The sequence below is a fragment of the Microbulbifer maximicatervae (SeqCode) genome, assembly GCF_052467325.1.
Genome location: NZ_CP174310.1, coordinates 3,981,036 through 4,036,935, shown reverse-complemented (window position 1 = coordinate 4,036,935; position 55,900 = coordinate 3,981,036). Strand labels below are relative to the sequence as shown.

The window sequence follows — 55,900 nt, the reverse complement described above, 5'->3', positions numbered from 1 at the left end:
CGCCAATCAGAAGTAAATGACACCAATAAAAACCGACACTTGGCATGGGAGAAGGCCTCTACCGGGTCATCCCCGTATTCCCGAGCTAAGTCGAAGAAATCTAGCGCTCGAGTCATCAGAATGTAAGTATTGGGATCGAAGGTGGTGGAAAAACTGGCTCCCTGGTAGCGCAGATAACTTTGTATCTGAAACTCCACCTCTTCATCCGATCCCTGTTGAAAGCTGCCGCTGCGCAATTCTCGACCAAACTTGCGCCCCAACCCGTCGTCGGATAAATAAGTGATATGTCCGATCATACGCGCGACGGCCAGGCCTCTGCGGGGTAACTTATCCTGTTGGAGGTAGTGCCCATCGCAAAAGTCCGGATCGGATGTTATCGCCTGGCGTGCGGTCTCATTAAACGCGATATTCTGTGCAGATAACTTCATGGCAGAGGCAATCACCACGCAATTACGCAGGCGCTCAGGGTATTCCAGTGACCAGCGCATTGCCTGCATTCCACCGAGACTGCCGCCAACAACCGCCGCCCACTGTCGAATGCCTAGCATATCCGCCAGACGCGCTTGGCTGTGGACCCAGTCGCGGACACGCAGTGATGGAAAATCCGGCCCCCAGGTAGTGCCGGTATCCGGGTTGATGGATACGGGGCCGGTAGATCCGTGGCAACCGCCGAGATTATTAACGGACACCACAAAGAAATGATTAGTATCTATCGGCTTACCCGGACCGATATAGTGGTCCCACCATCCCGGGCGCTTATCGTCAGCACTATGTCGTCCCGCAGCATGATGGTGCCCAGACAGGGCATGGCAAATCAGAACTGCGTTAGTCTTTTCCCTATTGAGTTCACCGTAAGTCTCATAAACCAGAGTGTAATTTTTCAGTACTCGGCCACAGGCCAATTCCAGCGGTTCACTAAAGTGATGGCTTTTAGGCTCAACAAGGCCCACGGAGCCTGGGTCACCGGTAGTTGCGGTTTGGGCTTCCGCAGAAGCGATAGGATTTTCCGTTGACAAGGCACTGTATCTGTCAGGTTGATAGGTGCTGCCTGGCAAATTGCCGAAGCAGTCAGTGAATAAGATCACTGCAACTTATAACAAATGCCAGCCAGAACCAATATCAATTAGTACCCGGTTCAAGTGATTTGGGAGGCTTTCAAAGGCGTAACATTGCGCGCACGCGGCGCCGGTGCAACAGGCTGTGGCGCTGAACTGTTGTGCCGCAGTAGATCCTCTAGCGCCACCAGCGCCTTATCATTTCGTTGAACCTCATCCTCCAGTGTTCGAAGATCAGTACGGCGGCTGCGAGTTTTCTGCTTTAACTCGGTAAGCTTAATCAGATGGCGATTAAGTAATTGCTTCTGGTATTGCGCGTGCTGCTTGAGGGGTTCGAGAGCCTGCTCCAGCCAGCTCTCAGCATTGTTACTCATTTCGTCGTAAAGCCTACCCACTTCGCTGGCAAGCGTAGTAATAAAGCGCTCACTGAGACGATTGCGACGCGCCAGTAGTAACTGCGGAGACCGCCTCAGCTGTGCGGCCTGGCGATGCAACCCGCGCAACGCAAAGCGGAATTTGCGAATGGTGAAATACTGCTCGGCATCATCCACTTTCTTTAAACTGGAGCGCTCGAAAACAGCGTCGAGCAAGCGATTAGCCTGATCCACTTCCCGCTCAAGATTGGAGAGTTGGTGATCCACTCCCTCCATAAAGGTATCAATAGCCTTGGCCATTCCCATGGGCGTCCAACGGCGATTGAGAGTAGCCAGGGTATCGTCAATCAGCGCCTGCAACTGCTGCCTGGAAATCGGCGTCAACAGCGATGCACTCTGTCTAGAGAGCATTCTCTGGCTCGACTTAAGTGTCAGCAACTCCTGATGGCAAAGCTTATGTTGTTCACGAACAGTCACCTGCAGCTGCTCTAACTCTGCAAGCTGTTCAGAAGTATTACCACTATTACGCTGTAAGTGAGCTAGTGCCGCACGCCCACTATTTAAGCGACGCTTGAGTAGATCGCGGGTATCAGCCATCAAGGTAAGCGCTTGATGTAGTGAGCGGTGTTCTGCCATTTTATGACGATGCTCTAACAGACGCTGCACCAACATCCGCTCAAACTCACCAAAGCGGCTGTTTCGGATCAAATCCGCATCTCGTTGCTGTCGCCCCAGCAGGGCCATCTTTGCAGATACCCCTGCAACACTTTCTTGCGGCAGGGAGAGGAGACGGGCTACTTCTGCACGCATGCGGCGCAACAGCAACTCAGCGTCCTCTTCGGGGTCATCCCATAGCACATCCATCTTGTTTAGCAGTGCCATCACAGAGGTTCCGCGATGCTCCTGCAACGGTGCCAGGTGAGTCTCCCACATGCTCATATCAGTGCCACTTACGCCCGCATCAGCGGCCAACAAGAAGGCAACAGCCTGAGCACCAGGTAAAGTGCTCAAAGTGAGTTCCGGCTCATTACCGAGGGCATTCAGCCCGGGAGTGTCGATAATACGTAAACCTTGATCTAACAATGGATGCGGCAAGCAAATCAGAGCAAAACGCCATGCTGGGATTTCGACAAGATTCCCTTTGCCATCCAGATGGCGGCGGTCAAAACCGTAGCGGGCCGCCTCTTCCGGCATTACTGACTTGGTTGAGGCAACCTTTAACAAAGTCTCCCTGGTCGCCTCTGGATCATTGGCATCAAACTCGTGAGTTACCCACTTTTGCGGTATTCGACGGAAACTTTCGAGACTGGTATTTGTTGCCAGGGTCTCAATTGGGAGTAACCGCAAGCTAGCCCGTTCACCACCATCACTGAATATTTCGGTTGGGCACATCGTCGTACGCCCGGGTCGTGAGGGAAGTAAACGCTGGCCGTAAGTTTGCGACAGCAGCGCGTTGAGCAACTCCGTTTTCCCACGTGAAAACTCCCCGACCAAAACCAGGGTAAACTGGTCGTCGGCGAGCAAGGCGCGAGCCTGTTGTACAACCTGGCAAGCACCTGCAGAGTTGGAAAAGTGCTGCTCTAGCCATTGACTGAAGTGGGCAAATTGGCGATCGAGATTTTTTTTCCAACGGTCGTAGTCGGAAATATGCTGGCGTAAATGTGCGTCTTCCATTTCACGATGTTCTTTTTATTGAGACCCAATGACTACCGGCCGCCCCCTAAGACGAGGGAAAGGGCCGTCAATTGATAGTATTAGAGTCTAACATCGCGCCAGGTGCGATCCAGTGTGCGTAGGTGAAGAAATGTTCAGCCGGTCACAATTTAGAAGCGGCCCCACAGGAATATCTGAGCCTTTCGAGGGGGCGTAATGCAAAGTGTGGACCGGCGGGCAAGCCCCGAACCGAGAGTAGGTTGAGGCTGCAAAGATATTGTTGGGTGGTACAGTGGCTATTTAAAAGCCGGGGATATGCCAAAACAGGCTGTACACGAAAGCCGGCATGTTGGCCATTTGGGCAAAACCAATAAGCAGCCTGTTAATCACAGTGAGCAGGATAAAGACAAATATCGGGCTGATATCAATCACCCCCAACGGCGGGATCAAGCGTCGCACAGGTCCGCAAAATGGCTCCAGGAGTTGGTGCAGTAAAATTAGAATTGGATGGCCGCTATTCGGCGCAATCCAGCTGGCAACGATGGAGACCAATAAGCCGACAAACACCATCGCTATCACAGTGGAGACACAGCCGATCAACGACCACAGCAGGGCACTGAGGGGGTTAACCAGGCCGTAACCTGCAATCATGGCGCAAGCCATAATCATCGCCCAACCGACTATCAACGCCAGTACTACTGAGGCCATATCGACGCCAAAAAGTCCTGGCACCACTTTGCGCAGCGGCAGCAGCAAAGGGTTGGTAACCTTCACAACTCCCTGAGATATGGGGTTGTAAAAATCCGCACGGCCCAACTGCAATAGGAAACGCAATAACACGGCGAAAAGGAACAAAATGCCCAGTATGCCCACGACATAAACGCCGATATCGCTGAAGGTATTGACCATGGATAAACCCTAAACAAAAAGATTTTCAGCAGCCACCGCTGCACCTACCCAATTGGACCGGAACCTGTTACCGATCCAATTCCTTTGCCATTTCTGTCGCCCGCTCCTCGCAATCGCGCATGGCATCGGCCACTAACTGCGGCAACCCACCCTTCTCGAACCGTTGAACAGCTCGCTCAGTGGTTCCACCTGGTGACATCACATTGCGCTTCAACTGGGCGACGTCAACATCGCTGGCGACCGCCAGTTTGGCGGCGCCCAGGGCAGTTTGCAACACAAGGCGCTCCGCATCCGCACGAGCAAGGCCACCGGCGGAAGCCGCATCAATCATGGCCTCCATAAACTGGAAAAAGTAAGCCGGTGCCGATCCCGCTACCGCAATCACCTGGTCGATGCCACGCTCTTCCTCAACCCAGTAGGAGATACCCACCGCATCGACAATGCGCTCGGCAAGTTCCTTCTGTTCACCCGTTACCTTGCTATCGGCATAGAGACCGGTAACTCCGGTTTGCACCAGGGCCGGGGTGTTAGGCATAGCCCTGACAATAGGGAGGTGTATTCCCATCCAACGGTGGTAAGCCGCGAGCGGGATTCCTGCAGCAAAAGTGATAATCAAGGGCGAGCGATCCACCAAATGGGGTTTCAGTCCTTCACAAAGTTCCCGCATAACCTGCGGTTTCACCGATAGCACAATTACATCGGCATCGACAATAGCGGCAATATTGTCGTCACTAATAGCTACCCCGTGGCTCTCGGCAAAAGCATTGAGTTTATCCCGATCACGGCCTGTAGCAGTGATCTGGTCCGCCGGATAACCGGAGGCCACCAAACCACCGATCACTGCCCCCGCCATATTGCCGGCGCCACCAATAAAAACCATCTTAGGGTTCGCTGTACTCACTCATATCACCTTGGGCGGTTGCAAAATTTAGTCGCATTCTCCTCCTGGGAGGATTCATTAATATGTGGTCGTTCAAGCCCAATAACAAGACACACAAGGCGATAGTCTTAGTTAGAAGAGGGAGCTATTCAATTAGCTTCATTTGGCTAAGTAGCGCTATCAGAATAGAGAAACAAGCATCAACGAAACAAAAAAGGAAATGTTTCCACAATCGCAATCAAGTTAAGAACAATCGCCAATATCCAAAGCCAATAACGGCTCTTATCCCCGAATATCCCAGTAACTGCCGAATTCAAAAAGCCGGTAACCAATGAGATTTTGGGAGAGACAAATGCAAGCAGGCAGATAAAAGCCAACCACTCAAGCGCCACCCAAGTCACCAGTACACTATTCGTTACAGACAGAGATAGCACTGCGCTCACTGATAAAAGCAGCAGCAATACATCTACAGTCCCAGATTTTGTCATCCTATATCCCAAAAAAAATCTACTTGCGTACTAATTCTGTCATGCAGAATAGTTTCGTGCCCCAAAAATATCTGTGCCGATACGCACAATAGTGGCGCCGCTGGCAATAGCAGCCTCCATGTCTTTAGACATCCCCATGGATAGAGTATCTAAGGCCTGCTCGGGAAATGCTTCGCGAAGACTTCGCAGCAGCCCTGCCAACTGGATAAATGGTTTTTCCTGCTCAAATACATTGTCACGAACAGCGGGAATCGCCATCAAGCCGCGCAGGCACAGCCCCGGCAATGTCATCACTTCACGCGCCAGAGCCACCAAATCCTGTGGAGCTATGCCAGACTTGCTCTGCTCGCCATCGATGTTCACCTGCAAGCAGATATTGAGTGGCGCCATGTTACTGGGGCGCTGCGCCGACAGGCGCTGGGCGACTTTTAAGCGATCCACCGTGTGTATCCAATGGAATCGCTCCGCCACAGCTCGACTTTTGTTCGATTGCAGCGGCCCGATAAAATGCCAGTGAATATCCAGGTCGGACAGGGCATCCTGCTTTTGCAGGGCTTCCTGTAAATAATTTTCGCCAAAGTGATGCTGGCCAGCTGCAAAAGCGATCCGCAAGTCTTCCGCCGGCCGTGTTTTGGAAACCGCCAGTAGAGTAATTTCTGCGGGGTTGCGATCGCAGTTGTTGCAGCATGTCACAATCCGCTCACCTACTGCATTCAGGTTTTCGACGATTGTCTCTTTGCGCATATACTGATGCCCTTACCGATTTGAGCGGCGATTTTACCTGAGCCCAAACAAGAACCATAAGGTAGCAGTATGGATATCACTGAACTCCTCGCCTTTAGCGCCAAGCAAAACGCCTCGGACTTACACCTATCGGCGGGCCTGCCGCCGATGATCCGTGTCGACGGCGATGTGCGCCGTATCAACCTGCCCTCGATGGAGCACAAGCAGGTACACGGCCTGATCTACGAGATCATGAACGATAAGCAGCGCAAGGATTACGAAGAACTGCTGGAAACAGACTTCTCTTTTGAAGTCCCCGGTGTCGCCCGCTTTCGTGTAAACGCGTTTAACCACAACCGGGGTGCCGGCGCCGTATTCCGGACCATTCCCTCCAAAGTTCTCACTATGGAAGACCTGGGAATGGGTCAGGTGTTTAAGCAGATCTCAGATACTCCCCGTGGCTTGGTGCTGGTAACCGGGCCCACGGGTTCCGGTAAGTCCACCACCCTGGCGGCGATGATGGACTACATCAACGACAACAAATACGAGCATATCCTCACCATCGAGGACCCGATCGAATTTGTGCACGAATCCAAGAAATGCCTGGTGAACCAGCGTGAGGTGCACCGGGATACCCACGGCTTTGCCGAAGCACTGCGCTCTGCACTGCGTGAAGACCCGGATATCATTCTCGTAGGTGAGATGCGGGACCTGGAAACCATTCGCCTGGCTCTGACTGCGGCAGAGACCGGTCACTTGGTATTCGGCACCCTGCACACCACTTCCGCCGCCAAAACCATTGACCGTGTGGTGGATGTATTCCCGGCGCAGGAGAAAGCCATGGTGCGTTCAATGCTGTCGGAATCCCTTCAGGCCGTTATCTCCCAGACGCTAATGAAGAAAAACGGCGGTGGCCGGGTCGCTGCCCACGAAATTATGCGCGGTACCCCAGCCATCCGTAACCTGATCCGCGAAGACAAAATCGCGCAGATGTACTCGGCCATCCAGACCGGAGCCAGCGTCGGCATGCAGACCATGGACCAATGTCTGGAAGACCTGGTGGCACGCCGCATTATCAGTCGCGAAGTGGCTCGCGAAAAAGCCAAGATGCCGGAGAACTTCTAAACGGCCAAAACCCGCCCCCAATCTGGGGAAGAAAAGTCGAGATAAAACGCGGTAATCACCATGGATATTGAAAGACTTCTACAACTGGTTGTAGAGAAGGGCGCTTCGGATTTATTTATCACGGCGGGCGTCCCGCCCTCCATCAAACTGCACGGCCGAGTGGTGCCCTGCAGCAGCACCGCGCTCACGCCAGAGAAAGCGCGCGAGCTGGTGGTGGGAACCATGAACGAGAAACAGCGGCGCGAGTTTGCCGAGCAAAAGGAATTGAACTTCGCGATTGCAGTGCGCAACGTGGGGCGTTTCCGGGTATCGGCCTTCTTTCAGCGCAATCTGGTGGGTATGGTGCTACGTCGCATCGAAACCAAAATCCCCACTATCGATGGACTCGGACTACCCGACGTACTCAAAGACCTGGCCATGACCAAACGCGGGCTGATCATTTTTGTGGGCGCCACCGGTACCGGTAAGTCCACATCCCTCGCCTCCATGATCGGCCACCGCAATGAGAACACCAAGGGCCATATCATCACCATTGAGGACCCGATCGAATTTATCCACCAGCATCGCGGCTGTATTGTGACCCAGCGCGAAGTGGGCCTGGATACCGAGTCTTTCGATGTAGCCCTGAAAAACACTCTGCGTCAGGCACCAGATGTTATTCTGATCGGTGAGGTGCGCTCCCGCGAAACCATGGACCACGCCATCGCTTTCGCCGAGACCGGCCATTTGTGTCTGTGCACCCTCCACGCCAACAATGCTAACCAGGCCCTAGATCGGATCATTCACTTCTTCCCGGCAGACCGCCACAAACAGTTGTTTATGGACCTGTCCCTCAACCTGAAGGCGATGGTGGCCCAGCAGCTGGTACCGACCCCCGATGGCGATGGCCGCCGTGCCTGCCTTGAGATCATGATCAATACCCCACTGATGTCGGACCTGATTCGCAAGGGCGAAGTGGATAAGATCAAGGAGTTGATGAAGCGCTCTGGTGAGCAGGGAATGCAGACCTTCGACCAGGCACTCTACGAGCTCTACGATGGAGGAGAAATTACCTATGAGGATGCCCTCTCCCACGCCGACTCTGCCAACGATTTGCGCCTGATGATTAAACTCAAATCCGAATCCGATGCCGAGTACTTAAATAGTGCCGCTGGAGAGTTGAGTCTGCAAAATGATTCAGAGTACGGAGACGGTGGTCCTCAACTCTACTAGCCCCCGATCCAGCCAGATCAAAACCGTTTACAGGCCCCAGGCTTGTAAACGGTTCTCACCCGTTATAGTCCACTGCGGACATCTCTGCGGAGCAAAAGCTGATCCCGCCCGATAATAAATATCCTTGTTGGCCTCTACTTGCAACGCTTTTATTGGAGGAAACATAACCTCTCTCTGAGCCTCCGAATTCCTGCGAAAATCCCGTTTATAGAGTGGACAGTCAAAGTGAATAAAAAGTCGCTTTGATCACTGGCGGCAACCGGATCATCGGTACCACTACAGCCCGATTACTCGCCCTGATGGGATACCAAGCTGCCATTAGTTACCGGCCGCTTAAGCAGCAAGTAAAGGAGCTGCCGATACACTGATCGTCGGTCTACTCAATTGGGAAGTTGCCGATGACGGTGTTCGCGTAAATGATGTAAGACCCGGGTTTATTTATATTGATATGCACGTTGATGGTAGCAACGTCCAACTTTACCATCGGTTCACTTATTGATATCGCAGGTGTGAAGTGGGAATAAAAGTTAGGTAAGAGGCCGTTTTTTCATAAACCCAGGCAGGCGCGAATAATCAGGGTATGTTTTTGGAATTAATGGTGGCAACCGTACTCGCTGTTTTTATCCGCGGAAGCATTTAAGTTCTAACACATCTCTGCGATTAGGCCTTTTACCGAAGGCAGCATACGCCGACTCACCAGCGGCGCTGCTGTTACACCGTCCAGCTCTACCCGGTAATTTGTACCATCCCGTCTCAACCCGGCTATATATTGTACGGCCACCAGCGCACTGCGATGTATACGCACGAATCGCTGCCCAAACTCACCCTCTAACTCTTTTAATGACTCATCCAGAATGGTCTCTCCAGCGGGGTGGTAGGCTACAACATACTTGCTGTCGGCGATCAGGCAACGGATAGAGTCTACATCCAGCAGCTCTACCCCCAGGCGACTAATCGCCTTGATACGGCTCCGACCAATGGGCTCCACCTGATCCTGCTTAGTTAACAACTGCTGCTGCGGCTTACTCAAACGCTGTGCTTTGGAAACTGCCTCCCGCAGCTGTTCAACATTCACAGGTTTTAATAGATACCCAACCGCTGAGGTGGCAAAAGCGGGCAAAGCAAACTCATCGTGAGCAGTGCAGAAAATTATTGCCGGCGGACACGCAAAACTGGATAACTGCTGAGCCAATTCCAGGCCGCTACCACCGGGCATTTCAATATCCAATAGCACAAGGTCCGGGTCGAGTTCGCGGATCTGTGATAATCCAACTTCAATATCTGCCGCTTCTCCCACAGCAATACAATTATCAATCTTCTCCAACTGCCGGTGCAGACGGGCACGAGCCAAAGGCTCGTCATCAATAATCAGTACGCGCAATTGGGTCACTCCATCACCTCGATAGTTTTCTTGGATTTTATGGTGGTCTCTGTTTCCCGCCGGTCCACTTCCCGGGGAGATAAGGGTAGCTGTAGTATGACCCGGTACCGGCCCTCCTCCCGACGGGCGGTAAATTTGAAGCGATCGCCGTAGTAGGCGGTGAGACGCTGGCGAATATTCTCTGTCGCCATGCCATTACCAGTCTTCGTAGGAACTGCACTATCCTGTGGCAATGGGTTTTCAATAACAACTTTGAACATGCCCCCCTCTTGCGAGAGTTGTACACTGATCTCTCCACCTGCCCGCAACTGTGCCACACCGTGCAACACCGCATTCTCCAATAGGGGTTGAAGCAACATACTGGGCAGCTGAACCTTATCCAGGCCCGCGTCTAGCTGCCAACTCTGGCGCAAACGCTCCCCCAGACGCAGGGCTTCAATCTCTAAATAGCGTTGGGCTAGAGTAATCTCTTGCGCTAAAGGCACCAGCTTTGGATCGGCGAGGCTTGCACGAAATAATGCACATAAATCCTCTACCAATCGCTCCGCGCGATCAGGATCAACAGCGATCAAACTAGCCAGGCTGTTCATACTGTTAAAGAGGAAATGGGGGCGAATCCGCGATTGAAGTGCCTCAATTCGGGCACCGAGCTCCGCCTGCTGCTGGTTATAGAGTTGCTGCTGAAGATAGGCGTAGCGCAATACCACCCCCGCACAAATAGCCCCAAGCAGGCAGTCGCCCGCAAACCCCCAGCTGTCAAAGCTGGTCTGTAACAGCACCGCGCGCAGGGAGCGCTGCACTGCCATCACCAATATGAGCACCGACAGCACTGCAATAAAACTCAAGCCGCCAGCGAGTTTGTGGGGCATTTTCGCCAGGCTCGGCCGAAGCCGGCAAAGTAGCGCGGCCGAGGGCAATATCACCCATTGGATCACCAGAGAGATCAGCCCCAGGCGCTGCCAGCTGAATTCCGGTAAACCGTCCAGGGCCAGGACCAGCACCAATGCCAGCAATTCCCCCATCAACACCAGTACCGCTAGAGAGGTGACACTACAGAGGTCTGGCAGAAACGGAAGCTGCCCAGATAGCGCAGAATCCTTATTTCCTGTGCGATATTTTCGAATTTTCTGCGTTATAATGCCCGACGGCCAGGGGAATGACATGCAGTTGTTATTCTTGATTGTCCCAAAGTTCCAAGCGCAAGATATCACCAAGCTCCCCAGCCTTTCATCTCACTGCAGCCAGGAAAACCATGAGTAACGAAAAATCCCCCTCCGAGTCCGCCAACAATCCTGCCGCCAAACTCTGGGGCGGCCGCTTTAGTGAAGCCACCGATGCCTTTGTCGAGCGATTTACCGCCTCGGTGACTTTTGACCAGCGCATGGCCATGGAAGACATCCAGGGATCACTTGCCCACGCGCAGATGTTGTCAGAAGTGGGGGTATTAAGTGCTGATGAATATCACAAGATAGCCGACGGCCTGAAGGGCATCGCCGAAGAGATAAAATCGGGAGAATTTCCCTGGTCTGTGCAGCTCGAAGATGTCCATATGAATATCGAAGCACGCCTGACCCAACGCATTGGTGCCACTGGCAAGAAACTGCATACCGGCCGCTCGCGCAACGATCAGGTGGCAACCGATATCCGCCTGTGGCTGCGTGGACGCATCGATCTGATTGCTACCGAACTGACCCGCCTGCAAAATGGCTTGGTCGATTTGGCAGAGCGCGAGGCCGATACCATTATGCCCGGCTTTACTCACCTACAGAGCGCGCAACCGGTGACCTTTGGCCACCACTTACTGGCCTGGAATGCCATGCTGAGCCGGGATTTCGAGCGCCTGATGGATTGTCGCAAACGGGTTAACCGCTCACCGTTGGGGGCCGCAGCACTGGCCGGCACCAGCTATCCGATCAATCGCGCACGCACAGCGGAGCTGCTTGGCTTCGATGCCCCCACAGAAAACTCCCTCGACTCAGTCAGCGACCGGGACTTCGCTATCGAGTTCTGTGCTTTCGCCGCACTGCTGCTCACCCATCTGTCTCGGGCCAGTGAAGAGCTGGTGCTGTGGACTTCTAGCCAGTTCGACTTTATTGACCTGCCCGATCGCTTCTGCACCGGCTCCTCAATTATGCCGCAGAAGAAAAACCCCGATGTTCCGGAGCTGGTACGGGGTAAAACCGGCCGGGTTAACGGCCACCTGATTGCGCTGCTCACATTGATGAAGAGCCAACCGCTGGCCTACAACAAAGACAACCAGGAAGATAAAGAGCCGCTATTCGATGCCGCCGATACCGCACTGGATTGCCTGCGTGCATTTGCCGATATGGCGCCGGCACTGAAGGCAAAAAAAGAAAATATGCTGGAAGCTGCGGCCAAAGGCTTCTCCACCGCGACGGATCTGGCCGATTACCTGGTACGCAAAGGGGTGGCCTTCCGCGATGCTCACGAAATTGTCGGGCAGTCCGTATCCTTTGCCATTGAACAGGATAAAGACTTATCTGAACTCAGCCTGGCCCAACTACAACAGTTCTCAACAGAAATTGACGAAGATGTATTTGAGGTGCTGACTTTAGAGGGCTCGGTTGCGGCTCGCGATCATATTGGCGGTACCGCACCAAACCAAGTGCGCGCGGCCTGTAAACGCGCACGGGAAGAGATTTCGCAGCGCACTTAAGCGCTGTTTAAGCGGATAATCCGAGGGAAACCTGTTCGCCTTGCTGCTCGCTCAATACGCGGTCGAGCAAAGTCGGCAGGTCCTCACCGGTCGTGGTGCACTTCCAACCGGGATTTTCAAAAGAGAGATGGTAGCCACCGGATTTGGCCGCAATCCACAACTCCCGGTTGGCAGACTGGCGCGAGAGAATTACCTGGCTGCCATTGTCTTCCAGGGTCAGGGTCAGCACCGCATCACTGCGTTCGTAGTCGATATCCCAATCGCAGTGATCGAGTGCATCCTCAATACCGATTAGAGTCTGCTCCACAGCCGCATCATATTCCGCTTGGCTCATCTTTGGTTACTTCTGTTACCGTGTAATGTGTTGAATCAGGTGGGCCGCTATACTATCAGGCTTTTGCCGGTTGCCGCTGCGAATCTCCGACTCTCAGGATGTTATCGATGCTCAAAAAACGACTCTCTCTATTAACCATCACCATCGGTGCCACCGCACTGTTACTGGGCTGTGGCCAAAAAGGTCCTCTCTATCTTCCACAGGACCCCGCCATGCCCGCCTCCAATATTCCAGGTGGCCCGCCCGAGACAGTACCCACCAGTGGTGCAGCACAACCCGGCGAGCCCGGCTCTGCAGCAGAGCAAGCGGTGGAAACCGTTGATGAAATTGAATCTGAAGACGGCTACGGACCCGACTTTGATATCGATGACACCATTGAGACCGGCCCGACTATCGAAGTCGACGACGAATCGGGCACAGCGGATGACTCCAATGTCGAGGAAGATTTAGAAGAGTAAGAACCGGCCATATGAGAGAGTTTAGTTATCGCAACGGTAGCCTGTGGGCTGAACAGGTTTCACTGGAACAAATTGCCGAGCGTTTCGGCACCCCCACTTATGTCTACAGCCGCGCACACTTTGAACGGCAATATCGGGATTACGCCGAGGCCCTCGGCAATCGTCCCGGATTAATTTGCTACGCAGTGAAAGCCAACAGTAACCTGGGCATTCTGTCACTGCTGGCACAGCTGGGGGCGGGCTTTGATATTGTTTCCGGCGGGGAACTTGAGCGAGTGCTGCTCGCCGGCGGCGACCCATCGCGAATCGTATTTTCTGGAGTGGGTAAAACCTCAGAGGAAATGCGGCGCGCTCTCGACGTTGGAGTGCACTGCTTCAATATTGAATCAGAAGCGGAAATTGATCGCCTTGAGCGCGTGGCCGCAGAGTGTGGCAAGACCGCCCCGATTTCCATCAGGGTCAATCCCGATGTGGATGCCCAAACCCACCCCTATATTTCCACCGGTCTCAAAGAAAATAAATTTGGCATCGCCATAGACAAGGCGATCGAGGTTTATCAGCACGCGGCGGATTCCGAGCACCTGAAAATTACCGGTGTGGACTGCCATATCGGTTCCCAGCTCACCGAAGTTGCCCCCTTCCTGGATGCACTCGATCGCCTGCTGGTTCTTATCGATCAGCTCGCCGAGCTGGGAATTACCCTGGAACACCTGGATCTGGGCGGAGGCCTCGGTGTGCGCTATCGGGGTGAGGAACCACCCCCTGTCGGGGATTACCTGGCGGAGGTCCACAAGCGTATCGGCGAACGCAATTTATCCCTGATTCTCGAACCCGGCCGCTCTATTGCCGCGAACGGCGGCGCCCTGCTGACCCGGGTCGAATACCTGAAGCGTACCGAAGAACACAACTTCGCTATCGTCGACGCCGCCATGAATGACAACCTGCGTCCAGCCCTTTACCAAGCGTGGCAGGATATTGTGCCAGTGACACCGGACGAGAGTGAAAGTACCCTGTGGGATATTGTCGGTCCGGTATGCGAAACGGGCGACTTCCTGGGTAAAAATCGCTCCCAATCTCTACGAGAGGGGCAGCTGTTAGCCATGTTGTCGACCGGTGCCTACGGTTTCACCATGAGTTCCAATTACAACAGCCGCTGTCGCGCAGCTGAAGTGCTTGTGGATGGCGACAAGACTTACTTGGTGCGTGAGCGGGAGACTTTTGCCGACTTGGTTCGCGGTGAGACCACTGTCCCCAAAAAAGCCTGATCAGCTACTTGCATCGCAGTGGGGTCCATTTTTCAGTCCGGGCCCCAAACCGCAGCTAACGCCGCGGAAAATCAGTACGAACAGAGAAATGGAATGCGCGTTAAATTCAGCAAGATGCATGGGCTCGGCAACGATTTCGTGATGCTCGACGGCGTCAGCCAAAAAATTAAACTGACCCCGGAAAAAACTCGTCGCCTGGCAGACCGCTGCCTCGGCGTGGGCTGCGACCAGGTACTGCTGGTGGAGCCGCCCCGCACACCCGAGGCGGATTTTCGCTATCGCATATTTAACGCCGATGGCAGCGAAGTGGAAAATTGCGGCAATGGCGCCCGATGCTTTGCCCGCTTTGTACGTGAACGCCGCCTTACCGGTAAGAAAAATATCCAGGTAGAAACTGCCGCCGGTTTACTGCACCTGAGAGTGCTGGACGGGGATCAGGTTAGTGTCGATATGGGGGCACCGGTCCTCGAGCCCCAAAAAGTACCTTTTTCCGCCGATCGCCGTGCAGAGTCCTATCCCCTGGAAGTGGACGGGGAGACCTTCACCATTGGTGCTGTATCCATGGGAAACCCCCACGCGATTCTGCTGGTGGAAGATATCACTTCCGCACCGGTAGAAAGACTCGGGCCCCTAATTGAACGCCATCCGCGGTTCCCGCAAAAGGTCAACGCTGGCTTTCTGCAAGTGGATACACGCACCGAAGCCCAGCTCAGGGTATTTGAGCGCGGGGTTGGCGAAACTCGTGCCTGTGGCACCGGCGCCTGTGCTGCCATGGTATACGCTCGCCTGCGAAACCTGGTGGATGACAAAGTCCAAATTCAGCTCCCAGGTGGCACACTGACAATTCACTGGAGCGGACCCGGCCAGCCAGTTACTATGACCGGGCCCGCAACCACGGTTTTTCACGGGCAGATTATTCTCTAAACAATTGTCCGGGTATTTGGCAGTAAACCCGCCACAAGCGGGTACGGGATAACTCAGAGAGCAGAACGCTTCGCCACATCAGTTGTCCGATGCCCCATCCCCGTGCCAGAAAAAGCAAACACAATGGAACACACAGACGCCAATCAGCCCCCCGAAGAGATTGCCGGCGACACTCACAAGGAAACCCAGCGTGACGATAAACTGCTGGCACGGCAGGTAGCCCGCTACCTGATTCAAAACCCGGAGTTCTTTGAAGAGCGCATGGAACTGCTGGAAACTATCAAGTTGCCGCGGGAAAATGGCAAGACCGTGTCGCTGATGACCCACCAAACGAATTTGCTGCGTGAGCGCAATATCGAAATGCGCCAGCGCCTCGACCAGCTCTTGCACAACGCCCGGGACAACGACCAGTTATTTTTCAATAGCCGCCGACTTATCCTTGAACTGCTGGAAGCTGAAAATATCGGCGAAGTCACAGAAGCTCTCTACGCCAGTTTCGCCGCTGACTTCAATGTTGAGTTCACCAGCCTGACTCTGTTCGAGCCATTATCTGCCCCCCGCCAAAGCCTTGGACAAGTTCAGACCAGCACATTTTCCGATGCCGAGACGGCAATTGGCGGAATAATTCGTAACGGCCGCCCCATCTGTGGTGTTTTGCGCCAGCGGGAAAAAGAGTTCCTATTTGCGGAAAAAGCGCAATATATCGCTTCAGCTGCCGTAGTTCCTTTGGGCAATCAACTTGGCACCCTAGCGGTAGGCTCTGCTGATCCCCAGTACTACCGGTCTAGCCTGGGCACTTTATTCCTATCCTATATCGGCGAAGTCCTGGAGCGCCTGCTACCGAAACTGCTCAATCGGTAAAAGCTCTGAGAGGCTGAGAGGGGTTTGGCCAACTGTCACTCCTCCTGCTGGAGGAGCAACAGCGACCAGAGAGATTAGATAGGGCGGCTGCCGTATTTTGGCTGCGGTTTGCGCGGGGGGTCGGCGGTAACTTCTGGATCAACTTCACTAATCGCGCCGCCACCGGCGAGAAACTCCTCTACATCGGAACTTAACTGGCTTCTGGCGCGCTGGCGAGAGGTGATACTGCGTTCTTCTGCAAATTCCTCGGAGTCCTTGCTGCGAGAGTTCTTACCCTGATCTTCATAACCATCTTTCATAGCTAAAACCCTGTAACCTTTACTCCTGTTACAGAGGGAGTACCTCTGTGCCGCCCCTTTCCCGCGGCATCTACAAAACTGACAACCACTTTTCAGTGGCGATCCCCTACCGCGTCAATAGCGGCGATTAATTTATAGGCAGTTCCCCACCCCCGTGCCAGTATCACAAGGAGGAGGCTGTAGAGTTTTTTGTTGGGAAATGAAATGGGAATATTTCAGTTAGTTATGCAGATTTTTGCGCCTGCACCCGTAGCAGGTATTTCAAGCTAAATAGATAACAAAGATCGAAGGCGAGATAGTGGGACTTATCAGAAGTGCGTATAAAGCCCCTTGCGGGGCTTATGATACTCAATCGCTACGTTATGAAAGAGTTATCAAACAGGTTACACAGCTTCGCTACCGGTTTCACCGGTACGGATACGAATGACTTCTTCGAGAGCTGTGATAAAGATTTTGCCGTCACCGATTTTGCCGGTTTGCGCCGCCTTGGTGATTGCCTCAACAGCGGAGTCCACCATCTCATCATCAACAGCGAGTTCCAATTTTACTTTAGGTAGGAAGTCCACCACATATTCGGCGCCACGATAAAGTTCTGTATGGCCTTTTTGACGCCCAAAACCTTTTACCTCGGTGACGGTCATTCCCTGCACGCCCACTTCAGACAGGGCAGTGCGTACATCATCCAATTTGAAGGGCTTTACTACAGCCGTAATCAATTTCATCTTGAGTATTTCCCCTGATTCGTCCTCGTCGAGAGAACCTTACCCAGGCCACTGCCCCGCCTATGGGGCAGCACCGACACTGTTAACTTACTTGTTCATAAATTCCGGGTAAGCTTCCATTCCGCATTCGGTCAAGTCAACACCCTCTTGCTCCTCATCTTCGCTCACACGGATACCAGTGACGAGCTTGAGGAGGTACCACACTGCAAATGAACTGACGAATACCCAGCCAAAGATGGTCAGTGCACCAATCAATTGCCCGCTGAAACTGGAATCATTGTTAGTCACAGGTACCAATAGCAAACCGAGCAAGCCGACAACGCCGTGTACAGAGATAGCGCCCACCGGATCATCAATTTTCAGCTTATCCAGGGTGATGATAGAGAAGACCACCAACACACCGGCGATCATACCGAAGAGGGTTGCCTGCAATGCAGTCGGGGTCGAAGGCTCCGCTGTAATTGCCACCAGACCGGCCAGGGCACCATTTAGCAACATGGTCAGATCAGCTTTACCGAACAGGATACGGGCGGTGATCAGTGCAGCAATAGCACCACCGGCAGCAGCGGTATTGGTATTCACAAAGACCATGGCTACGGAGTGTGCACTGGCAGCATCTCCCAGTTTCAGCACCGAGCCGCCGTTGAAGCCAAACCAGCCCATCCACAGGATAAACGTACCCAAGGTTGCCAACGGCAAGTTAGCACCGGGAATAGCATACACCTGACCGTTGGGGCCGTATTTGCCTTTACGCGCGCCCAGCAGCAAGACACCAGCAAGCGCAGCCGCTGCGCCCGCCATATGCACGATACCGGAACCGGCAAAATCAGAGAAACCGAGATCGCCCAAGTTATACAGGCCGAAAACCTCTTTACTACCCCAAGTCCAGGCACCTTCCAGTGGATAGATGAAACCGGTCAAAACTACTGCAAAGGCCAGGAAGCTCCACAGCTTCATACGCTCGGCAACCGCACCGGACACAATGGACATGGCGGTAGCTACAAAAACCACCTGGAAGAAAAAGTCTGAAGCTCCGGAATAAACGGAGTCACCTTCAAAACCATTTTCTGCAGAATCGCTGAGGACGCCTTCCAGACTAAACGCCTCAATACCGGACAATGCCCAGCCACCATCGTACATAATGGCGTAGCCAGTCAGCAGATACATAATGCAGGCAATCGCAAACAGGGCCACATTCTTGGTGAGAATTTCCGTGGTATTTTTGGAGCGCACCAAGCCGGCTTCCAGCATGGAAAAGCCGGCGGCCATCCACATTACCAAGGCGCCGCACATCAGAAAGTAAAAAGTATCAATTGCATACTGCAATTGAAAAATTTGGTTCTCCATATTCCTCTCCGTTCAAATCTGGATATTTATTAAAATTATGTTTTCGGTTTTTAATTAAATTGCTGCATTACCGGTTTCTCCGGTACGTATGCGCACGACCTGCTCAAGCTCTGCGACAAATATTTTTCCGTCACCGATCTTGCCACTCTGCGCGCTGGAACCAATTGCTTCGATAACCGCATCCAGTTGCGAATCTGCCACCGCTATTTGCAGCATGGTTTTCGGAAGAAAATCCACCACATACTCTGCGCCGCGATACAATTCCGTATGCCCTTTTTGGCGACCAAAGCCCTTCACTTCAGTGACCGTTACACCATTAACCCCCGACTCCCGCAGGGCATCTCTCACAGCATCCAGCTTGAAGGGTTTAATGATTGCAGTGATTAATTTCATGGTATTCCCCTAAAGAAAAAGAGCCCTCGCATTAACGAAGGCCCTTTTGTATTACCAGGTATAAGTCGCGCCGGCGAGCAATGTAGGTTCGCACCAGTCAGTCTCGTAACATTCGCTATCGCTAACATCGGTGCCCACGAAAGAAGCGCTCAGGCTCAAGCCACCAAATTCTTTACTGAGGGAAACGGAGTAATCGATATAGGAATCAGATCCATCGAGAAAACCTTCTTCTTCAAAGAGGTTTAATCCCAGATGTAGATCGAGAGAAAGATCTGAGGGAAGAGCGAAACTATATTCCGCATAAGGGTAATAAAATTCACCGGTATCCGCCCAATAATCATCGGAATAGGCAAACCCCAACGTTAAATCTGAAAAACTCAGGCTGCCGTATATTTCCTGATAATCTTCATCTTCACTTCCGCCGTGATAGGCGTAATAAATGTAGCCAACATCAAAGCTAACGCTGTCATTGATATCCGCACTATAACCGCCGTAAAAATCCTGTTCATAGTCGGTTTGATCAGTCTCGTAATCAAAATCCACTTGGGATGCCCAGGTGCCAATATAAATGCCGTTTCCAAAATCGACATCGACACCACCCTGTAATGCGGGGCCTCCATCAGTCTGGCTAATACCACGGAATCTATAGTCAGAAACAAGACCCACATTGGCACTAATGCTGGGACCGCCCTCGGCAGCCATCGATAAATTTGCAGCGCCCAGTGCGAGAACGGCACCGGTGACGAGAGTGGCAACTTTATACATTTTATTTTCCACTTTGATCCTCCAAGGCTTTTGAAGCTGTTTTTTCGAGTGCTTTTATGGCGCCGCCTGCAATCAGTCCTTCACTGTCGGGTGTGACAGAGGGTCGCTTGCGTCTCGTGAACTGCTACTTTCCCAGACTCCCAATGATCGTTAATGGGACACCTGCACAGATTGTTTGCAGACTTGATGCCAACACTGCAACCGCAAGCAAAATCAATAAGTTAGGAGTAATTGAATTAGTAAAATTCGTACGAATAGAAACTCGGAGGCAAAGTGCTGCACCAACATGGAACTGCCTTTCTTCCTTTGCACTGAAGTGGGGAGGTAAAGATTAAGGTGCGCTCAGAACGGTGCGCTGTTAGGCTGCTTTTTCCAAAAAATGCACTGGGTTACAATCCCGTGCTATTCATATCCATCTTATTTAGCGAGGAAATGCCCGTGGCAGCAGATAAACTGCAACAGCTGCTGAAAGAGCTACAACAACAGGGCGCCGTGGTGACCAGTGACTTGCGCAGTGCTCTGGAAGTATCACTGGATAAATTGCCATTGGTCTCCCAGCGTGAGTTCGACACTCAGGTGGAGATACTGCGCCGGACCCGGGAAAAGCTGGCACGACTCGAGGATAAGGTCGAAATGCTGGAGCAAGCCCTGGCGCAGAGAGACAGCGCCGCCAAGGACTAAGCCCAGGGAGCCACTTCAAGGATGAAATCGTGAGCCTCTCAGTCACCTACTCCCGAGCTCAGCTCGGGGTCTCTGCACCTCTGGTAACCGTAGAAACCCACCTCGCAAATGGCCTCCCTGCTTTTCATATTGTGGGTTTACCGGAAGCGGCGGTACGGGAGAGCCGCGACCGTGTGCGCAGCGCCCTAATCAACAGCCATTTCGACTTCCCCCAGCGCCGTATTACCGTGAACCTCGCCCCCGCCGACTTACCCAAGGAAGGTGGCCGCTACGATCTGGCCATCGCCATCGGCATTCTCAGCGCCTCGGGACAGGTTCCCACCGAAACTCTGGAACGTTATGAATTTATTGGCGAGCTAGCACTCACTGGCGCCTTGCGGGAAGTAAGTGGTAGCTTACCGGCAGCCGTAGCCTGCACCAATGAAGACCGTAAACTCGTTGTGCCTACCGAGAACGGTGCGGAAGCCGCGCTGGCAACCGGCGAAGTCAGCATTGCCAACTCCCTGCTGGAGGTTTGCGCCGAACTTCATGGGCGTGAATCTATGCCCAAAGCTGTTGCAGAGCCTATTGCCGAAGAGCGCCTGTGCGCAGACTTAGCCGATGTGCGCGGCCAACTGAAGGCTCGCCGCGCTCTCGAAGTGGCAGCAGCCGGGAGCCACAATCTGCTTTTTTACGGTCCGCCCGGCACCGGCAAAACCATGCTGGCCAGCCGCCTGCCAGGAATATTGCCCCCGCTGACAACTGAAGAGTCACTAGAGGTAGCGAGCGTTTACTCCAGCGCAGGCCTACCCCACCAGAGTCTGCGCCCTTTCAGGGCCCCACACCACAGCGCCTCACCAACAGCGCTGGTCGGTGGTGGCAGCACACCAAGGCCCGGTGAGATATCCCTCGCGCACCGGGGAGTCCTATTCCTTGATGAGATGCCCGAATTTCCCAGGCACGCCCTGGAGATACTGCGGGAACCCCTGGAGAATGGTGAGGTGCGAATCTCCCGCGCCCGAGCCCAAGTCACCTACCCCGCCCACTTTCAGCTGGTCGGGGCTATGAACCCCTGCCCTTGTGGCTATTTAGGCGAGCCCCGCTGTCGCTGTACCCCAGACCAGATAGATCGATACCGCAACAAGCTCTCAGGCCCGTTGCTAGATCGTATCGACATGCAAGTAGAGGTGGGTGCTATGAATGCAGTGCAACTGCAGGATTCAGCTCCCGGGGAAACTTCCGATACTGTGCGAGAGAGAGTTTGTGCCGCACGCCAGCAACAAATACAGCGGCAAGGTAAGACAAATAACCTGTTAAAAGGCGCAGAGCTGGAAAAACACTGTGCCTTGGGGGAAAAGGAAAAGCACCTCTTACGACAGTCAGTGGAAAAACTGGGACTATCCGCGCGTAGCTACCACCGTATTCTTAAAGTAGCTCGAACCCTGGCAGACCTCACTAATTTTGAACATATAAGTACTACTCAAATTGCTGAGGCACTAGCCTATAGAAATCTCGACCGAAGAAATGTAATTGCTTTATCAAACTAGTCAAAAACCTGAGCTATAAAGTAGATAGTTATTAACCCTTTCCAATCCCTATCAATATTTAGGATTAAAATCAGTATCTAAATACTGTTATTATTTTCTATATAAAATTAGCTCTAATTAATACGTAAGTACGTACTCATAAAGGACGAGTCGATGATAAAAATAAAAATTAATCCTATTTTATCATTATTTATCACTATATTTATTAGTATTTTTTTAACTGGCTGTGGTGGTGGTGGTGGTGGTGGTGGTGGTGAGAAGTCTGACTCATCGTTGAGCCAACAGAATTTGACATTCGCCTATACTGGTTCAATTGATTTATATCTTGGCGACAGTTTACAAAATACTGCAACTGGGCAAGGCTCAGGCTTAATCGCTTATAGTTCTAATAATCCAGAAATAGTCACTGTTGATTCAGAAGGCTTAATCACTGCTATAGCCGCAGGCTCAGCTACCATAACGGCAAATATAGATCAGGACAATCAATACTTTTCCGCTTCATCTAGCTATCAAGTTAACTCTGAAATAAAAACAATCAGTATGACTGCGTGGGTAGGCAAATCTGATACTAAAATTCAGTTTTCTGAGTCAGATGACAATATCTTATTTTATCGTAGCGCTGAGAATGAGTGTAATCTAGAAAGCTATAATACTTGTAAAAATGGGCAGTTAAGTATTATCAACGGTCAAATAGTTACCGATACAGCTGCCACTCTCTCCCAGCCAGCTTTCTACAATCTTCTTTCTGATACTTCAAAAGCCTCTGTCACAGTAACTACTTCAGAATTTTCTGGGAGAGAAGGACACCAGGTAATAGCTTTTAAAGAAAAACTTTGGCTCATCGGTGGTTATGATGGTTTGGAATACCAAAATGATATCTGGTCCAGTAATGACGGAATTATTTGGGAACTACAAACCCAAAATGCACCTTTTCCTCTAGCCAGGTCCCCTAAAGCCGCCGTATACAATAATAAATTATGGGTTGTTCTAGGTCCTATTAGTAACCCTGAAAATAATGAGATTTGGTCATCAGATGACGGCATTACCTGGGAACTGGTTACGGATAATCCCAATTTTCCGAGTCGCATTACACAGAGGTTTATTACTCACGATGATAAATTATGGATCATTGGTGGTGCGTATAGAGATTCAACAGGGGACAATTTTCACAATGATGTATGGTCGTCTACTGATGGAGTCACATGGACGCTTGTTACAGAAGACCTCTCATTCTTAATCGGATGGGCTGCAGAAACAATTAGTTTCAACAATAAACTATGGATGATCGGCGCCCTGGGATTTGATTTCACAAAGAGTGAAATTTGGTCATCAGAGGATGGAGAACATTGGAAACAGGTATCAGAAGAGACCCCATTTATGGCGAGAGAAGACCACCAACTAGTATCCCATGACAATAAGCTTTGGGTAATTGGTGGCAGTGAAGGTGGCAGCCCAAATAATATAAACGATATTTGGTCATCAACAGACGGGGTTAGATGGCAGCAAGAAACCGAAAGTACTCCTTTTTCATCCCGTGAAAACCATCAAGCTATTAGTTTTACTGGAAAAATATGGTTAATTGGAGGTCGGTCAGGTGGTATGTTTAGTGGGTTAAGAAATGACATCTGGTCATCTATAGATGGTGTGAATTGGCAACAACACACAAAAACTGATGAGATACCACCAAGAACACAACATCAAGCTATTTATTATAAAAATAAATATTGGATTATTGGTGGTTCTGGAAGTTCAAAGAATGATATCTGGTCATCTAGTAACGGGGCAGATTGGACACTAGCGACAGACAGTCCAAATTTCCCTTTCAGTTTTCGACATCAAGTCGCGATCCACAATAAAAAAATGTGGTTAATTGGAGGTAATGACGGAGCATGTTGCGAGCAATCTCACGGATTAAAGAATGACATTTGGTCATCTATTGATGGAATAGATTGGAAGTTAGAGTCAGAGACTCCTGGATTCTCAGCCCGGTTCGGCCATCAACTCATAAGTTACGATGAGCGGCTATGGCTTATTGGAGGTACCGAAGATTATGGCGATACAGAAAAAAAAGATATCTGGTCATCAATAGATGGTATTAACTGGACACTTGTCACAGATAACCCTCCATTTATATCTCGTCACTTTCATCAGGCACTCAGTTTCAATAATAAAATTTGGGTTTTTGGAGGAAAAGGGGACTTAGGTTCAGATGATGTCATGTGGTCATCTACCGATGGTATCAATTGGTCAAAAGAAACGCTTAACCCAATATTTAATACTCGTTACGATCACCAATTTGTAGCCTTTAAGAATAAGCTATGGGTAATTGGGGGATGGGACACAGAAGTGGCGGAATATACCAATGATATATGGTCTTCTAAGGATGGGGTTAACTGGACTCTGGAAACCTCTTCCGCCCCCTTCTCAGCCAGAGGCTCTCACCAAATAGTGAGCAATGGTGACCATCTATTACTTATTGGGGGTCAGGGTGAGGGAATAAATAATGACATATGGAAATCAGAAGACGGTATCCAGTGGCGTAAGCTTTACAAACGCCAAGTTTATTTTGCCGCTCCAAGGTAGCTCATTACTAGTTTCGTGCAATCATCATTTCTGTGGCTCCTAGTTGAGCCACTGCTATCTCTACAATGTTAAGTAAACCGACTGTTCTCCTCCACTCCTTACATTAAACTGACCCACAAGTAGTTTGACAACCCACCCCATTTGATTATCATGATAACTATATTCCATAGAGAGTGACGTTTATGGCTATAAATTTATTCATTATTGCCAAGATTTCTCCCAAGACAGAGTTCTTTGACCAAGCCAAGCAGGCCATCCTGTCCATAGTGGCTAATACATTGGAGGAAGAGGGCTGCCTGCAGTTTTCTGTGCACGAGGACGGGGAAAACCTGTTTTTATACGAGGAGTGGCGCAGCCAGGAAGACTTGAACAAGCATTACGCTATGCCCTATATCGCTCCGATATTCGAAGCCTATCAAGAGTGGCTAAAAGAGCCTGTGGAGATCAATAAGCTGGAGAGGTTAGCTTAAAACCCTTATGTTTTTTCTCAAAGAACTTCCCTCACAACAGATGGTTGAGGGATATTCCAAACGATTTTCTGTAAAAGATCCCACTGCCGTTCAGGACGCCCTTACCATGATGCGGGATGCGAGTCTGCTATTGCGGGAGCTGGAGGGGTATTTTTCTGAACACGGAACCTCCCAGCTGCGCTTCCTGGTAATGATCGTTATCGACCGGGAGCCTCAAAGAGATAGTTTGCTGGCTTCAGAAATCGCAGAGCGCATCGATGTTTCTCGCCCGGTAATGACACGAACCTTGAAAAGCATGGTGGAAGATGAGCTCATCGTTATGGAAGCAGACTCCAGCGATGGCAGGGCAAAATGTGTAGCACTATCCAAGAGTGGAAAACAATTTTTACAAAAAATCTTACCCGGGTATTTTAAGACAATTTCTAAATTTATGGAGGAGTTGAACAAATGAAGAAACCGATACTACACGCCCTGTGCATCTGGGCATTGGTTTACCCTATTGTTACTCTATTACTTCTAGGGATGCAAGCACTGGAATTGCAAATTGCAATTGGTTTAAAAGCGCTAATAATGACCGCTATTCTGGTCCCACTAATGTATTTCTATCTTGTGCCAAAGGTACATCAATTTTTGGCCCGGCATTAATTTGTCGAGCCATGTTTTGTAGCGCCAACATCTAGTCAGCTGGATCTTTCTCAGCTTCCAGCTTTTCACTTAATTTTTCTTCTGCTTTCTCTGCATATTGATGACAGCTGACTGATTTTTTCTGTATAGCTTTGTTTTTAAACTCCCAACCGCTGGCAGGTGCATGAGGGGTAAGTAGTAAATCACAAGGTAAATCCCGCACACGGGCAAAGCTTGTGCGGAAGTCCTCTACGATATTGGGATAGCGGCGATTATCAATCAGTTGATAACCGGGCGCTGTAAGGCTATCCACATAAGCTATATCTTTAGTTTTACCATCAACTTTGTCTTCCCAGGTCCAGGCCATACTGCCTGGTGTATGGCCTGGGATAAAATGTACGCGTAGACGCAAATCCCCTAGAACCACTTGCTCGCCATCGTGCAGGATACGATCCGCCTTTATTGGCGGATATAAAAGTTCGTCGGCAAAGTGAATATCATTGGCACCACCGCGAGCCATTAACACCGCTGACTCGGCATTGGTTACCACCTGTGCACCAGTTACGCGTTTTAGCTCAGCTATAGAACCAATGTGGTCTGCATGAGCCTGACTGTGCAAGATTATTTTGAGATCCGAGGGGGCGACTCCCAACCTGCGCATATTCTCCAATAAATGCTCAGCCGTCTGCTCCATGCCACCGTCAATTAGAATCGATCCCTCTTTGCCTTTTAATAACAGTGAGGTAATTCCCTCGGTACCTATTTGCCATGTGTTATCTGCAATCTTTAGAGGCGCTACTGGCTGGCGCCAGGATTCTGGTACTTTATAGGTTGCCAGTTGTGGTAATACAGCAAAATTTTCCGCTGCCGAAAAACTGGAATAAGCTGCCATTACTATTGCGGCTAATTTGATTCTTAAATTCATTGATCAGTCTCAACTTTTACCGGCACCAGAGATACACCTGGGAGCCCCATTTAGTGCAGCATTATTAATCCACCCAGCAATTCTTTCAAAGACTTCTTTCCGGTGATTTACGCCATCCTTATCCGTCATATAGTGATCGTAACCGGGGTATTCCCAATAAGTCAGCTCACAACGTCCGGCTGATGCATAGGTATCTCGTGTTGCTCGACTGGAGCTGACCGGAGCAGATTTATCTTCTGTACCCTGGATCAATAATACGGGGGCATGGCTGTTCAATAAATCATTGACCGGCACCTGATCGACGACATCGGCCCACCAGCGCATAGAATTACCTCCCCAGGCTTCCGCGCTTTCAGGGTTGGCTCGGGCATAGGCGAGTTTGGCATCTACTTCTTTAGCTACGTGGGGCGGAACCAAACTCTTTAACACTTGAGCAAAGGACTCCCCCAATCCACTTGAAAAGACCACTGCTGCATCAGGGTTTAGCCTCGGCGCCAGTCGTGCAACAAGAGCACCACCCTCGGAACCGCCGAACAGGACCAGCTTGCCATTCCACCAATCAGCGCCGCGCAGCTCCTCAATAATTTGCACTACATCTACCGCACGCTGCTCAACGGTGTGGTTAGCTACATACACTTTTGAACAATCTTTAAATTGCTCTTCCGGGCTGTCAGAGTGAGTTTCACCATATTTTTCTACCAGCAATACAGCATATCCTGCCGCCATCTCTTTAGCCTGTTGGATAGTAGTATTTTTAACAGCAGGTAGGCAGCCAGATCCCTGGGCTATCAGGAACAAGCCATATTTCCCGTTATTCGATGGTTGCTCTAAAGACCAGTAAAGCGCTGACCCATCTGGGCGTTTACTGACTTTAAGTAGAGGTTCAGCGAACACACCGACATGCAAAACCGCTAGCAGAAAACCAGTTGCCGTTATAAAGGCTGATTTAAGAAAACCCATAGCGAGAACTCCCTGCCCTCACCTGAAATTAAAGGCGGGGCTATATTTGCTTGGTTATTGTTGGAGAGGGGGTGACCCTTATATTCACCCACCTATCCGAACCCAAGAAAAAGCAATGGTTCCCGAACTAACTGAAGCTAATCACATCAAGATTTTTTCCAATCATTAGCACTTAAGCGATAAAGGCAGTGCCGCTGTAGATGGCTTTCGCTGGGGACCAGTGGGTGTTCAAAGACGAGAGAATCCCGCCGCATACCCAGTCGCTCCATCACCCGCTGGGAACGAAGGTTTTGTAGTGCAGTAAAGGAAACGACTTCGCTGAGATTCAGGGTATTAAAAGCTACATCCAAAGATACTTGTGCAGCTTCACTGGCATAGCCTTTTCCCCAATGGGGAAAGGCCAAGCGCCAGCCTATCTCTACCGCTGGAGTGAAGGGCAAATCTTCAGTCACATTTTTCATGCCCACAAATCCAAGAAGCTCTTTAGTCTCTCTCAGCTCCAAGGCCCAAAAGCCCCAGCCGTATTTCTCAATATGCGCAATACTGCGATCCACACCGGCGTCGCTCTGTTGTCGCGTCAGCAATGAGGGGAAGAACTCCATCACCCTGGGGTCGGCATTCATTTCTGCAAGCACAGGCTTATCTTCCTCTCGCCACTGGCGCAGCTGTAAGCGTTCTGTCATAGGTTGTATTAATTCAGGCATGAATTATTCGCGCTATTCAATATTTTGTTTCTGCTGAAAATCTACAGACGGTGCGACCATAAAATCGCACTGGTCCAGCCATTTTCGCTGCTCTGGATAAGCCGCTTCCTCAAAGCCCAATTTCTGGTAGAGAGTCCGTGCCGCTAGATTAGTACGCAGGACAAATAAAGAGCACTCGATTGTATCCAGGGCTCTGGCTCCTGTTTGTGCAAGCTGTACTGCTAGCGCACGCCCTAATCCGGCTCCGCGATGATTAGGCGAGACAATTAAGCGACTTAGGTGGCAGCGGCCCAGGTGTTGATAATACTGCCCAAAAGCCAGCACATCGCCGCTGCTGTCCTGAAGTGCGTAGCTGGGCAACTCCGGCCAACGACAATCCTCCAAAAAGGACCTCCGCTCGAACGGAAACCTGAAATCAGGACCACCCCACTGTTGGCACTGCTCCCTGTCAGGTAGCCAGGACATCAATGTTGGGAATTGCCACTCTTCCATTGGCTTCAGTCTCAAATTCTCCACGGCAATTCTCCTTAAAGTTACTTGCGACTCTTTGCCAGCCATCGATCTAACTGATCGGCAAAAGCTTTGCGGTCCGCCTGGCTAAGGGCCGGTGGTCCGCCGGTATGCACACCGCTGGAGCGCAGGGTATCCATAAAGTCCCGCATATTCAGACGCGCGCGGATATTGGCTTTGGTATAGCGCTCCCCACGGGGATTAAGGGCTTCAGCACCCTTGTCGATCACCTCTGCTGCCAGTGGGATATCGCTGGTAATAATCAGGTCCCCCGCCTCGCAGCGCTGCACTATCTCGTTATCCGCCACATCAAAACCCGCTGTCACTTGCACGGAGCGAATATAGCGCGACGGCGGCACCCGCACCGCTTGGTTGGCCACCAAAGTCAGCTCTGTGGCTGTGCGCTCAGCGGCGCGAAACAGGATTTCCTTGATGGCGACTGGGCAGGCGTCGGCATCGACCCAGAGTTTTGTCATGGCTATACAACCTTTTCGAGCGTATCGGGCGGTGCACCCTCATCGCATTTCTTGCAATTGAGCTGGAATCCCAGCATGGACTCGCGCCCTTGTTCAGTGATCACCCAGGGCCGGTTGGTCCAGGGAGGGTTGTGGCGTACATGTTGGAAGTGGCCACAGGCGAGCTCCGCCACCCAGTGATTCTCTTCATCCAGGTGGTAGCCGGCGATGGGTTGTTGCATGGGGTTACACAAGCAGGGAATAAGGCGCAGTTATAGCCAATCCCAATGGCAAAGTATACGTGTGGCCGGTGGTTCGCACTGGTACTGGGATGATTCGAGCCAAGACTGCTAGAATCTCCCGCTTTTCCGCGACGCGAAGATGCAGCCCCATCTATGACCCAGCTCAATCCCCGCCAATCCGAAGCCGTGAAGTATGTCGATGGCCCCTGCCTGGTACTGGCCGGTGCCGGCTCCGGCAAGACCAGCGTAATCACCCGCAAGATCGCCTACCTGATCGAGCAGTGTGGCTACGCCGCGCGCAATATCGCCGCCCTCACCTTCACCAACAAGGCGGCACGGGAGATGAAAGAGCGGGTCAGCAAACTGCTGGCAGGCCCGGATGGTAAGCGCTCCAAGGCAAGTCACGGTCTCACCGTATCCACCTTTCACAACCTTGGGCTGAATATCCTGCGCAAGGAATACCGCGCCGCCGGCTTCAAGCCCGGCTTCTCCATCTTCGATGCCGAAGACGCCCGGGCCCTGATCAAGGAGCTGATGCTCAGGGATGGCGATCTGGATACGGACCTGCTCGACCGGGTACAGAACCAGATCTCCAACTGGAAGAACGATATGCTCACCCCGCGCCGCGCCCTAGAGCAGGCCCAGAGCCCCGGAGAGCAGGCCATCGCGGTTGCCTACGATCGCTACTGTGAAGCCCTCAAGGCCTACAATGCCGTCGACTTCGACGACCTGATCCTGCTGCCGGTACAGTTGTTCGACAAAGATCCAGAGTTGCTGCAACGCTGGCGCAAAAAGATTCGCTACCTGCTGGTGGACGAATATCAGGACACCAATAACTCCCAGTACCTGCTGGTGAAGCTGCTGGTGGGCGGGCGCGGCGGCCTCACAGTGGTGGGAGACGATGACCAGTCTATCTACGCCTGGCGCGGCGCGCGCCCGGAGAATATGAGTGCGCTGAAGACCGACTTCCCCAATCTGCGTCTGATCAAATTGGAGCAGAACTACCGCTCCACCAGCCGCATACTGAAAGTGGCCAACCACCTGATCGCCCACAATCCCCACGAATTCGACAAAGCATTGTGGTCCGATCGCGGTCTGGGTGAGGAGATCCGCGTACTCAAAGTGGCCAATGAAAACGAGGAAGCGGAGCGGGTCGCCAACGAGATTTTTCTGCAAAAGAGCCGTCGCGGCTGCAAGTTTATGGATTTTGCCGTGCTCTATCGCGGCAACCACCAAGCGCGCCTGATCGAAATGAAACTGCAGGAACACCAGGTTCCCTACCAGATGTCCGGCGGTACTTCCTTCTTCGCCCGCGCTGAAATCAAGGATGTGATGGCCTACCTGCGCCTGTTGGTAAATCCGGATGATGACAACGCATTCCTGCGTATTATCAATACCCCGCGTCGCCAAATAGGTACCAGCAGCCTGGAAGCCCTGGGCAACTACGCCAAGGGCCGCGAGATTTCCATGTTCAAAGCCTGCTCGGAACTGGGCTTTAAGGAGCATATCAACGAGCAGGGCTACGAGCGCCTGAACCGCTTCGCCCTGTGGCTCGAAGGGGTACAGCGCAACTGTCGCGATACCACCGCCAATGGCGCCCTGCGTGAGATGCTGGAGGATATCGACTACGCCGGTTGGCTCTCGCAAAATGCCAGCAGCGAGAAGGTCGCCGAGAAGCGTATGGAGAATGTGTATTGGCTGCTGGAGAGCCTCAACAAGATTATGGAGGGCACCGACGATGAGCTGGAGCAGGATATTCGCCTGGAACAGGCCATCTCCAAACTGATCCTGCGGGATATGTTGGAGCGCCAGGAAGAAGAGGAAGCCACCGATAAGGTCAGCCTGATGACCCTGCACGCCGCCAAGGGCCTGGAATTCCCCCACGTATTTATGATCGGTATGGAAGAGAACTTACTTCCCCACCGCAACAGTATTGAAGACGACAACATCGAAGAGGAGCGCCGCCTCACTTACGTAGGCATTACCCGCGCCCAGCGCACCCTCACCATGACCCTGGCGGGCAAGCGCAAACAGTTCGGCGAAACCCAGGACACCACACCCAGCCGCTTTATTGACGAATTGCCGGAAGAAGATGTGTTGTTGGAAGGATTTGGTAAGGCGACGCCGGAACAGAATCAGGCGAAGGGAGAGGAAACTTTGGGGTCTTTGTTGAGTATGTTTGATTAGTTCAAAACTATTGTACCTACGACACAAGTACCCAATATCCCAGGGCCGCCCTTCTGCGGCCTTTTCCTTTCTATAACTTAACGACCCGCAAAGGTGTCACGAAGCTGCTCAAAGGAATCTCAGGTATCTTATCGGCTTTTTAGTGCCTCTAACGTTTTACAATACTTAACCAGTACCTTCTCGGTTGCCCTTTTAACTTCAGCTGGAGTCGCAACCTTCACAATACGTCCTAATACTTCCTTATCTTGGACCTGAACAGTTCCAGTCTTAGTTTTTACTGTGTAAACCTGATTCATTTAAAGCCCGCCTAGTGTTTCTCAATATTCTTGTAACCCTACGATCCCAAAAATTTTTACAGTAAACAACGGTAAATCCATGGTGCCCTATTAATTCAGCCTAGGAACACTCACTGACGGCGAATCAGCAGCACCTAGATAGTGAGAATGAATATCAATAATTATCCACAAATAAAAAAGGCCACTCAATGAGCGGCCTTTTTTCAATAGGAAACAGCTTACTTACTATTATCCACCATGTAATTCACAGCAGCCTTGATCTCGTCATCGCTACAATCCATACACAGGCCTTTGGCCGGCATGGCATTAATACCGTTAATGGCATTGTTGTAGAGAGTATCCATGCCCTTAGCGATACGCGGTGCCCAAGCTGCGGCATCACCGAATTTAGGCGCACCTGCAACGCCCATTGCATGGCAGGTCTGGCAGCTTGCGTTGTAGATATCCTGGCCACTGCGAGCAGCACCGCCGCTAGCACCTTCAGGTGCTGCCGCTACCGCCGCCGCACACTCTTCACCTTTCATGCAGGTTTCACCTGCCGGAGCAATTCGCTCTGCGATTTCTTCATCGACAGACTGCTGGGCCACTGCTGTAGCCACACTGACGGCCAGTGCCGCCACAATTCCCAAAATACGCTTCATCATATTCCCCCAAAAGGACCGAAGTGAGTTGGCCCACAAACGTTCAAAATATCGTCGCAAACTCCTACGCGGCGCATTATAAGCACTGCATCGCCACCTGCCAAAGACTATATAACCCAATAGAATGTCCTTTAACCCTACCCCCAGCTTCTGTATAATCCGCCTCCTATTGGCACAGATAGCCAATTAAACCGCCCGTAGCTCAGCTGGATAGAGCGTCGCCCTCCGGAGGCTGAGGGAACGGGAAAAAGCGGTAAAATACAGAGGCTTTGGCCCTCTTAAAACTGCCAAAGAGGTTAGCAGTTACATACCTCACACTACCCGCTCGTAGCTCAGCTGGATAGAGCGCCACCCTCCGGAGGTGGAAGTCGGGGGTTCGAATCCCTCCGAGCGGGCCATCTTTCTTTTGGCCAATCGGGCCAAAATCGGGACACTCAGATTCAAAACGACGAAATAACACCTTTACGGGTATTCCCGCAGAACGGTGTTTCGGACGTTCTGAATTACAGTACGCCATGAGCGCGCGCCATTCATCCTTTGACTGGCAACGAGGTACACATGGCATCAATTACCCAGACACCCGATGGATCGTATCGGGTCAAAATTAGAAAACGTGGCTACGAGCCTATCTCCCGTAACTTCACTCGTAAGGGGGAGGCTCAACGCTGGGCGCGCGAAGTGGAAACCGAGATGGACAAGGGGATCTTTGTCTCCACCATTGAGGCGGAAACCATTCTTGTTTCTGACATTATGGACCGCTACCAGGAGGAAGTGGCTTCAACCAAGAAATCGTTCTATGACATCAAATGCAGATTGAAATTGCTGCGAGCGAGTTTTGGCCATCTGACTTTGGCAGCTGTAACCCCTTCTATAATCAAATCCTACAGGGACGAGCGATTGACAACCCGCCAGCCCGAAACCGTCCGCAAGGAGCTGGGAGTACTTAACAGGCTTCTGGATTTTGCGATTCGAGACTGCGAAATCTATATGCCTCGCGGCAACTCTATGGCGAATGTGCGCCTTCCTCCCAAAAGTAAAGGGCGCGAACGTCGCCTCAACCACGGCGAAGAACAGCAACTGGTTCAAGCGCTATCCGAATACGGCGGTTTCATCCTGCCCTTCTTCTTATTCGCACTGGAAACCGGTATGCGGCGTGGGGAGATAGTTAAACTTGATTGGAAGGACATCAACCTTCAGAGCAGGACAGCTGTATCCTGGGATACAAAAAATGGAGAAAATCGAACAATTCCGCTATCCACACGAGCTGTATCAATCTTGCAAACTATGCCTCGACATATCAGCGGTCGTATTTTCCCGATTCGGGGAGATTCAGCAACGAAAGCGTTTTCACGGTGCCGTGAACGTGCAGAAATCAAGGACTTGCGCTTACACGACCTCCACCATGAAGCCACCTCAAGATTTTTCGAGCTGGGTCTTTCTCTCATGGAAGTATCAAGTATCACAGGGCATAGAGATCTCGCCATGCTGCAACGCTACACACACCTCCGACCTCAAGATATAGCGAAAAAGCTTGGCTAGAGCAACAATCAGCCATAGCAAGCTTAGTTAACAAGCAAGAAAGTCCCGGAGGAAAATCCGGGATCAAATATTATCTACCAGGAAATATCTCTAACTTCTGCTCATTATTAGTCTTATAAAACTGTTTTTTGTGCCTGTTAATCATCCGACGAATGTCTTTCATTAACCAGCTCATCTCGCGGAATCGTTGAAATTTTGCCTCTGTAAAAGCGCAAATCCAATATTCGCCATCGCTACTGGAAAAACGCTTAAGTTGGGAGTGTGTGTATCCACTCTTACGCGGGTTTATTGCTGTCCGAACAAACGTCAATCCATCAGTTGGGCGACGCTGATAAAACCGGTACTGGTTTGAGCCATTTTCCTGTCTGACATACGACCCAATATATCCATAGCGCTCTCCCCATCGGCGCAGTCCCAGTTTCTCATCATGAAAATCGTCACAGGCGTACTTTCCAGCCAAGGCTAACCCGTCATAGAGAACATCTAATCGTTCGACAATTCCCAGCAACTCCTCAAATACTACGTAATAAAAATCCCAAGAACCTGGGTAAACTTCAGCCCTAGTCAGTTCGTCAGAATTTAAGTATTCAGCTAGCCGGTCAGGATCAAAGATAATATTTCGTGCCAGCTCCCGATAGCGTTGCTTGCCATCGTAATCATAGCTCTAAAGAGATTGCCTCAATGCGGAAACAGACAAAGCATCAAATGAATCAATTTCCATAGCGCCCTCCTGAAGTATCAACACGATGCATCTCAATCCATTCGTTCACCTCGGACTCTTTGTAGAGAGGCTGCTTACCGGGTCTATAATAGGGAGGCCCACTGCCATCAGCATTGCGGTTCAGCAAAGTTTTTCGGCTTATTCCGAGCTTCTCTGCGGCTTCATCAATAGTTAAGAATTTACTCATCTTTTCCCCTGCTAGGTTGATTGCGATGAGAGAGATATTACCTGTACAGGCCACCAACACCCTTCTGCAGATAGCACCGTAAAGGTGCTATTTTTTAGTTTCAGGCAATTTTTATAGCCAGTTGATTGGTGCCCTTTAAATTAGGGTTGTCGGGATAAACCTGGTACTATTCAGCCCCAAGGAAAAAGGGCTATTTGTAATGATTAAATTTGTGGATTTGTTCTGTGGGGGCGGCTTCGGATGCCGTGGTGCCGTTACAGCTGGGGCGGAGCCCATCCTGGCTGTGGATGCCTGGGATCTGGCTGCTGAGACCTATCAAAGCAACTTTCCAGATGCAGAGGTTCTCTGCTCACCAATCGAAGAGCTGAATCCCAAGCAACTTGCCAGGAAGCACAAGCCTGACGTACTTCTGACCTCCCCGGAATGCACCTCTCACTCTATTGCCAGAGGAGCCAAACCTGGCTGTGAGAAGAGCAAGGAAACAGCTATAGGCATCATCCCCTGGATTGAAGCCATGCAGCCGCGCTGGCTGATCGTAGAGAACGTCAACCGCATGAAGAAGTGGGGGCGACATAACGAGCTGATTTCGACCATAGAGTCCTATAACTATACAGTTAACGATTTGCTGCTCAATGCAGCCGACTTTGGCACTCCGCAAGCCCGCAAGCGTATGTTCTTGATATGCGACCGTGAAGGCACGGTCATCACAGAGAAGGATCTTAAGGCTTTACATCGCCGGAGCAACAAAACTGCCAGAGATATCATTGATTGGTCAGGACAATATAAGAGCAACCTTCTCTATAAAGAAGGCCGGGCTCAGGCAACTATTGACCGCGCAGAACGCGCCATGAAAGAACTGGGCAAGAAGAAAGACTTTATTATTGTCTACTATGGCTCCGACTATGCAGGTGGCTGGCAATCCCTTGATTCCCCGCTGCGCACCATCACCACACTGGATCGTTTTGGGCTGGTTACCTGGCAAGGCAACACACCATATCTAAGAATGCTCCAACCCCCTGAATTAATGAAAGCAATGGGAGCCGGGTCAAAACATGCTCTTCCTCACGGGAGCAGGCGAGATAAGGTAAAGCTCTGTGGTAATGGAGTCTGCTCGCCTGTCATGGAAATCATTTTTAAGAAAATATCTCAGGTTTATGCCAGTGAAATGGAGCTTGCCTCATAAATGGATTTAGCCCAGTGCGACTTTATTGTTGATCAAGTATACGGTGGGTCGCGCAATGGAAACGCATCTGACGATCCTCTACCAAAACTACTGGGCGTAGATAATAGCGCTGGCTTCCGTCACCTGGGGAAACGCCCCGGTGTTGAAACCCTAAAACTGCTCGCACTAAAGTCGAACTTTAACGACCCCGACTGGCCGGATAACCTGAATACCGAGAACGGCCTATTCACCTACTACGGTGATAATAAGTCGGTTGGCGATATTCATGATACACCCAGGCAGGGAAACCTGATTCTCCGCAATCTCTTTGATGCAAGACACTCCATTACTGAATTTGATCACTTTCCAGTCATACTTCTGTTCGGAGGCACCGGCGAATACCGGGATGTAAGGTTTCTTGGGCTGGCAGTCCCTGGAGCACAAACACTGGGACCAGATGAAGATTTAGTAGCCATCTGGCGTGCAAAAGGAATAATCAACGAACGGTTCCAGAACTACAAATCTACATTCACTGTCCTGGATGTACCTACAATAAAACGGGCATGGATCAACGACATCAAAAATGGCACCGCCGTTACATCACCACACGCCCCCAAGCCCTGGCTTGACTGGATTACTACCTAGGCAGCAGCAAAGAATACAGTCGACTCTTGAAAAAATGATTTCACAAGTTTTCTATTTTTTTGATGCTCTGCAAATCTGCATTTGCACGGCTCAGTAGTGCCTCACCTTTTTTCAGCGGCTTCTTTGAGGTCCCTATATTTCTCATATGATTCCAGACCAACTCATCTGGATTTAGGTCTGGTGCATATGGCGGTAAGAACACCATTTCAAGCTTTCCATCCTGTGAATCGACATACTCCAATACCTTTTTCGATTTGTGTACTGGGTGCCCATCAACAATGAGAATCACTGGTCTTTTCTGACTTCTCTGGAAATTTTTGAAGCATTCTACGCACTTTTCTGCCGTGAACTTTCCACTATAAATATGATACCAGAAGCCACCTCTATTCGATAACGCTGAGATCGCATTGATTGACTGTCTTTGACCACTCGTTTTTACCACTGGAGTTTTTCCTTTTTCTCCCCATGTCCTTTGGAGTGGATCGTCTGATCTGATACTAGCCTCGTCCAGCCAAAATATTTCTGCACCAGTTTTTTTCGCATAAGATTTAATCTTTGGGTAGACTTCCTTTACCCATTTATTCACCGCCTTCTCATCTCTCTCGTAAGCTCTTCGTAGAGGCTTTTGTGGCGTCAGGCTCAGTCGATGTAGAAGTGTGCCGACACTAGAAACGCTAAGTTCAATTTTGAATCTCTCAAAAATCAAATCCGATACGATCTGACGTGTCCACAATCCGAAATCAAAGCCATATTGCCTTGGATCGCCACCAATAATCCATCGCTTGACTTCCTCTTCTTCAATAGCTGACAGTTTTCTACCGCGTCCAGGTCTAATTTTTGGAGATAGCGCTTCAATACCTTTCTCCCGAGCAGTCCTTAACCATGGGAAAATAGTTCTGCTCCCCAGCCCTAAGCTACGACTAACCTCCGCCGCAGATTCTCCATCAAATACTCGCTGAACAGCAATTTTACGTATGAGGTGCTGCTCCTCAGTACTAAGTTTTCTGGCATCGTATTTCATGCAGTTTATATTACCAGAGAGTACTGATCATTTCTGCCCCGCTAGTAAGTCCCGAACGTACAAACCTCTCTATGCACCTCATAGCATAGAAATACGCAGCAAAGAGCAACAGCTTCCAAAAAACCAGGAAAGCCAAAAAGTCTTATCCCTGGTTTACGATAAATTTAAAGATAATCCGTTTGATTTTGAAAAGTGTGCCGTTGAAATTGCTCGACTAATGATGCCCGATATTGGCTCCTGCGAGGTAACCAGGTGATGGAGGAAGGGATGCTGTAGGAACGTATAAAATAGGCTCAGGACCCAGCGCTATTGAAGTAGAATTTGCCCTGGAAGCCAAATGTTACAAACCCGGATCAAGCGTGGGAGTTAAAGAGCTCTCGCGGCTGCTATCCCGGCTACGCCATAGGCAATTTGGCGTTTTAGTCACCACCTCCTATCTTGGCAGCCAAGCATATAGTGAGCTCAAAGAGGATGGCCACCCTGTCGTGATTATTTCCGCCGAAGACATAACTTCATTATTGAAGGAGCGAATAGGCTCTACATCTTCTATTGCCCATTGGCTGGAGAATATTTAGCTTTTCGGTCAGAGAGAATCGCCACCAATCGTTCAGCACAGTCAGCAAGCGATTCCTTGATCTCATGTTCCCACACACGGATAACAAGCCAGCCCTGCTCCTTTAACAGGCGATCATTTTTCCTGTCTCGATTGACGTTTCCTGAGATTTTGTTTTCCCAGAACTCTGCTCTCGTCCTGGGAGGCTGGTAGTGCTCTGGGCACCTATGCCAAAAACAACCATCTACAAAAACGACTGTTTTAAAGGAAGGGTAAACAAAGTCAGGTTTTCCTGGCAGCTTGTTTTTTATTCGATGCCTAAAACCCATTGCCCACAACGACTTCCTTAGGGCAACCTCTGGCTTTGTATTTCTCCCCTTTATTTGGGACATGCAATATGAGCGTTGCCCGGGAGTCAAAACATCCATAAGAGGAAAGCCTATCTGAGGCTAACGATTCCAGGTCGGGTTACCATTCCACCAAACCACGCTAAAACTTCCTGTAATAACTGCTCTCGAATTCGGCCTTTAAGCTGTAGCCGGTCTACATCAGGTGTATGTTCTTCAGCCACCTCGACTTCGCCAGACCTTACAGAAATATATTCACCTTTATCTCCCATTGGCAGAATAAGCTTTGAATTAAAAATAAATCTATACTGCGATTTCTCATCTATGAATATCGGGGTTTCTTTTAAATAGTCTCCTGCCAGCTTTTTACCTCCAGTATAAAAGTGTTTTTTGCTTTTATCAGGAACTTTTAAGCCAACCAAAAACTTCCGCCAAAATGCTTTATTGTTTGCATGGTCACATGCAGGAGTGACATCCATAATAACCAAGCTGACATCATCAGCCAGATCATTATCTGACTCAGCATCACGCCTCTTATTTTGGTCTTCCGCTACAAACGCATCAATAACAAACTCTTTAATATTTTCTCTTGATACATCAATACCCCCAAGATTTACCGGTGTTCCATATGGCCATTCATAAATACAACCCGGAGAACGCCTTATGCTTTTATTCTCCCCGTCCCAATGAAGCATTGTATTAATCAAACAAGACTTAATACTCTGTTTAACGGACTCATCCACCAGGACTTCGTCTACGGCCATATGCCCAACCTGGTCATATAGCAAGCTGGATAGAATTTGGTACAAAGGGAAAGATAGATCTTCAGACTTACTCAGCCTCTTTCCTTCCTGGGCTTGCGCCAGCTGAAAAAGAACTCCACCTAAAGATCGATCCATTTCCTCAACAGTGTTTGTTTGAACCATACCCCACAATTTATTAATAACCCTGGACGCACTGGATCTGATATTTGCTTCCCATAGATTGAGAGCATCTAATGACTTAGCCAGTGAGATAGAATCTTTAACACAAGCGAGCAATTGATCTTTCTCCTGACCACTAAGCTCCGACTCACTCTTTAAAACACCATGCTGGCCATCTGTTGCATAAGGTCTTTTATCTATAACTGCGAAATGATAGGGCTTTTTCCCCTCGGGAAGGTGTTCCTTCAGATACTCGAATAGATTCTTGGCATACTCATCTCCCTTATCTGGGTCCTCTCCCCATGTAGACCACGCGATCATGAACCAAGGGCCATTCGCATCTGCCAAAAGGCGGTTTATACCGGCTGCCGCCGCCGCATAGTCATCATGACCGGGAAAATCAGGGGATACTAATGCAATATCCTGAAATATGACTCTGATACCCTCAAACTGTTTGCTTTGATCAAGATCCGCAATAATTTCCTCATCATAATGAAGGAAAAAGCTTGGGATTTGAGATTTCCATAGCCGACGAACTATAGCCTCACCATCTTCTGGCTTATCATCTATTACTAAGACTCTATTTCTGTACGGCATCATTTACTCCTTTAAAGACCATAGCTATCACAGCCCCATCACATGCTTTTGGTGTTTCAACTGCATGCCTCTCTGGAAAGCTCAACCTACCTCCGTGAGATTTCATCATCATATCGCTGTAATACAACCCGATCCCCATACCATCCGTTTTTCTCGAAAAAAATGGCTGGACTATATCTTCAGGGCTATCGACAAAACCAGGCCCATTATCGGCCACAATGATTGAAGGCCCATCTAAATCGAAGCTTGGCCCAACCCAAATTATGGATTGATCACTCTCAGTCTGTGACGCCCAGTAAATTGCATTATCAATAAGATTAACCAAGGTCGCCGTTAACATTCTACGGACACCCTTTATTTCAAAATCTAGATCCTTAAGATTTTCAAAACCATTAACAAATTTTATATTGTGATGCTTGAAGCGAAGCTCTTGTGTTATACACGCGTAAGACACCAAGCGCGAAGCGGATATCTTCTCCATTTTCCCCTTGCTAACCATATACATGGCGCCGCGGAGCAGAGAAACAAGCCCTTTTGACTGTTCTTTTAAATGATCAACACTTTCGCCTTCAGATATAGCCGCATGTAAATTTCTGACGCCGCGCTCCAGCTCGTGAAATACAGTAACCAAACCAAGACCAGCTCCAGCAGAGGAAAGAAGGACATCCCTGGTTTCCTTATAGGATTTAGAAACCTGATCAACCAAGTCTCCAATTTCTGCCTCTAGTTTTTTCTCATGCACTGTAGCTTTCAAGTCATTTAAAAGCTCGTCGGTTGTTTTCTTCTTCCTTGGTTCATTTCCCGGCTTACCTGGAGGTATGCTCAACACAGATCTAAGAACCTTCTTATCCTTATTCCTCTCTGCCTCAAATTCCGTAAGAATACAGATCATTGCATACTGTAATTCGTTATAGGCTGCGTTTTCTATAAAACCTTCCCTATTAGTTTTTTCTTTCAAATTAAAACTGTGTTCAAGTTCTAAATGAACCTCACCAAGCATAAGTTGATTGCTTAATTTTCCTGTTGGCCGCTGAATTCTTCTATGATCGAGCCCTAGCCAATCATCTCCAGGTTCGCCATAGTTATAGACTCGAAGGTCATCACGATAGACACGAATTCCGCCTTGATCCTTCAAAAACTCTGAAAGCCCGGACATCTCATCCTTCAAGTATCGGTCCTTAACTTCTCGGTCCAGATCAAAGGCAATTATTGATCCTTTCAATGGACCAATGCCGAGGCCACTATCATCCGTATTCGACGCTCCTAGAATTGGGCGTTTTGGACGCTTATTTCTCTTCTTCCAGCCATCTTCATCCGGAGGACTCTTCGTGAAGAACTCAGAGTATTCCCTCGTAGCAGATACAGATCGATCATCTACCAAGCCAGGGTAGTCCGCCTTGATAGATTCGAGAGGGTGGAAGGAATACTCATAGCTCAGGCCATGATCATCCATCTCAAATGTTAACCTGAACATCGATTGATCACGCGCTGTATCTGGATCGAAGAAGCCGTCCAGCCATTTCTTATCTGGCTCTAAACTAAAATTCACAGAAAATCCGGTTTCCGAGCTTTTGTCCACTTTTCCACTGGTCATGCCCAGAACAGATCTGTATAGCTTTCTTATATCCCCTCTTCGCCATTTCTGTTTTAAGTTGGATATGGTAATTCTTGTTCCATGAGAATCGCCCAAGAAGGTCTCAGGAACCCTCTCCTTGATATCGATTTTTGCTTCATCTAGGTATTTATGTTGCTCCAGATCAGACCAGTTTATTTTGACATGAACTTCTGCACTATCTTTAGCTCGAGTTACCAGTTCAATCTGTGTCCCTAGCCTGTGAACAGCAAACCTGCCTACCCCTTTTTCCCCAATAGGTAATCGCCCTTTCTCTGTACGAATTCCTTTAGCCCTAGACTCACCTTTATGACCATGAGCCGGCTCCATCCATATATTCGTAACTGTATTGAAGTCCATTCCATCACCATCATCCTGGATTTCAATTTCTCCACCGTCTTCGTCGATGTTTAAGAGTAGCAATGAGACATTACTGGCATCTGCGTCATATGAGTTCTTGATTAACTCAAACAAGGCTAGAGTGTGATTTTTGATCAACTGCTCTCCCAAAAGCTCCATTATCCGAGCTCTGGGGCGAAAGTCCTTTTTAGTCTTCTGTAGATCGTTTTCACTCGTCATTCTTATATGTCCCAGCTGAAATTCAGCTCCATTTTCATATCTACTGTCTACTTAATAGGTCAAGGCCTTCGTGGGGATCTACTCCAAGCCCCGCGCAATAAACTGAATACTCATATATATCTAGCCTTCTTTCCATCATCTCTACCTTCTGCACAAACGAGTGCGGCTCGTCCAAAATCTCGGCGAGTGCCCGCATGATCCTACCACGTACTCTTTCAGAATCGGGGGTTGATGATGCTATTCAATGACATGATGTCACGGTCTCTTGAGCTGGCAAAAGATATGCTACCTCCTGAAGAGACGGATCAACTATTTGTCAGACCCGGTATTCTGAAACGTAAGTCCATACCCAAATGGGTTCAACGAGCTGTTTTCTTTAGAGATCGAGGGCGCTGTGTCCTCTGCGACAAAGACTTGTCGGGCACATTAAACCTCGAAAACCTGGAGAACTATGACCACATAGTGCCGCTGTCAAAGCACGGATTGAACGATGTCACTAATATTCAGTTGCTATGCAAGGAATGTAATCAAATTGATAAGAAAGGTGGCCAGCCCATCACGTCTAATAAATACCAATCCTGGTATTCATACGACGATACCTAAAAATCGGGCCAAAATCGGGACACTACGAGTGGGATTTAACGGGAATTAGCTTGCATCAGCGGGAATCAAAGTTATTATAAATCAAGGCGTTAGCGCTAAGTGGTTGTCCCGGTTAGTGCCGAATTCGCCCTCCGGAGGCGAAGGTCAGAGGTTCGAATCCTCTCAGGCGGGCCATATACAAAAAAGCCCGCTGATGCGGGCTTTTTTGTATATGGCTAACTCCCAGGGTTTTGTTCGGACTCAGGTTCGACTCGGAGGCAGCAAAGCTGCCGTAGAGCAGCGAGCCCAACGGGCGAAGCTAATCCTCCCGCACACTACCCGCATAAGCGGGCTTCCTTGTATATGGCTAACTCCCAGGCTTCGCTCGAACTCAGGTTGGACTCGGAAGCAGTAAAGCTGCCGCACAACACCAAGCCCAAAGGGCGAAGCTAACTTTCCTGTCAGAATTATTCACTTCAAGCAAACCGGGTACGCACCTCTCCCTAACCTCCCCCAGTTTTTTAAACCCACAATAAATCAAAAGACTTTATAGCGGCCATAAGTGAAACCATTCTTGTCTCATATTTTATTTATGTGATTCAAATAGGTAGATACATTAAGCTATTACGAAAAATTTTATGCCAAGCACTAGATAATACAATTAAGTTACTAATTAGATGCTTTAGAAGACCACACCCAAAATGTAATCTAATGTACTCTCTTGATCGCTTCCCGCAAGGGCGCTTTCTTGCTTAAATAGTATAAATATCTTATTACTTTGGATAATTTAATCTAAGAAATGAAAAACCTTACATGATTTGTTAAGGAGGTTACGTAATGGAAATAATATCTGTATGGCTTATTGAGCACAAAGCATCGCTTGATGAGTTTTCTCCCATGAATGAAGATGGCTCTGAATTCATGATTGGAACAGGATTTGTTCCAGCCAGTAGCCAAGAAGACGCCATGTCTTTATTTGAGCAATACCTTGATAAGCAGGGAATGAAAATATTGGAGCTGAAAAGCTGCAAGCAATACGACCCTGATGATTTTGCCGAATCTAGTGAAGATGACAAACGTGTAATGCTTGCGGCATCCAGCTCAATGGAAGATGAGCAGATCCGCTATATCGGCATTTCTTCTGAAGCAATGGACTGCGATGAGGTAGGGAGGCATGAACAATAACCCTAGAGGTGCTATGACCTTCGCTGAAGGTATGTATGACTACAAAGTTGATGTAGATGTTATTTTTAACAATGGCAGAGACAAAAAAGATTTTGTCTTGAGGACCAGCTTATGCTCATATTCTGACTGGAAAGCAAACTATTGTAAGGGAGCATCACCTTTTAAACTTTTTGTAAAAGGTGCAGAGAGAAAAGCAGCTATCGTTGATCGTGAACTATGGGTATTTGAAATTGATGCAACTGATGTTGCCGATATTATCGCAGCAGTAACCATAGCATCCGAATACTTTAGGGTTAGTCCTGCAGATATCATTGGCAATATTTATGTAAAAAACTTAAATGCCGAGTTTGAGCGGGATATGCAACCCCAAGCTTTGGTTAATGCAAATAAAGGTCTATATCAAAATACTTGCAGTGCAATAGTTGCAGCTGCCAGAAGCCTTGGGTATGCAGGGCCTCTAAATTTTTGGGTGTTTAGCAATAGCAAAAACCCAAAAATACGCCAACAAGCCCTACATGATGCTTTAGTTACGGGTGGAGCATCCAACGTATCTACAGACCCAATATCACATAAATATTGGGTAGGTAGTAATGACGGCTTCGCCCAAAGAGAAATAAAAACTAATCTACATTTGGCCAAGCTAAATATTTGAGCAACTCAACCCTTTGCAAATAAGAGGATGTAAATAATTTTATTGGGGGCTTCCAGTAATGCTGGAAGCCCCTACCCCAACGGCACCCTCAAAGGCTCAATCACCACCTGCTCCCCAGCCTCTACACTGCCACTCTCTCGCGCTAAAACGATAAAGCAGTTAGCAACAGCCAGACCGGAAAGAATATGACTCCCCTGGGTACCAACCGGTTCTACTACCAACAACCCATTTTCATCACTGCGATAAACACCTCGCTGGAAATCGGTTCGGCCGGGCTTTTTCTTCAGGGGTTTTAACAGTTTCGCCTGTAAGGTCTGCGGGCCAGTCCACTGATCGCCCTTCATCACATTCAAGGCGGGCACGGCCAGCTGGTAGAAAGTTACCAGGGCGGAAACCGGGTTGCCGGGTAGGCCGAAGAACGGGGTTCCCTGTAGGAAACCAAAGGCAAAAGGTTTGCCGGGCTTCATCGCCACTTTCCAGAAGCCGATCTCTCCCAGTTCTTCCAACACTTCACGGGTGTAATCCGCTTCGCCAACGGAGACTCCACCAGAGGTAATAATGGCATCGGCCTCTTCGGAAGCGCGCTGCAAGGCATCCGTAATGGCCTGTTTGTTATCGGGCAATATACCCAAGTCCAAAACATCCAGGTCCAGCTGTTCCAGGGCGGATAACAGAGCAATGCGGTTGCTATCGTAAATATCGCCCTTACCCAGGGCTTCACCGGGCTGACGCAATTCATCGCCGGTGGAGAAAAGTGCGACTACCGGTTTGCGCACGACTTTCACTGTGCCCACTCCGGCAGCGGCGAGCAGGGCAATATGAGGAACGCTAATGCGCTCTCCGGCCTTAAGGAGGCTATCTCCTTCGGCTACGTCTTCACCGCAGCGGCGGATATGGTCGCCAGTGCGAACTTCGCAATTTATTCGTATCGACTCCCCTTGGGCATCGACATTTTCCTGCATCACTACCGTATCTGCACCGGCCGGTACTGCGGCTCCCGTCATAATGCGTACGCAAGTGCCGGGGTTTACCACACCGTCAAAAGGTGCTCCGGCGAATGATTTGCCGATCAGCTCCAGCGGCAAGCCACTGGCCAGGTCTTCGAAGCGCAGGGCGTAACCGTCCATTGCGGAGTTGTCGCAGGGCGGTAGGTTTACTGTGGAGATAACATCCTTAGCCAATACCCGACCGGCGGCTTGTGCCAGGGGCAAAGTCTCAGTGCCACTGATTGAGCTCAGTGCCTCAAGAAGTTTTTCGCGGGCGCTTTCGATGGGCATCAGGCCCGGTTGGCTACAGCAGTCGATAGTGGGCATGGACAATATCTCTTACTTCATTCCTTTGTAGTTGGGAAAAATCAGTGGCTGCGGTTTTGCGATTCCGGTCGCTTTTGATTAACCATCCACACAGCGGCTTCCACCCGGGAGCGCATGCCCAACTTTTTCAATAAGTGTTTAACGTGAACCTTTACAGTGGCATCACTGATATCCAATTCACGGGCGATTAACTTGTTACTGAGGCCATCGGCAATCAATTGCAAGATCTGGTACTCACGACTTGTGAGCGTCGACAGGGTATCCGCACCGGAATTGTCCGGCTTGCGCAGGGCGGAGGCGAGGATCTCGGTCAGGCGCTGGCTGATAGCGAGCTTGCCGTGTGTGGCCTGGATAACCTGATCGAGAATATCTTCCGGCTCCATATCCTTGAGCAGGTAGCCATCGGCACCGGCGCGAATACAGGAAACCACGTCCGCGTTGTTATCGGACACTGTCAGTATCACGATGCGTGAAGCTACATCGGCCGCGCGCATTGCCCTCAGGGTATCCAGCCCATCCATACCGCGCATATTCAGGTCCAACAGAATAAGGTCCGGCTCATGCTGTTTGGCCAGCTCCAACGCTTCCTCTCCGCTACTGGCCTCGGCTACTAACTCCAAGCTGGGCTCCATAGCAAACAATTGCTTGAGACCTTTACGAAACAGAGGATGGTCATCAACCATCATTACCGTGGCAGAAGAAGTCATGGGGTGTCCTGCTTCATTGCTGTAAGTTGTACTAATTCTGAACAGTGACTTTAACACAGGGCTCAGTGCCTGCGCTTACCCCCAAAGGGGTAGCTATTACGCGCGGGGGCAAAAGGGTTACTTACTGTTGGTAATTGAGCAGGGATACACCCCGGCCCATAGTGGCTGGACGAATCATTTCGAGGAGGAGTGGCCGCCGTGTCTGACATCTACGAGTGGGCCCCAGAGGACAGCAAATTCTGGCAGTCCAAGGGCAAAAAAATCGCAAACCGGAATTTGTGGATATCCATTCCCAGTTTGCTGTGCGGCTTCGCCGTATGGCTCTACTGGGGCATTATTACCGTTCAAATGCTCAACCTTGGCTTCCCCATTGCCAAAGCCGATCTGTTTACCCTGATGGCAATTGCCGGCCTCACCGGCGCTACCCTTCGAATACCCAGTAGTTTCTTTATTCGATTGTTCGGTGGGCGCAACACTATTGTATTCACCACGGCCCTGTTGATGATTCCCGCCCTCGGCACCGGTATCGCACTGCAAAGCAAGGACACCCCACTGTGGGTATTCCAGTTGCTGGCACTGCTGTCTGGTATTGGCGGTGGTAACTTCGCCTCTTCCATGTCCAATATCAGCTTCTTTTTCCCCAAGGAAAAGCAAGGCTTGGCACTTGGCCTGAATGCGGGCTTGGGTAACTTCGGTGTTACCACCATGCAGATCCTGGTACCGCTGTTTATGACCTTCGGTGCTTTCGGCGCTGCTGGCGGCGATCCCATGACCCTGGTGAGCAGCTCTGGCTCTCTGATTGGTAAAGTACCAGCCGGTTCTGAAGCGTGGATTCAAAATGCCGGTTTTGTATGGCTGCTGTTCCTGGTTCCACTGGCCTTTGTCGGCTGGTTCGGTATGAACAACCTGCGCACCGACGAAGTAACCCCGGATGTGGGCAGCTCTATCGGCGCGATGTTGAAGATGACCATGATGTTGGGAATCGGCCTCTTCACCGCAATCACAGGTCTGTGGCTGTTGCTTCCCGAAGCGGCCAACGGTTCAGGCTGGGGGGTGCCCAAGGAAATCGTTCTGGTACTGGTAATCGCCGCTACCGTGTTCGGCTTGAAGCTTCTGCCCGGTGAGATTAAAACCAGCTTGCAGCGTCAGTACCGTATCTTCAACAACAAGCACACCTGGGTGATGAGTGTCATTTACACCATGACCTTTGGCAGCTTTATCGGTTTCGCAGCGGCCTTCCCCCTGGCTATCAAGGTCATCTTCGGATACAGCCACGTAATGGTGGACGGGGTTATGACTCACGATACCATCAACAACAATGGCCCCAGCGCCCTGATGTACGCCTGGATGGGTCCATTTATCGGCGCTCTGATTCGCCCGGTAGGTGGTTGGATCTCCGACCGCATCGGCGGAGCCCTGGTTACCCAAATCTGTGCTGCAATCATGGTGGGTAGTGCCCTGGGTGTGGCTTACTACATGAAGGCCGCCTACGGCTCAGCCACTCCGGAAGAGTTCTTCCTGCCCTTCTTCCTCCTGTTCCTGGTGCTGTTCGCCGCTACCGGTATCGGCAATGGCTCTACCTTCCGCACCATCGCCATGGTGTTCCCGAAAGAGCAGGCAGGCCCGGTATTGGGATGGACCTCAGCAGTTGCCGCCTACGGTGCCTTCTATATTCCCAAGGTCTTCGGCGAGCAGATCAAAGCCACCACTCCGGAATACGCTCTGGCAGGCATTGCCATCTTCTACGCGGTTTGCCTGGTAGTTAACTACTGGTTCTACCTGCGCAAAAACGGTGAATTCTACAATCCATAATTTGGTCTCACGGGCGGGGAACCGCTGTTGCGGGGAGGTTTAACCTCCCCTTTTTTATTTCACCTGAACCAATATCGGTGTTATATCCGAACCTTCAAGCAGGCTGGATATCAGCTGTCTCTCGGTATCCCTGCGATAGTAGATCGTCACTTCATCCAAGTCTTCAACGGTCGGCATCGTCGGGCATAGATACCTGGCAATAGCCATACACATCTGCTCATAAAAATCTAAATCGTGCAGCTTATCCAGATAGATATGGCCCCCTGCGATATCCTCAGCACTAATCGTATAGTTGTAACCTACCGGCAGCTGAAAATAGTAGGCCTGCACAGTAATAGATCCATCTGCACTTTCAGTGAATTCGTATTGGACAGGTCTGCCGCAGATACTCTGTTGGTACCCAATAAGATCCTCCGCAACTGAGGCAAGACTGTCATCTGTCTCAATGGTGCTCTCAATTTCACTGTAGGCTTGATGAATAGCTTCAAAGCAGCTCAAGCAAGACATAACACCCGCTTCTTGCAGCTCTGGCAGCAGTTCTGTCGCCATATCTTCAAGCAATTGCACCAGCTTTTCTGCCGAAATAGCGTCGCGAAAATAGTAAGAGCCTTCTCCCTCAATCGCCGACTGGAAGATTTTTAGCTTGCGCTCCGGGCAATAGAAATCGAGGTGGTAGAGAGGCTGTTCTGGATCGGAAGTGTGGTTACTCAGCTCTACCTTGCCCAAATACGGAATAAAGAAGGTAAAGGACCAATACTCCGGGCAGTGTATAAATCGCCGGCAGTGCTCTTCGATATAACCGGGCAAATGTTGAAGGTCGAAGAAATTGGCCAGATGGTAGTTACCACCCTGGTATTCCGCTATGGAGTCAAAGTTATAAAACGGGTGCTCGCCGTGGAAATCTATCTTAACTCTCTGCCCACTGGCTGCGCGGCAAGCCAGATGAAAGTACAAGGCATCGTCTTTGTAAGTAGAGTGGATAACGATAGCGTCGCCCTTTCGGCGAAGCTGATAGCGGAAAGCATTGACCCGGTAGGGCTCACAATCCTCAAGTAGCTCGGCAATTTCCAGCTCACCCGATTCCAGGCGGCTTACTCGATAGTTGTGCCCGCCTTCTTCTATGCAGCGAGTAAGTACCGGGTGTAGATCCTCAATGGTCACAGCTTTCGCTAAAGGTAAGCCCTCGACCTGTGCTTTTTCCCGGTAAAACTTATCACCCTCGTTAAAGAGGGAAATTCCCAACAGAACGCCCATAGGAGCACCACTCAGTTAGCTGGTGTTCAAACTTAGCAAAAAAATTGCTGGGGTTTTAGGGATCGAAGAAATGCACTTTCAGAAATTGCCCTGGAACTACTTACAAACCGGCAAGACTACCGGCCTTAAACTGGGCAAAGTAGGTAGTGCCTTCACGCAATTCCAGGCGCTCGCAGGAGAGACGGGAAATATCTGCGTAGAACACCTGATCAGCAGCGGCTAACTGTAAACGAATGCGGCCATCGGTAAGCTTCTGCTTAGCAACTAAAGTTACCGGCAGGCAATTGAGGATACTGGAAAGTCCCGGCTTCTCCACACTAAGGCTGATATCTCCAGCTTCCAGCAGAAAAGCTGCGGTATCGCCTTTTCGATAATGGCCTGTCACCCTATCTGCAAAGATGGAAATCCCACCTAAATCCAAAGTGAGCAAACCATCGCTTAGGGCTTCCACTCGCGCTTCAATCCGGCTGCGACAGCTATCCCCTACGCCGTGGCTATTCAGGCGCTGGGCAATTTCAGGTAAAGGAAGTGGTGCGGACAAATTGGCAGAATCCATCCACAAACAGCGCTGGGCCAGAAGCTGGATTTCATCAAAGTCGTGACTGGTCCAGATTACCAGTGCCGGATATCGGACCCAGAAATCCCGTAGGGTCGGCAATAGGCGCCGCAGTACTTGGGCGCGGTCAACCGCTGAAAGCGGCTCATCAAATAATTGCAGCGGCGCGTTGTTAAAAAGCTGACGTAATACAGCCACACGCTGGGCTTCTCCACCAGAGAGTAACTCCACCGGCTGATATAGCAGCGGTTCAATACCAAAAGCCTTTAGCAGCCGACCACACTCTTCCTCGGGCAGTGGCCTGCGGCTGTAACGGCGGGCTAGTGCCAGGTTATCTGCCACCGACTGGCCGGCAAACAGGCGGTTATCCTGAAAGCCTAAAGAAAGTGTTCTTTTGTGGGTAACCAGGGCGCGGCGTCCGCGCTGCCAAACCGTATTGGCAAAAGTGATATTGCCACGGCAGTGACGCTGGCCCGCCAAAGCAGCCAGTAATGTGCTCTTGCCACTGCCGGAGGGACCGGTAAGGCCAAAAATTCCAGAGGCTGGCAGCTCTAATTGCCAGGGAGTCGCAGCGTTAAGCAGAGTCACCAGCCCTGTAACACTCAGTCCGGTAGAATCAGAGGTGGTAGACGCAGTACCGAATAGGGGCAAGGTGATTTCCATTAGCCCAGCACCCCCATTACCGGTTTAGCCTGCTCGTTGTTCGATCCGCGCGGGGCCAAACTATGTCCCAGCCAACGGGCAGCGAGTAGCAGTACCGTAGTAATTCCCATCAACATCAAAGCCAGCCGGTGCGCCGCACCGTATTCCATCGCCTCCACATGTTGATAAAGAGCAATAGAAACCACCTGGGTCTCACCGGGAATAGAGCCACCTATCATCAGCACTACCCCGAACTCACCCAGAGTATGGGCAAACGTTAAAGCGCAGGCACTCACAATAGCGGCGCGACTCGCCGGCAAAAGAACTTTTAATAGTGCCGCCCAGGGCGGTATACCCAGCGCTGCGGCAGCCTGGGTCAGACGCTGACCATTGGCATTAAACGCGGCCAACAGCGGCTGCACCATAAACGGCAGGGAATAAATCACTGACGCAAATACCAGGCCGGTAAAGGAAAACACCAAAGGGCCATCAAAAAGTTGTGACAGCCACTGCCCGGGCGCATAGTTAGGGGAAAATAAAAGCAGTAAATAAAAACCCAAAACCGTGGGTGGCAGTACCAGCGGCAGGGTAATTAATACCTCGATACCGTGGCGCCAGCGGCTCTGCCATTGGCTCAATTTCCAGGCCAGGGGCACGCCGATAATAAACAGGAGCAAGGTAGTTAAGCCGGCCAATTTTAAAGTTAGCCACAGGGCCTGCCAGTCGGCAGCGGCGATATTCATAAGCCACTCCCTCCATCTCTACTTCGATATTGAGTTGGCAAAACACCGTAACCCAAGTGCTGTAGTTGCACCTGCACTTCCGCTGAACGCAAATAGTCAGCGAGGGACTGCGCCTCTTTAGGCCGACGGCTCTGGGTGGGAATCAGCAACTGCTGTTCAATGGGTTTGTACAAACGCTGCGGCAGCAGCCAGTAGTTATCGCGGCCGGCTGCTTGCATCTGGCTGGCGGCGACAAAGCCCAGCTGCGCATTGCCGGAATCCAGCATTAAATAGGCTTGGCCAGCATTGTGGGCCCGGGCTAATTGAGTTTGTTTTTTCTTCCACAAGTCCAGGCTTTGCATCGCTTGCCGGGCGGCACTGCCAAAGGGCGCTACTTTGGGATCGGCTAGTACAATTTTATCGGGCCAGGTTTGCAGTAACTGCTCGATATTCGATTCCGATTTTGGGTGCCAGAGAGCCAGTAAACCCAGGGCGTAAGTCTTACGACTGTTGGCCAGTGCCCCACCCTGCTTTTCCAACAGTTCAGGTCGCTCACGATCCGCAGACAGGAATAAATCGAAGGGCGCGCGGTGCGCTATTTGTTGGTAGAGCACCCCGGAGCTGCCGCTACTGATTTGCACCACACAGGCATGGCGACGCTCAAATTCCGGCAGTACCTCTTCCAGTGCCGGGCGGAAGCTGGCCGCTACCGCCACCCGCAAGGTGCAGTTATCCGCATTAACCGGCAGCGCGATGGCCACCAGTAAAGCGGATAGCAACAGGCTCAGCCGGCGGACCACTTTTCCATCTCCGCAACATCACTGGCCCGGGCTTCGACCCAGCGCTCTGAAGACTTACCCGACTCATCCGCTACCACTTCGCGCTTCCAGAAAGGCGCCTCAGTTTTGAGGCGATCCATAATGTATTGGCAGGCGGCAAAGGCAGCCTGGCGGTGGGGGCTGGTAACACCGACAAAAACAATTTCATCGTTGATCTGCATGGGGCCGCCAACCCGGTGGACGATAGTCACACGCCCCAGGGACCAGCGATCGCGGGCATTATTGATAATCCGTTGCAGGCTTTTTTCCGTCATGCCCGGATAGTGTTCCAGGGCCAGGCCGCAGACATCACTACCGGCATTGAAGTCCCGCACCGAACCCACAAACAGGGCGCAGGCACCATCGCCACTGTTGCCTTGCAGCGCAGTATATTCAGCCGCTACGTCGAGGGGCGTTTCACAGACATCAATACGATCAACAGCTGTCATATTGGCACCACTAACCGCCGGTAACCGGCGGGAAAAATGCAACTTCATCCCCGGCCTTCACCTGGGCTCCGGTTTCTGCCAGCTCCTGGTTCAGGGCCATACGAATATCATCCCTTTGCAGGTGCGGGCTCCAATCCGGGTGCTGTTCACATAGGGTTTTGCGCAACTCGCTGATACTGCCGGAAAAGTCCTTCAGGGTAGTCTCGCCCATGCCCAATTGCTGGCGCAGACGCGCGAAAAACAGAACCTTTACCATCGCTTTACACCTCTGAAATTTTTACGCCTTGTCCGCAGCATCGCCGCGCCAGTGGCCGCGCTTACCGCCGGTTTTTTGCAGCAGGCGGGTCGGGCCGATTTCCATCGCCGGGTCCACGGCTTTGCACATATCGTAAATGGTCAGCGCCGCTACCGAAGCTGCGGTTAACGCTTCCATCTCAACGCCAGTGCGCCCGGCCAAGCGGCAGAAAGCGGTGATATGCACACTGTGTTTTTCCGGCTGTAATTCGAAATCCACCGCTACTTTGGTCAGCGCCAGTGGATGGCACAGGGGAATTAAATCCGAGGTTTTCTTCGCGGCCTGGATGCCGGCGATACGAGCTACAGAAAGCACGTCACCTTTTTTATGCGCCCCTTGGCTCAGCAGTGCAAAAGCCTCTGCACTCATACTGATACTGCTCTCGGCCAGGGCGCTGCGGTCAGTGATGTCCTTCTCGGTAACATCCACCATGCTGGCTTCGCCGCGCTGGTTTAAATGGGTTAATTGGCTCACAAATTACCCCCGGCTCTCGCAGGGCGCGCTGGCAAAGCGCACATGGGGGATAAAATTACAGGGCTTGTGGCGGGCATCCAGCTGCTCCAGCAATATGCCTTCCCAAGCCGTGCGGCAGGCTCCGGTGGAACCGGGCATACAACATATCAGCGTGCGATTAGCCAGGCCGGCGAGCGCGCGGGACTGAACGGTGGAGCTGCCGATATCCCCCAGGGAAATATGGCGGAACAGCTCGCCGAAGCCGTCGACGGTTTTGTCGAACAGCGGACTCAGAGCTTCCGGCGTGGAGTCGCGATCGGTAAAACCAGTACCACCGGTCACCAATACCACCTGCACTTTGGGATCGGCAATCCAGGCGGAGACCACCGCGCGCATCTGGTAAACATCGTCCGGGGTAATGCGCTTATCTGCAAGCTGATGGCCGGCAGTTTTGAGAGCTTCCACCAGATACTGGCCAGAGGTATCAGTCTGCTCGTTGCGGGTATCGGATACGGTAAGTACCGCGATATTGAGCGGTACAAATTCTTTGCTAGCGTGTGCGGACATAATCAGTGGTCTCTCAAAAAACTGTTTTCTGGAGTTTTATCCGGCGTACTCAAACCGAGATAATCTGCCGGCGTATTGATATTGCGATGCCAATCGCCAGCACTTTTTATGGGTATGGATTTGGCCCCCAGGTGACGCAGCAGCGCGCCGACAGAATTGCGCGCACTGCCTTCGACGGCACGGCGCAAATAATCCAGGCAGTCGCCATTTAAAGGCAGCCACAGGGGAAAAAAGAAGTTTTCAAAATAACAGGGCCGGCCACTTGCCTGCCCCTCGGCCAATAACTCTGCGAGGTGCTCCCGCCCGAGCAGGGGCATATCGACCGGAATCACCAGGGCTGCATTGGCACCGGTTGCCAGGGCTACCGAATAAAGGCCGCCCAGTGGACCCCGCTCTGGCACCAGGTCTTCAATCGCTCCGGGGCGGGCGCCGCTGGTCACGACTTTTTCCAGCGGAAGCTCACTCAGCAATGCCTCGGCATGCTGCAAAAAATTGCCCTGTTGGGGGTGTGCCAGCAGGGCCTTGTCGCGGCCCATCCGGCTGGAGCGGCCACCGGCCAGCACCACGCCGATTGTCGATTTACTAACAAGAGCCCTGGCCATAACCCTAGCCCCCCAGCATCGCCAGGTTGCGGGTAGCGCCGGTAAAACCTTCGTGCAGCTGGTGGCCTGCGGTCTTATCCACGATCAACTCGCGGATATGGGCCGCCAGCGCCTCGCTATCGCCATCGGCGATGATTTCGCGCATATCAAAGCCCTGGTCGGCAAACAGGCACAGGTGCAGCTTGCCCTGGGCCGATACCCGCAGGCGGTTGCAGCTTGCACAGAAGTCTTTGCCGTAAGGGGTAATCAGGCCGATACGGCCAGCGTAATCCGGGTGGAAATACTCCCGCGCCGGACCGGCATCGCGGGTGCGGATCACCTGCTCCCAGCCTTCCCGCAGCAGCAGGGTTTCTATATCGCCGCCGGAGACATGGTTGCTGGCGAAGAACTCGCGGTTATCGCCGGTGCGCATCAATTCAATAAAACGCAGGGTCACCGGAGTATCGCGAACCCAAGCGAGGAAATTATCCAGCTCGGCCAGGTTGTACTGGCGCATCAGCACTGCGTTGACCTTGGTATCGATACCCAAGGCCAGGGCGCGATCCAGCCCTGCTAAGGCTTTATCCAGGCGATTGTGGCCGGTGATATGGTGGAATTGAGCTGGGTCGAGGCTGTCGATACTGACATTCACCTGATCCAAGCCCGCGCGGTGCCAGTCGTCAATCTGACTGGGCAGGCGGTAACCGTTGGTGGTGATGGCTAAGCGGCGAATCTTATCGCTAGCGCGCACGGCTTCGAGCAGCGGCACCAGGTCTT

At 50.8% G+C, this 55,900-nt stretch carries 62 protein-coding genes and 1 tRNA gene (2 of these 63 only partly in view); 24 read left to right on the top strand and 39 right to left on the bottom strand.

The genetic code is table 11. The features are described from left to right. The 6 genes from metX to ACJJIE_RS18115 form a co-directional block, all read right to left on the bottom strand. Nucleotides 1-998, bottom strand: partial view of a homoserine O-succinyltransferase MetX gene (gene metX, locus ACJJIE_RS18140; protein WP_444894782.1) — the 5' portion only. Its footprint begins 187 nt before the window's first position; 998 of the gene's 1,185 nt are visible here — the first part of the coding sequence; the start codon lies at nt 996-998; its stop codon lies beyond the left edge, outside the window. 137 nt (nt 999-1,135) lie between these two features. Beyond that, nucleotides 1,136-3,103, bottom strand: coding sequence for a dynamin family protein (locus ACJJIE_RS18135; protein WP_444892569.1), 1,968 nt, complete (start codon nt 3,101-3,103; stop codon nt 1,136-1,138). A 279-nt stretch (nt 3,104-3,382) separates the two neighbouring features. Then, entirely contained in the window at nt 3,383-3,991 is a 609-nt protein-coding gene (locus ACJJIE_RS18130) for a YggT family protein (protein ID WP_413664057.1), read from the bottom strand. A 67-nt stretch (nt 3,992-4,058) separates the two neighbouring features. Then, nucleotides 4,059-4,892: a pyrroline-5-carboxylate reductase gene (gene proC / locus ACJJIE_RS18125; protein WP_282930323.1), complete on the bottom strand. Its 834-nt coding sequence runs from the start codon at nt 4,890-4,892 to the stop codon at nt 4,059-4,061. A gap of 179 nt (nt 4,893-5,071) precedes the next feature. Beyond that, the gene (locus tag ACJJIE_RS18120) at nt 5,072-5,359 is read right to left on the bottom strand and encodes a hypothetical protein (protein ID WP_282930324.1); all 288 of its coding nucleotides are present in this window, start codon (nt 5,357-5,359) and stop codon (nt 5,072-5,074) included. A gap of 39 nt (nt 5,360-5,398) precedes the next feature. Next, complete coding sequence (locus ACJJIE_RS18115) at nt 5,399-6,103, bottom strand: YggS family pyridoxal phosphate-dependent enzyme (protein ID WP_282930325.1); 705 nt, start codon at nt 6,101-6,103, stop codon at nt 5,399-5,401. 69 nt (nt 6,104-6,172) lie between these two features. On the opposite strand from ACJJIE_RS18115, the gene ACJJIE_RS18110 reads away from it, so the two are divergent. Together ACJJIE_RS18110 and ACJJIE_RS18105 are read left to right on the top strand one after the other, a co-directional pair. After that, nucleotides 6,173-7,207, top strand: coding sequence for a type IV pilus twitching motility protein PilT (locus tag ACJJIE_RS18110; RefSeq protein WP_108731395.1), 1,035 nt, complete (start codon nt 6,173-6,175; stop codon nt 7,205-7,207). A 60-nt stretch (nt 7,208-7,267) separates the two neighbouring features. Next, entirely contained in the window at nt 7,268-8,419 is a 1,152-nt protein-coding gene (locus tag ACJJIE_RS18105) for a PilT/PilU family type 4a pilus ATPase (protein WP_108731394.1), read from the top strand. A 643-nt stretch (nt 8,420-9,062) separates the two neighbouring features. On the opposite strand, the gene ACJJIE_RS18100 is transcribed toward ACJJIE_RS18105, so the two are convergent. Continuing rightward, on the bottom strand, nt 9,063-9,809 hold the full coding sequence (locus ACJJIE_RS18100; protein ID WP_444892568.1) for a LytR/AlgR family response regulator transcription factor: 747 nt from the start codon (nt 9,807-9,809) through the stop codon (nt 9,063-9,065). Further along, complete coding sequence (locus ACJJIE_RS18095; protein ID WP_444892567.1) at nt 9,806-10,963, bottom strand: sensor histidine kinase; 1,158 nt, start codon at nt 10,961-10,963, stop codon at nt 9,806-9,808. The genes ACJJIE_RS18100 and ACJJIE_RS18095 overlap by 4 nt, the downstream gene beginning before the upstream one ends. 89 nt (nt 10,964-11,052) lie before the next feature. On the opposite strand from ACJJIE_RS18095, the gene argH reads away from it, so the two are divergent. Further along, nucleotides 11,053-12,477 carry an argininosuccinate lyase gene (gene argH, locus ACJJIE_RS18090; RefSeq protein ID WP_444892566.1) on the top strand — a complete coding sequence of 475 codons (1,425 nt, stop codon included), beginning with the start codon at nt 11,053-11,055 and terminating at the stop codon, nt 12,475-12,477. Between the two features lie 7 nt (nt 12,478-12,484). Here the strand turns inward: argH and cyaY are convergent, their stop codons facing one another. After that, a complete protein-coding gene (gene cyaY / locus ACJJIE_RS18085; RefSeq protein ID WP_444892565.1) occupies nt 12,485-12,811 on the bottom strand; it encodes an iron donor protein CyaY in 327 nt (108 codons plus the stop codon). Nucleotides 12,812-12,918: 107 nt separating this feature from the next. Between cyaY and lptM the strand changes: the two genes are divergently transcribed. The 4 genes from lptM (at nt 12,919) to ACJJIE_RS18065 (ending at nt 16,319) form a co-directional block, all read left to right on the top strand. Continuing rightward, on the top strand, nt 12,919-13,269 hold the full coding sequence (gene lptM / locus ACJJIE_RS18080) for an LPS translocon maturation chaperone LptM (RefSeq protein WP_282930330.1): 351 nt from the start codon (nt 12,919-12,921) through the stop codon (nt 13,267-13,269). A gap of 11 nt (nt 13,270-13,280) precedes the next feature. After that, on the top strand, nt 13,281-14,534 hold the full coding sequence (gene lysA, locus ACJJIE_RS18075; RefSeq protein ID WP_444892564.1) for a diaminopimelate decarboxylase: 1,254 nt from the start codon (nt 13,281-13,283) through the stop codon (nt 14,532-14,534). 93 nt (nt 14,535-14,627) lie between these two features. Then, the gene (dapF, locus tag ACJJIE_RS18070) at nt 14,628-15,458 is read left to right on the top strand and encodes a diaminopimelate epimerase (protein WP_444892563.1); all 831 of its coding nucleotides are present in this window, start codon (nt 14,628-14,630) and stop codon (nt 15,456-15,458) included. Nucleotides 15,459-15,581: 123 nt separating this feature from the next. Beyond that, complete coding sequence (locus tag ACJJIE_RS18065) at nt 15,582-16,319, top strand: DUF484 family protein (RefSeq protein ID WP_444892562.1); 738 nt, start codon at nt 15,582-15,584, stop codon at nt 16,317-16,319. A 74-nt stretch (nt 16,320-16,393) separates the two neighbouring features. On the opposite strand, the gene ACJJIE_RS18060 is transcribed toward ACJJIE_RS18065, so the two are convergent. The 5 genes from ACJJIE_RS18060 to ACJJIE_RS18040 form a co-directional block, all read right to left on the bottom strand. Continuing rightward, nucleotides 16,394-16,618, bottom strand: a complete 225-nt coding sequence (locus tag ACJJIE_RS18060; RefSeq protein WP_108731384.1) for a hypothetical protein — start codon at nt 16,616-16,618, stop codon at nt 16,394-16,396. Nucleotides 16,619-17,001: 383 nt separating this feature from the next. Next, complete coding sequence (locus ACJJIE_RS18055; protein ID WP_108731383.1) at nt 17,002-17,340, bottom strand: P-II family nitrogen regulator; 339 nt, start codon at nt 17,338-17,340, stop codon at nt 17,002-17,004. A gap of 87 nt (nt 17,341-17,427) precedes the next feature. Next, nucleotides 17,428-18,687: an ammonium transporter AmtB gene (gene amtB, locus ACJJIE_RS18050; protein WP_282930335.1), complete on the bottom strand. Its 1,260-nt coding sequence runs from the start codon at nt 18,685-18,687 to the stop codon at nt 17,428-17,430. Between the two features lie 54 nt (nt 18,688-18,741). Beyond that, nucleotides 18,742-19,080 carry a P-II family nitrogen regulator gene (locus ACJJIE_RS18045; protein WP_282930336.1) on the bottom strand — a complete coding sequence of 113 codons (339 nt, stop codon included), beginning with the start codon at nt 19,078-19,080 and terminating at the stop codon, nt 18,742-18,744. A gap of 51 nt (nt 19,081-19,131) precedes the next feature. Next, complete coding sequence (locus ACJJIE_RS18040) at nt 19,132-19,845, bottom strand: TorF family putative porin (RefSeq protein WP_444892561.1); 714 nt, start codon at nt 19,843-19,845, stop codon at nt 19,132-19,134. 438 nt (nt 19,846-20,283) lie between these two features. On the opposite strand from ACJJIE_RS18040, the gene ACJJIE_RS18035 reads away from it, so the two are divergent. The 6 genes from ACJJIE_RS18035 to ACJJIE_RS18010 all read left to right on the top strand — a co-directional run bounded on the left by ACJJIE_RS18035 (nt 20,284) and on the right by ACJJIE_RS18010 (nt 25,750). Next, nucleotides 20,284-20,526 carry an accessory factor UbiK family protein gene (locus ACJJIE_RS18035; protein ID WP_108735120.1) on the top strand — a complete coding sequence of 81 codons (243 nt, stop codon included), beginning with the start codon at nt 20,284-20,286 and terminating at the stop codon, nt 20,524-20,526. A 29-nt stretch (nt 20,527-20,555) separates the two neighbouring features. Next, complete coding sequence (locus ACJJIE_RS18030; RefSeq protein ID WP_444892560.1) at nt 20,556-22,052, top strand: YifB family Mg chelatase-like AAA ATPase; 1,497 nt, start codon at nt 20,556-20,558, stop codon at nt 22,050-22,052. A gap of 153 nt (nt 22,053-22,205) precedes the next feature. Continuing rightward, complete coding sequence (locus ACJJIE_RS18025) at nt 22,206-24,635, top strand: Kelch repeat-containing protein (RefSeq protein WP_444892559.1); 2,430 nt, start codon at nt 22,206-22,208, stop codon at nt 24,633-24,635. Nucleotides 24,636-24,817: 182 nt separating this feature from the next. Further along, nucleotides 24,818-25,105: a putative quinol monooxygenase gene (locus ACJJIE_RS18020; RefSeq protein ID WP_444892558.1), complete on the top strand. Its 288-nt coding sequence runs from the start codon at nt 24,818-24,820 to the stop codon at nt 25,103-25,105. Nucleotides 25,106-25,112: 7 nt separating this feature from the next. Next, nucleotides 25,113-25,556: a MarR family winged helix-turn-helix transcriptional regulator gene (locus ACJJIE_RS18015; protein ID WP_444892557.1), complete on the top strand. Its 444-nt coding sequence runs from the start codon at nt 25,113-25,115 to the stop codon at nt 25,554-25,556. After that, a complete protein-coding gene (locus ACJJIE_RS18010) occupies nt 25,553-25,750 on the top strand; it encodes a putative antibiotic biosynthesis monooxygenase (protein ID WP_282930358.1) in 198 nt (65 codons plus the stop codon). The genes ACJJIE_RS18015 and ACJJIE_RS18010 overlap by 4 nt, the downstream gene beginning before the upstream one ends. Before the next feature lie 31 nt (nt 25,751-25,781). On the opposite strand, the gene bla is transcribed toward ACJJIE_RS18010, so the two are convergent. The 6 genes from bla to ACJJIE_RS17980 all read right to left on the bottom strand — a co-directional run bounded on the left by bla (nt 25,782) and on the right by ACJJIE_RS17980 (nt 29,525). Continuing rightward, nucleotides 25,782-26,654 carry a subclass B3 metallo-beta-lactamase gene (gene bla / locus ACJJIE_RS18005; protein ID WP_444892556.1) on the bottom strand — a complete coding sequence of 291 codons (873 nt, stop codon included), beginning with the start codon at nt 26,652-26,654 and terminating at the stop codon, nt 25,782-25,784. A 9-nt stretch (nt 26,655-26,663) separates the two neighbouring features. Continuing rightward, on the bottom strand, nt 26,664-27,614 hold the full coding sequence (locus tag ACJJIE_RS18000; RefSeq protein WP_444892555.1) for an alpha/beta hydrolase family protein: 951 nt from the start codon (nt 27,612-27,614) through the stop codon (nt 26,664-26,666). 146 nt (nt 27,615-27,760) lie between these two features. Then, nucleotides 27,761-28,318, bottom strand: a complete 558-nt coding sequence (locus tag ACJJIE_RS17995; protein ID WP_444892554.1) for a GNAT family N-acetyltransferase — start codon at nt 28,316-28,318, stop codon at nt 27,761-27,763. Nucleotides 28,319-28,330: 12 nt separating this feature from the next. Next, on the bottom strand, nt 28,331-28,834 hold the full coding sequence (locus ACJJIE_RS17990) for a GNAT family N-acetyltransferase (RefSeq protein ID WP_444892553.1): 504 nt from the start codon (nt 28,832-28,834) through the stop codon (nt 28,331-28,333). Nucleotides 28,835-28,851: 17 nt separating this feature from the next. Then, entirely contained in the window at nt 28,852-29,304 is a 453-nt protein-coding gene (locus ACJJIE_RS17985) for a YaiI/YqxD family protein (protein WP_152450565.1), read from the bottom strand. Between the two features lie 2 nt (nt 29,305-29,306). Continuing rightward, entirely contained in the window at nt 29,307-29,525 is a 219-nt protein-coding gene (locus tag ACJJIE_RS17980; RefSeq protein WP_252084134.1) for a DUF3565 domain-containing protein, read from the bottom strand. Between the two features lie 153 nt (nt 29,526-29,678). Between ACJJIE_RS17980 and rep the strand changes: the two genes are divergently transcribed. Further along, nucleotides 29,679-31,712 (top strand): DNA helicase Rep, encoded by a 2,034-nt coding sequence (gene rep / locus ACJJIE_RS17975; RefSeq protein ID WP_252084133.1) that lies wholly within the window; start codon nt 29,679-29,681, stop codon nt 31,710-31,712. Between the two features lie 514 nt (nt 31,713-32,226). Here rep and ACJJIE_RS17970 read toward each other — a convergent pair. Continuing rightward, the gene (locus ACJJIE_RS17970) at nt 32,227-32,649 is read right to left on the bottom strand and encodes a c-type cytochrome (protein ID WP_282934606.1); all 423 of its coding nucleotides are present in this window, start codon (nt 32,647-32,649) and stop codon (nt 32,227-32,229) included. Nucleotides 32,650-32,970: 321 nt separating this feature from the next. On the opposite strand from ACJJIE_RS17970, the gene ACJJIE_RS17965 reads away from it, so the two are divergent. Both ACJJIE_RS17965 and ACJJIE_RS17960 read left to right on the top strand, forming a co-directional pair. Then, nucleotides 32,971-33,047: transfer RNA gene (locus ACJJIE_RS17965), tRNA-Arg, on the top strand. A gap of 160 nt (nt 33,048-33,207) precedes the next feature. After that, nucleotides 33,208-34,188 (top strand): site-specific integrase, encoded by a 981-nt coding sequence (locus ACJJIE_RS17960; protein WP_282930363.1) that lies wholly within the window; start codon nt 33,208-33,210, stop codon nt 34,186-34,188. A gap of 306 nt (nt 34,189-34,494) precedes the next feature. On the opposite strand, the gene ACJJIE_RS17955 is transcribed toward ACJJIE_RS17960, so the two are convergent. Continuing rightward, nucleotides 34,495-34,629 carry a hypothetical protein gene (locus tag ACJJIE_RS17955; protein WP_444892552.1) on the bottom strand — a complete coding sequence of 45 codons (135 nt, stop codon included), beginning with the start codon at nt 34,627-34,629 and terminating at the stop codon, nt 34,495-34,497. Nucleotides 34,630-34,898: 269 nt separating this feature from the next. Beyond that, nucleotides 34,899-35,096 carry a helix-turn-helix transcriptional regulator gene (locus ACJJIE_RS17950; RefSeq protein WP_282930365.1) on the bottom strand — a complete coding sequence of 66 codons (198 nt, stop codon included), beginning with the start codon at nt 35,094-35,096 and terminating at the stop codon, nt 34,899-34,901. A gap of 199 nt (nt 35,097-35,295) precedes the next feature. Between ACJJIE_RS17950 and ACJJIE_RS17945 the strand changes: the two genes are divergently transcribed. Further along, nucleotides 35,296-36,279 carry a DNA cytosine methyltransferase gene (locus tag ACJJIE_RS17945; protein WP_282930366.1) on the top strand — a complete coding sequence of 328 codons (984 nt, stop codon included), beginning with the start codon at nt 35,296-35,298 and terminating at the stop codon, nt 36,277-36,279. Further along, nucleotides 36,280-36,903: a hypothetical protein gene (locus ACJJIE_RS17940; RefSeq protein ID WP_282930367.1), complete on the top strand. Its 624-nt coding sequence runs from the start codon at nt 36,280-36,282 to the stop codon at nt 36,901-36,903. It abuts the gene before it with no gap. Nucleotides 36,904-36,943: 40 nt separating this feature from the next. Here the strand turns inward: ACJJIE_RS17940 and ACJJIE_RS17935 are convergent, their stop codons facing one another. Next, complete coding sequence (locus ACJJIE_RS17935) at nt 36,944-37,924, bottom strand: IS630 family transposase (protein ID WP_282930368.1); 981 nt, start codon at nt 37,922-37,924, stop codon at nt 36,944-36,946. Between ACJJIE_RS17935 and ACJJIE_RS17930 the strand changes: the two genes are divergently transcribed. After that, nucleotides 37,923-38,180 (top strand): PDDEXK family nuclease, encoded by a 258-nt coding sequence (locus tag ACJJIE_RS17930; protein ID WP_282930369.1) that lies wholly within the window; start codon nt 37,923-37,925, stop codon nt 38,178-38,180. The two genes, ACJJIE_RS17935 and ACJJIE_RS17930, sit on opposite strands and share 2 nt — an antisense overlap. Nucleotides 38,181-38,211: 31 nt before the next feature. Further along, the gene (locus ACJJIE_RS17925; RefSeq protein WP_444894781.1) at nt 38,212-38,499 is read left to right on the top strand and encodes a restriction endonuclease; all 288 of its coding nucleotides are present in this window, start codon (nt 38,212-38,214) and stop codon (nt 38,497-38,499) included. Here ACJJIE_RS17925 and ACJJIE_RS17920 read toward each other — a convergent pair. Genes ACJJIE_RS17920 through ACJJIE_RS17910 form a run of 3 tightly spaced genes read right to left on the bottom strand, consistent with a single transcriptional unit; the run spans nt 38,471 to nt 42,535 of the window. Continuing rightward, nucleotides 38,471-38,905, bottom strand: a complete 435-nt coding sequence (locus ACJJIE_RS17920; RefSeq protein WP_444892551.1) for a very short patch repair endonuclease — start codon at nt 38,903-38,905, stop codon at nt 38,471-38,473. The genes ACJJIE_RS17925 and ACJJIE_RS17920 overlap by 29 nt on opposite strands. Nucleotides 38,906-38,916: 11 nt before the next feature. Then, nucleotides 38,917-40,347, bottom strand: coding sequence for a hypothetical protein (locus tag ACJJIE_RS17915; RefSeq protein ID WP_282930371.1), 1,431 nt, complete (start codon nt 40,345-40,347; stop codon nt 38,917-38,919). Continuing rightward, nucleotides 40,328-42,535, bottom strand: a complete 2,208-nt coding sequence (locus tag ACJJIE_RS17910) for an ATP-binding protein (protein ID WP_282930372.1) — start codon at nt 42,533-42,535, stop codon at nt 40,328-40,330. The genes ACJJIE_RS17915 and ACJJIE_RS17910 overlap by 20 nt, the downstream gene beginning before the upstream one ends. A 231-nt stretch (nt 42,536-42,766) precedes the next feature. On the opposite strand from ACJJIE_RS17910, the gene ACJJIE_RS17905 reads away from it, so the two are divergent. The 3 genes from ACJJIE_RS17905 (at nt 42,767) to ACJJIE_RS17895 (ending at nt 44,954) form a co-directional block, all read left to right on the top strand. Beyond that, a complete protein-coding gene (locus tag ACJJIE_RS17905; protein ID WP_282930373.1) occupies nt 42,767-43,138 on the top strand; it encodes an HNH endonuclease in 372 nt (123 codons plus the stop codon). 816 nt (nt 43,139-43,954) lie between these two features. Then, complete coding sequence (locus ACJJIE_RS17900) at nt 43,955-44,302, top strand: hypothetical protein (protein ID WP_282930374.1); 348 nt, start codon at nt 43,955-43,957, stop codon at nt 44,300-44,302. Beyond that, nucleotides 44,292-44,954, top strand: coding sequence for a hypothetical protein (locus ACJJIE_RS17895; RefSeq protein WP_444892550.1), 663 nt, complete (start codon nt 44,292-44,294; stop codon nt 44,952-44,954). Before ACJJIE_RS17900 ends, ACJJIE_RS17895 begins: the two co-directional genes overlap by 11 nt. 71 nt (nt 44,955-45,025) lie before the next feature. Here the strand turns inward: ACJJIE_RS17895 and moeA are convergent, their stop codons facing one another. Next, nucleotides 45,026-46,267 (bottom strand): molybdopterin molybdotransferase MoeA, encoded by a 1,242-nt coding sequence (gene moeA / locus ACJJIE_RS17890; RefSeq protein ID WP_444892549.1) that lies wholly within the window; start codon nt 46,265-46,267, stop codon nt 45,026-45,028. A 41-nt stretch (nt 46,268-46,308) separates the two neighbouring features. Continuing rightward, the gene (narL, locus tag ACJJIE_RS17885; protein ID WP_108731363.1) at nt 46,309-46,974 is read right to left on the bottom strand and encodes a two-component system response regulator NarL; all 666 of its coding nucleotides are present in this window, start codon (nt 46,972-46,974) and stop codon (nt 46,309-46,311) included. Nucleotides 46,975-47,172: 198 nt separating this feature from the next. Between narL and ACJJIE_RS17880 the strand changes: the two genes are divergently transcribed. Next, nucleotides 47,173-48,786 (top strand): MFS transporter, encoded by a 1,614-nt coding sequence (locus ACJJIE_RS17880; protein WP_282930377.1) that lies wholly within the window; start codon nt 47,173-47,175, stop codon nt 48,784-48,786. Between the two features lie 54 nt (nt 48,787-48,840). Here ACJJIE_RS17880 and ACJJIE_RS17875 read toward each other — a convergent pair whose 3' ends face one another. The 10 genes from ACJJIE_RS17875 to moaA all read right to left on the bottom strand — a co-directional run. Beyond that, nucleotides 48,841-50,040: a hypothetical protein gene (locus ACJJIE_RS17875; protein WP_444892548.1), complete on the bottom strand. Its 1,200-nt coding sequence runs from the start codon at nt 50,038-50,040 to the stop codon at nt 48,841-48,843. Nucleotides 50,041-50,140: 100 nt separating this feature from the next. Then, nucleotides 50,141-51,259, bottom strand: a complete 1,119-nt coding sequence (locus ACJJIE_RS17870) for an ATP-binding cassette domain-containing protein (RefSeq protein ID WP_444892547.1) — start codon at nt 51,257-51,259, stop codon at nt 50,141-50,143. Next, nucleotides 51,259-51,981 (bottom strand): molybdate ABC transporter permease subunit, encoded by a 723-nt coding sequence (gene modB, locus ACJJIE_RS17865; protein ID WP_444892546.1) that lies wholly within the window; start codon nt 51,979-51,981, stop codon nt 51,259-51,261. Before modB ends, ACJJIE_RS17870 begins: the two co-directional genes overlap by 1 nt. Further along, a complete protein-coding gene (gene modA, locus ACJJIE_RS17860) occupies nt 51,978-52,760 on the bottom strand; it encodes a molybdate ABC transporter substrate-binding protein (RefSeq protein WP_444892545.1) in 783 nt (260 codons plus the stop codon). The genes modB and modA overlap by 4 nt, the downstream gene beginning before the upstream one ends. Then, nucleotides 52,745-53,275, bottom strand: a complete 531-nt coding sequence (moaE, locus tag ACJJIE_RS17855) for a molybdopterin synthase catalytic subunit MoaE (protein ID WP_444892544.1) — start codon at nt 53,273-53,275, stop codon at nt 52,745-52,747. The genes modA and moaE overlap by 16 nt, the downstream gene beginning before the upstream one ends. Next, nucleotides 53,238-53,483, bottom strand: a complete 246-nt coding sequence (gene moaD / locus ACJJIE_RS17850; protein WP_282930382.1) for a molybdopterin converting factor subunit 1 — start codon at nt 53,481-53,483, stop codon at nt 53,238-53,240. Before moaD ends, moaE begins: the two co-directional genes overlap by 38 nt. Before the next feature lie 21 nt (nt 53,484-53,504). Continuing rightward, nucleotides 53,505-53,996 (bottom strand): cyclic pyranopterin monophosphate synthase MoaC, encoded by a 492-nt coding sequence (moaC, locus tag ACJJIE_RS17845; protein WP_282930383.1) that lies wholly within the window; start codon nt 53,994-53,996, stop codon nt 53,505-53,507. 3 nt (nt 53,997-53,999) lie between these two features. Continuing rightward, nucleotides 54,000-54,542: a molybdenum cofactor biosynthesis protein B gene (gene moaB, locus ACJJIE_RS17840; RefSeq protein ID WP_108731355.1), complete on the bottom strand. Its 543-nt coding sequence runs from the start codon at nt 54,540-54,542 to the stop codon at nt 54,000-54,002. Nucleotides 54,543-54,544: 2 nt separating this feature from the next. Then, nucleotides 54,545-55,144 (bottom strand): molybdenum cofactor guanylyltransferase, encoded by a 600-nt coding sequence (gene mobA, locus ACJJIE_RS17835; RefSeq protein WP_444892543.1) that lies wholly within the window; start codon nt 55,142-55,144, stop codon nt 54,545-54,547. Between the two features lie 4 nt (nt 55,145-55,148). Continuing rightward, nucleotides 55,149-55,900, bottom strand: the 3' portion of a protein-coding gene (gene moaA / locus ACJJIE_RS17830) for a GTP 3',8-cyclase MoaA (RefSeq protein WP_444892542.1). The gene runs 226 nt beyond the window's last position; 752 of the gene's 978 nt are visible here — the last part of the coding sequence; the start codon falls outside the window, past its right edge; the stop codon is at nt 55,149-55,151.

Bases quoted from the DNA above. Each gene is read 5' to 3' on its own strand.
- moaD (WP_282930382.1), bottom strand. From the start codon at position 53,483: ATGGTAAAGGTTCTGTTTTTCGCGCGTCTGCGCCAGCAATTGGGCATG.
- dapF (WP_444892563.1), top strand. From the start codon at position 14,628: ATGCGCGTTAAATTCAGCAAGATGCATGGGCTCGGCAACGATTTCGTG.
- mobA (WP_444892543.1), bottom strand. From the start codon at position 55,144: ATGGCCAGGGCTCTTGTTAGTAAATCGACAATCGGCGTGGTGCTGGCC.
- ACJJIE_RS17915 (WP_282930371.1), bottom strand. From the start codon at position 40,347: ATGATGCCGTACAGAAATAGAGTCTTAGTAATAGATGATAAGCCAGAA.
- ACJJIE_RS18110 (WP_108731395.1), top strand. From the start codon at position 6,173: ATGGATATCACTGAACTCCTCGCCTTTAGCGCCAAGCAAAACGCCTCG.
- ACJJIE_RS17985 (WP_152450565.1), bottom strand. From the start codon at position 29,304: ATGACAAAACTCTGGGTCGATGCCGACGCCTGCCCAGTCGCCATCAAG.
- argH (WP_444892566.1), top strand. From the start codon at position 11,053: ATGAGTAACGAAAAATCCCCCTCCGAGTCCGCCAACAATCCTGCCGCC.
- ACJJIE_RS18040 (WP_444892561.1), bottom strand. From the start codon at position 19,845: ATGTATAAAGTTGCCACTCTCGTCACCGGTGCCGTTCTCGCACTGGGC.
- ACJJIE_RS17935 (WP_282930368.1), bottom strand. From the start codon at position 37,924: ATGAAATACGATGCCAGAAAACTTAGTACTGAGGAGCAGCACCTCATA.
- ACJJIE_RS17930 (WP_282930369.1), top strand. From the start codon at position 37,923: ATGCAGTTTATATTACCAGAGAGTACTGATCATTTCTGCCCCGCTAGT.
- ACJJIE_RS18115 (WP_282930325.1), bottom strand. From the start codon at position 6,103: ATGCGCAAAGAGACAATCGTCGAAAACCTGAATGCAGTAGGTGAGCGG.
- ACJJIE_RS17960 (WP_282930363.1), top strand. From the start codon at position 33,208: ATGGCATCAATTACCCAGACACCCGATGGATCGTATCGGGTCAAAATT.
- ACJJIE_RS17895 (WP_444892550.1), top strand. From the start codon at position 44,292: ATGAACAATAACCCTAGAGGTGCTATGACCTTCGCTGAAGGTATGTAT.
- ACJJIE_RS18000 (WP_444892555.1), bottom strand. From the start codon at position 27,614: ATGGGTTTTCTTAAATCAGCCTTTATAACGGCAACTGGTTTTCTGCTA.
- lysA (WP_444892564.1), top strand. From the start codon at position 13,281: ATGAGAGAGTTTAGTTATCGCAACGGTAGCCTGTGGGCTGAACAGGTT.
- lptM (WP_282930330.1), top strand. From the start codon at position 12,919: ATGCTCAAAAAACGACTCTCTCTATTAACCATCACCATCGGTGCCACC.
- ACJJIE_RS18065 (WP_444892562.1), top strand. From the start codon at position 15,582: ATGGAACACACAGACGCCAATCAGCCCCCCGAAGAGATTGCCGGCGAC.
- ACJJIE_RS17945 (WP_282930366.1), top strand. From the start codon at position 35,296: ATGATTAAATTTGTGGATTTGTTCTGTGGGGGCGGCTTCGGATGCCGT.
- ACJJIE_RS17980 (WP_252084134.1), bottom strand. From the start codon at position 29,525: ATGCAACAACCCATCGCCGGCTACCACCTGGATGAAGAGAATCACTGG.
- ACJJIE_RS18045 (WP_282930336.1), bottom strand. From the start codon at position 19,080: ATGAAATTAATCACTGCAATCATTAAACCCTTCAAGCTGGATGCTGTG.
- cyaY (WP_444892565.1), bottom strand. From the start codon at position 12,811: ATGAGCCAAGCGGAATATGATGCGGCTGTGGAGCAGACTCTAATCGGT.
- ACJJIE_RS18130 (WP_413664057.1), bottom strand. From the start codon at position 3,991: ATGGTCAATACCTTCAGCGATATCGGCGTTTATGTCGTGGGCATACTG.
- ACJJIE_RS17920 (WP_444892551.1), bottom strand. From the start codon at position 38,905: ATGGATGTTTTGACTCCCGGGCAACGCTCATATTGCATGTCCCAAATA.
- ACJJIE_RS17900 (WP_282930374.1), top strand. From the start codon at position 43,955: ATGGAAATAATATCTGTATGGCTTATTGAGCACAAAGCATCGCTTGAT.
- ACJJIE_RS18020 (WP_444892558.1), top strand. From the start codon at position 24,818: ATGGCTATAAATTTATTCATTATTGCCAAGATTTCTCCCAAGACAGAG.
- ACJJIE_RS18105 (WP_108731394.1), top strand. From the start codon at position 7,268: ATGGATATTGAAAGACTTCTACAACTGGTTGTAGAGAAGGGCGCTTCG.
- ACJJIE_RS18055 (WP_108731383.1), bottom strand. From the start codon at position 17,340: ATGAAATTGATTACGGCTGTAGTAAAGCCCTTCAAATTGGATGATGTA.
- ACJJIE_RS17875 (WP_444892548.1), bottom strand. From the start codon at position 50,040: ATGGGCGTTCTGTTGGGAATTTCCCTCTTTAACGAGGGTGATAAGTTT.
- moeA (WP_444892549.1), bottom strand. From the start codon at position 46,267: ATGCCCACTATCGACTGCTGTAGCCAACCGGGCCTGATGCCCATCGAA.
- narL (WP_108731363.1), bottom strand. From the start codon at position 46,974: ATGACTTCTTCTGCCACGGTAATGATGGTTGATGACCATCCTCTGTTT.
- ACJJIE_RS18010 (WP_282930358.1), top strand. From the start codon at position 25,553: ATGAAGAAACCGATACTACACGCCCTGTGCATCTGGGCATTGGTTTAC.
- ACJJIE_RS17995 (WP_444892554.1), bottom strand. From the start codon at position 28,318: ATGCCTGAATTAATACAACCTATGACAGAACGCTTACAGCTGCGCCAG.
- ACJJIE_RS18120 (WP_282930324.1), bottom strand. From the start codon at position 5,359: ATGACAAAATCTGGGACTGTAGATGTATTGCTGCTGCTTTTATCAGTG.
- moaB (WP_108731355.1), bottom strand. From the start codon at position 54,542: ATGTCCGCACACGCTAGCAAAGAATTTGTACCGCTCAATATCGCGGTA.
- ACJJIE_RS17910 (WP_282930372.1), bottom strand. From the start codon at position 42,535: ATGACGAGTGAAAACGATCTACAGAAGACTAAAAAGGACTTTCGCCCC.
- moaE (WP_444892544.1), bottom strand. From the start codon at position 53,275: ATGAAGTTGCATTTTTCCCGCCGGTTACCGGCGGTTAGTGGTGCCAAT.
- ACJJIE_RS18060 (WP_108731384.1), bottom strand. From the start codon at position 16,618: ATGAAAGATGGTTATGAAGATCAGGGTAAGAACTCTCGCAGCAAGGAC.
- ACJJIE_RS17940 (WP_282930367.1), top strand. From the start codon at position 36,280: ATGGATTTAGCCCAGTGCGACTTTATTGTTGATCAAGTATACGGTGGG.
- ACJJIE_RS17950 (WP_282930365.1), bottom strand. From the start codon at position 35,096: ATGAGTAAATTCTTAACTATTGATGAAGCCGCAGAGAAGCTCGGAATA.
- modB (WP_444892546.1), bottom strand. From the start codon at position 51,981: ATGAATATCGCCGCTGCCGACTGGCAGGCCCTGTGGCTAACTTTAAAA.
- ACJJIE_RS17970 (WP_282934606.1), bottom strand. From the start codon at position 32,649: ATGAAGCGTATTTTGGGAATTGTGGCGGCACTGGCCGTCAGTGTGGCT.
- amtB (WP_282930335.1), bottom strand. From the start codon at position 18,687: ATGGAGAACCAAATTTTTCAATTGCAGTATGCAATTGATACTTTTTAC.
- ACJJIE_RS17870 (WP_444892547.1), bottom strand. From the start codon at position 51,259: ATGGAAATCACCTTGCCCCTATTCGGTACTGCGTCTACCACCTCTGAT.
- ACJJIE_RS17905 (WP_282930373.1), top strand. From the start codon at position 42,767: ATGATGCTATTCAATGACATGATGTCACGGTCTCTTGAGCTGGCAAAA.
- ACJJIE_RS18095 (WP_444892567.1), bottom strand. From the start codon at position 10,963: ATGTCATTCCCCTGGCCGTCGGGCATTATAACGCAGAAAATTCGAAAA.
- ACJJIE_RS18025 (WP_444892559.1), top strand. From the start codon at position 22,206: ATGATAAAAATAAAAATTAATCCTATTTTATCATTATTTATCACTATA.
- bla (WP_444892556.1), bottom strand. From the start codon at position 26,654: ATGAATTTAAGAATCAAATTAGCCGCAATAGTAATGGCAGCTTATTCC.
- ACJJIE_RS18015 (WP_444892557.1), top strand. From the start codon at position 25,113: ATGTTTTTTCTCAAAGAACTTCCCTCACAACAGATGGTTGAGGGATAT.
- ACJJIE_RS18135 (WP_444892569.1), bottom strand. From the start codon at position 3,103: ATGGAAGACGCACATTTACGCCAGCATATTTCCGACTACGACCGTTGG.
- rep (WP_252084133.1), top strand. From the start codon at position 29,679: ATGACCCAGCTCAATCCCCGCCAATCCGAAGCCGTGAAGTATGTCGAT.